65 protein-coding genes, 2 rRNA genes and 2 riboswitches (1 of these 69 cut by a window edge) are annotated in these 56,914 nt (G+C 37.6%); of the genes, 57 read left to right on the forward strand and 10 right to left on the reverse strand.

The genetic code is table 11. The features are described 5' to 3' along the window. The 5 genes from T323_RS0109835 to T323_RS0109855 form a co-directional block, all read left to right on the forward strand. A 23S ribosomal RNA gene (locus tag T323_RS0109835) occupies positions 1-203 on the forward strand; the annotation flags it as partial. Between the two features lie 127 nt (positions 204-330). Continuing rightward, positions 331-446, forward strand: a 5S ribosomal RNA gene (gene rrf / locus T323_RS0109840). 156 nt (positions 447-602) lie between these two features. After that, positions 603-1,268 carry an NUDIX hydrolase gene (locus T323_RS26475; RefSeq protein WP_051556470.1) on the forward strand — a complete coding sequence of 222 codons (666 nt, stop codon included), beginning with the start codon at positions 603-605 and terminating at the stop codon, positions 1,266-1,268. Continuing rightward, complete coding sequence (locus T323_RS0109850; protein WP_169737889.1) at positions 1,252-2,022, forward strand: class I SAM-dependent methyltransferase; 771 nt, start codon at positions 1,252-1,254, stop codon at positions 2,020-2,022. Before T323_RS26475 ends, T323_RS0109850 begins: the two co-directional genes overlap by 17 nt. Positions 2,023-2,201: 179 nt before the next feature. Then, entirely contained in the window at positions 2,202-4,163 is a 1,962-nt protein-coding gene (locus T323_RS0109855; RefSeq protein WP_026673127.1) for a hypothetical protein, read from the forward strand. A gap of 71 nt (positions 4,164-4,234) precedes the next feature. Here the strand turns inward: T323_RS0109855 and T323_RS26480 are convergent, their stop codons facing one another. After that, a complete protein-coding gene (locus T323_RS26480) occupies positions 4,235-4,489 on the reverse strand; it encodes a hypothetical protein (protein WP_051556471.1) in 255 nt (84 codons plus the stop codon). Positions 4,490-4,724: 235 nt separating this feature from the next. Between T323_RS26480 and T323_RS0109865 the strand changes: the two genes are divergently transcribed. Further along, the gene (locus tag T323_RS0109865) at positions 4,725-5,291 is read left to right on the forward strand and encodes a hypothetical protein (RefSeq protein WP_026673128.1); all 567 of its coding nucleotides are present in this window, start codon (positions 4,725-4,727) and stop codon (positions 5,289-5,291) included. Positions 5,292-5,758: 467 nt separating this feature from the next. Here T323_RS0109865 and T323_RS0109870 read toward each other — a convergent pair whose 3' ends face one another. Continuing rightward, positions 5,759-6,358 (reverse strand): LysE/ArgO family amino acid transporter, encoded by a 600-nt coding sequence (locus tag T323_RS0109870; protein WP_026673129.1) that lies wholly within the window; start codon positions 6,356-6,358, stop codon positions 5,759-5,761. A gap of 124 nt (positions 6,359-6,482) precedes the next feature. Here T323_RS0109870 and T323_RS0109875 point away from each other — a divergent pair, with 124 nt between their 5' ends. Further along, complete coding sequence (locus T323_RS0109875; protein WP_026673130.1) at positions 6,483-7,934, forward strand: aminotransferase-like domain-containing protein; 1,452 nt, start codon at positions 6,483-6,485, stop codon at positions 7,932-7,934. Between the two features lie 46 nt (positions 7,935-7,980). Further along, the gene (locus tag T323_RS0109880; RefSeq protein WP_026673131.1) at positions 7,981-8,958 is read left to right on the forward strand and encodes an aldo/keto reductase; all 978 of its coding nucleotides are present in this window, start codon (positions 7,981-7,983) and stop codon (positions 8,956-8,958) included. A 74-nt stretch (positions 8,959-9,032) separates the two neighbouring features. On the opposite strand, the gene paaK is transcribed toward T323_RS0109880, so the two are convergent. After that, positions 9,033-10,367 (reverse strand): phenylacetate--CoA ligase PaaK, encoded by a 1,335-nt coding sequence (gene paaK / locus T323_RS0109885; RefSeq protein WP_026673132.1) that lies wholly within the window; start codon positions 10,365-10,367, stop codon positions 9,033-9,035. Between the two features lie 397 nt (positions 10,368-10,764). On the opposite strand from paaK, the gene T323_RS0109890 reads away from it, so the two are divergent. The 17 genes from T323_RS0109890 (at position 10,765) to paaX (ending at position 25,780) form a co-directional block, all read left to right on the forward strand. Beyond that, a complete protein-coding gene (locus T323_RS0109890; protein WP_026673133.1) occupies positions 10,765-11,643 on the forward strand; it encodes a branched-chain amino acid ABC transporter permease in 879 nt (292 codons plus the stop codon). After that, positions 11,643-12,665 (forward strand): branched-chain amino acid ABC transporter permease, encoded by a 1,023-nt coding sequence (locus T323_RS26485; protein WP_035178373.1) that lies wholly within the window; start codon positions 11,643-11,645, stop codon positions 12,663-12,665. Before T323_RS0109890 ends, T323_RS26485 begins: the two co-directional genes overlap by 1 nt. 14 nt (positions 12,666-12,679) lie before the next feature. Then, positions 12,680-13,459, forward strand: coding sequence for an ABC transporter ATP-binding protein (locus T323_RS0109900; protein WP_035178375.1), 780 nt, complete (start codon positions 12,680-12,682; stop codon positions 13,457-13,459). Further along, complete coding sequence (locus tag T323_RS0109905) at positions 13,459-14,199, forward strand: ABC transporter ATP-binding protein (protein ID WP_026673135.1); 741 nt, start codon at positions 13,459-13,461, stop codon at positions 14,197-14,199. Before T323_RS0109900 ends, T323_RS0109905 begins: the two co-directional genes overlap by 1 nt. Before the next feature lie 15 nt (positions 14,200-14,214). Continuing rightward, on the forward strand, positions 14,215-15,387 hold the full coding sequence (locus tag T323_RS0109910) for an ABC transporter substrate-binding protein (RefSeq protein ID WP_026673136.1): 1,173 nt from the start codon (positions 14,215-14,217) through the stop codon (positions 15,385-15,387). Positions 15,388-15,606: 219 nt separating this feature from the next. Further along, complete coding sequence (gene paaA / locus T323_RS0109920) at positions 15,607-16,563, forward strand: 1,2-phenylacetyl-CoA epoxidase subunit PaaA (protein WP_373279334.1); 957 nt, start codon at positions 15,607-15,609, stop codon at positions 16,561-16,563. Positions 16,564-16,615: 52 nt separating this feature from the next. Further along, positions 16,616-16,978 (forward strand): 1,2-phenylacetyl-CoA epoxidase subunit PaaB, encoded by a 363-nt coding sequence (paaB, locus tag T323_RS0109925; RefSeq protein ID WP_026673138.1) that lies wholly within the window; start codon positions 16,616-16,618, stop codon positions 16,976-16,978. After that, entirely contained in the window at positions 16,975-17,796 is an 822-nt protein-coding gene (gene paaC, locus T323_RS0109930) for a 1,2-phenylacetyl-CoA epoxidase subunit PaaC (RefSeq protein ID WP_026673139.1), read from the forward strand. The genes paaB and paaC overlap by 4 nt, the downstream gene beginning before the upstream one ends. 35 nt (positions 17,797-17,831) lie before the next feature. Next, positions 17,832-18,326, forward strand: coding sequence for a 1,2-phenylacetyl-CoA epoxidase subunit PaaD (gene paaD / locus T323_RS0109935; RefSeq protein ID WP_026673140.1), 495 nt, complete (start codon positions 17,832-17,834; stop codon positions 18,324-18,326). A 20-nt stretch (positions 18,327-18,346) separates the two neighbouring features. Continuing rightward, positions 18,347-18,652, forward strand: coding sequence for an EthD family reductase (locus tag T323_RS0109940; protein WP_026673141.1), 306 nt, complete (start codon positions 18,347-18,349; stop codon positions 18,650-18,652). Further along, the gene (locus T323_RS0109945) at positions 18,645-19,421 is read left to right on the forward strand and encodes an enoyl-CoA hydratase-related protein (protein WP_026673142.1); all 777 of its coding nucleotides are present in this window, start codon (positions 18,645-18,647) and stop codon (positions 19,419-19,421) included. Before T323_RS0109940 ends, T323_RS0109945 begins: the two co-directional genes overlap by 8 nt. 13 nt (positions 19,422-19,434) lie before the next feature. Next, the gene (locus T323_RS0109950; protein WP_026673143.1) at positions 19,435-20,208 is read left to right on the forward strand and encodes an enoyl-CoA hydratase-related protein; all 774 of its coding nucleotides are present in this window, start codon (positions 19,435-19,437) and stop codon (positions 20,206-20,208) included. Positions 20,209-20,238: 30 nt separating this feature from the next. Further along, positions 20,239-21,765 (forward strand): aldehyde dehydrogenase family protein, encoded by a 1,527-nt coding sequence (locus tag T323_RS0109955; RefSeq protein ID WP_026673144.1) that lies wholly within the window; start codon positions 20,239-20,241, stop codon positions 21,763-21,765. A 63-nt stretch (positions 21,766-21,828) separates the two neighbouring features. Then, positions 21,829-22,677 (forward strand): 3-hydroxyacyl-CoA dehydrogenase, encoded by an 849-nt coding sequence (locus T323_RS0109960; RefSeq protein ID WP_026673145.1) that lies wholly within the window; start codon positions 21,829-21,831, stop codon positions 22,675-22,677. 24 nt (positions 22,678-22,701) lie between these two features. Then, positions 22,702-23,901: a 3-oxoadipyl-CoA thiolase gene (locus T323_RS0109965; protein ID WP_026673146.1), complete on the forward strand. Its 1,200-nt coding sequence runs from the start codon at positions 22,702-22,704 to the stop codon at positions 23,899-23,901. A gap of 78 nt (positions 23,902-23,979) precedes the next feature. Further along, the gene (locus T323_RS0109970; protein WP_026673147.1) at positions 23,980-24,756 is read left to right on the forward strand and encodes an enoyl-CoA hydratase-related protein; all 777 of its coding nucleotides are present in this window, start codon (positions 23,980-23,982) and stop codon (positions 24,754-24,756) included. Positions 24,757-24,883: 127 nt separating this feature from the next. Beyond that, positions 24,884-25,780 (forward strand): phenylacetic acid degradation operon negative regulatory protein PaaX, encoded by an 897-nt coding sequence (gene paaX / locus T323_RS0109975; RefSeq protein ID WP_180320844.1) that lies wholly within the window; start codon positions 24,884-24,886, stop codon positions 25,778-25,780. 198 nt (positions 25,781-25,978) lie between these two features. Here paaX and T323_RS0109980 read toward each other — a convergent pair whose 3' ends face one another. Then, entirely contained in the window at positions 25,979-26,494 is a 516-nt protein-coding gene (locus tag T323_RS0109980; RefSeq protein WP_026673149.1) for a gamma carbonic anhydrase family protein, read from the reverse strand. A 64-nt stretch (positions 26,495-26,558) separates the two neighbouring features. Here T323_RS0109980 and T323_RS0109985 point away from each other — a divergent pair, with 64 nt between their 5' ends. From T323_RS0109985 to T323_RS26490, 3 genes are read left to right on the forward strand one after another with little or no spacing between them, the layout of a single operon-like run. Continuing rightward, positions 26,559-27,512, forward strand: a complete 954-nt coding sequence (locus T323_RS0109985) for an NAD(P)H-dependent flavin oxidoreductase (RefSeq protein ID WP_026673150.1) — start codon at positions 26,559-26,561, stop codon at positions 27,510-27,512. Between the two features lie 15 nt (positions 27,513-27,527). Next, on the forward strand, positions 27,528-27,932 hold the full coding sequence (paaI, locus tag T323_RS0109990; RefSeq protein ID WP_035178378.1) for a hydroxyphenylacetyl-CoA thioesterase PaaI: 405 nt from the start codon (positions 27,528-27,530) through the stop codon (positions 27,930-27,932). A gap of 19 nt (positions 27,933-27,951) precedes the next feature. After that, positions 27,952-29,217: an MFS transporter gene (locus tag T323_RS26490; protein WP_051556472.1), complete on the forward strand. Its 1,266-nt coding sequence runs from the start codon at positions 27,952-27,954 to the stop codon at positions 29,215-29,217. 156 nt (positions 29,218-29,373) lie between these two features. Here T323_RS26490 and T323_RS0110000 read toward each other — a convergent pair whose 3' ends face one another. Then, positions 29,374-30,852, reverse strand: coding sequence for a methyl-accepting chemotaxis protein (locus tag T323_RS0110000; RefSeq protein WP_026673152.1), 1,479 nt, complete (start codon positions 30,850-30,852; stop codon positions 29,374-29,376). A 152-nt stretch (positions 30,853-31,004) separates the two neighbouring features. On the opposite strand from T323_RS0110000, the gene T323_RS28820 reads away from it, so the two are divergent. From T323_RS28820 to T323_RS0110100, 20 genes are all read left to right on the forward strand, one after another. Beyond that, positions 31,005-31,148 carry a hypothetical protein gene (locus tag T323_RS28820; RefSeq protein WP_156942429.1) on the forward strand — a complete coding sequence of 48 codons (144 nt, stop codon included), beginning with the start codon at positions 31,005-31,007 and terminating at the stop codon, positions 31,146-31,148. A gap of 194 nt (positions 31,149-31,342) precedes the next feature. Then, positions 31,343-32,506 carry a D-alanyl-D-alanine carboxypeptidase family protein gene (locus T323_RS0110010; protein WP_035178380.1) on the forward strand — a complete coding sequence of 388 codons (1,164 nt, stop codon included), beginning with the start codon at positions 31,343-31,345 and terminating at the stop codon, positions 32,504-32,506. Positions 32,507-32,659: 153 nt separating this feature from the next. Further along, positions 32,660-33,010, forward strand: coding sequence for an anti-sigma F factor antagonist (gene spoIIAA, locus T323_RS0110015; protein WP_026673154.1), 351 nt, complete (start codon positions 32,660-32,662; stop codon positions 33,008-33,010). Between the two features lie 2 nt (positions 33,011-33,012). After that, positions 33,013-33,453 carry an anti-sigma F factor gene (gene spoIIAB / locus T323_RS0110020; protein WP_026673155.1) on the forward strand — a complete coding sequence of 147 codons (441 nt, stop codon included), beginning with the start codon at positions 33,013-33,015 and terminating at the stop codon, positions 33,451-33,453. Positions 33,454-33,465: 12 nt separating this feature from the next. Then, positions 33,466-34,224 carry an RNA polymerase sporulation sigma factor SigF gene (gene sigF, locus T323_RS0110025; RefSeq protein WP_026673156.1) on the forward strand — a complete coding sequence of 253 codons (759 nt, stop codon included), beginning with the start codon at positions 33,466-33,468 and terminating at the stop codon, positions 34,222-34,224. Positions 34,225-34,468: 244 nt separating this feature from the next. Next, the gene (locus T323_RS0110030) at positions 34,469-35,080 is read left to right on the forward strand and encodes a stage V sporulation protein AA (RefSeq protein ID WP_026673157.1); all 612 of its coding nucleotides are present in this window, start codon (positions 34,469-34,471) and stop codon (positions 35,078-35,080) included. Beyond that, the gene (locus tag T323_RS0110035; RefSeq protein ID WP_026673158.1) at positions 35,081-35,503 is read left to right on the forward strand and encodes a stage V sporulation protein AB; all 423 of its coding nucleotides are present in this window, start codon (positions 35,081-35,083) and stop codon (positions 35,501-35,503) included. A gap of 19 nt (positions 35,504-35,522) precedes the next feature. Further along, positions 35,523-35,984 carry a stage V sporulation protein AC gene (spoVAC, locus tag T323_RS0110040; RefSeq protein ID WP_026673159.1) on the forward strand — a complete coding sequence of 154 codons (462 nt, stop codon included), beginning with the start codon at positions 35,523-35,525 and terminating at the stop codon, positions 35,982-35,984. 13 nt (positions 35,985-35,997) lie between these two features. Beyond that, positions 35,998-37,014: a stage V sporulation protein AD gene (spoVAD, locus tag T323_RS0110045; protein ID WP_026673160.1), complete on the forward strand. Its 1,017-nt coding sequence runs from the start codon at positions 35,998-36,000 to the stop codon at positions 37,012-37,014. Continuing rightward, the gene (spoVAE, locus tag T323_RS0110050; RefSeq protein WP_026673161.1) at positions 37,014-37,364 is read left to right on the forward strand and encodes a stage V sporulation protein AE; all 351 of its coding nucleotides are present in this window, start codon (positions 37,014-37,016) and stop codon (positions 37,362-37,364) included. The genes spoVAD (T323_RS0110045) and spoVAE overlap by 1 nt, the downstream gene beginning before the upstream one ends. Positions 37,365-37,369: 5 nt before the next feature. After that, positions 37,370-37,930 (forward strand): stage V sporulation protein SpoVABEA, encoded by a 561-nt coding sequence (gene spoVAEA / locus T323_RS0110055; protein WP_026673162.1) that lies wholly within the window; start codon positions 37,370-37,372, stop codon positions 37,928-37,930. Between the two features lies 1 nt (position 37,931). Continuing rightward, positions 37,932-39,428: a spore germination protein gene (locus tag T323_RS0110060; protein WP_026673163.1), complete on the forward strand. Its 1,497-nt coding sequence runs from the start codon at positions 37,932-37,934 to the stop codon at positions 39,426-39,428. 67 nt (positions 39,429-39,495) lie between these two features. After that, positions 39,496-39,671, forward strand: a riboswitch (Lysine riboswitch). Between the two features lie 105 nt (positions 39,672-39,776). After that, positions 39,777-41,093, forward strand: a complete 1,317-nt coding sequence (lysA, locus tag T323_RS0110065) for a diaminopimelate decarboxylase (protein WP_026673164.1) — start codon at positions 39,777-39,779, stop codon at positions 41,091-41,093. 537 nt (positions 41,094-41,630) lie between these two features. Further along, positions 41,631-42,068: a peptidylprolyl isomerase gene (locus tag T323_RS0110070; RefSeq protein WP_026673165.1), complete on the forward strand. Its 438-nt coding sequence runs from the start codon at positions 41,631-41,633 to the stop codon at positions 42,066-42,068. A gap of 106 nt (positions 42,069-42,174) precedes the next feature. After that, a complete protein-coding gene (locus T323_RS0110075) occupies positions 42,175-42,573 on the forward strand; it encodes a thiol-disulfide oxidoreductase DCC family protein (protein ID WP_026673166.1) in 399 nt (132 codons plus the stop codon). Between the two features lie 111 nt (positions 42,574-42,684). Further along, a riboswitch (FMN riboswitch) is annotated at positions 42,685-42,831 on the forward strand. Between the two features lie 217 nt (positions 42,832-43,048). Next, entirely contained in the window at positions 43,049-44,134 is a 1,086-nt protein-coding gene (gene ribD / locus T323_RS0110080; RefSeq protein WP_026673167.1) for a bifunctional diaminohydroxyphosphoribosylaminopyrimidine deaminase/5-amino-6-(5-phosphoribosylamino)uracil reductase RibD, read from the forward strand. Continuing rightward, positions 44,134-44,787: a riboflavin synthase gene (gene ribE, locus T323_RS0110085; RefSeq protein WP_026673168.1), complete on the forward strand. Its 654-nt coding sequence runs from the start codon at positions 44,134-44,136 to the stop codon at positions 44,785-44,787. The genes ribD and ribE overlap by 1 nt, the downstream gene beginning before the upstream one ends. 21 nt (positions 44,788-44,808) lie before the next feature. After that, on the forward strand, positions 44,809-46,002 hold the full coding sequence (locus tag T323_RS0110090; RefSeq protein ID WP_026673169.1) for a bifunctional 3,4-dihydroxy-2-butanone-4-phosphate synthase/GTP cyclohydrolase II: 1,194 nt from the start codon (positions 44,809-44,811) through the stop codon (positions 46,000-46,002). Between the two features lie 56 nt (positions 46,003-46,058). Then, on the forward strand, positions 46,059-46,529 hold the full coding sequence (gene ribH, locus T323_RS0110095) for a 6,7-dimethyl-8-ribityllumazine synthase (RefSeq protein WP_026673170.1): 471 nt from the start codon (positions 46,059-46,061) through the stop codon (positions 46,527-46,529). A 212-nt stretch (positions 46,530-46,741) separates the two neighbouring features. Continuing rightward, complete coding sequence (locus T323_RS0110100; protein ID WP_026673171.1) at positions 46,742-47,089, forward strand: GNAT family N-acetyltransferase; 348 nt, start codon at positions 46,742-46,744, stop codon at positions 47,087-47,089. A gap of 10 nt (positions 47,090-47,099) precedes the next feature. Here the strand turns inward: T323_RS0110100 and T323_RS0110105 are convergent, their stop codons facing one another. After that, positions 47,100-47,630: a DUF309 domain-containing protein gene (locus tag T323_RS0110105; RefSeq protein ID WP_026673172.1), complete on the reverse strand. Its 531-nt coding sequence runs from the start codon at positions 47,628-47,630 to the stop codon at positions 47,100-47,102. Between the two features lie 138 nt (positions 47,631-47,768). Between T323_RS0110105 and T323_RS0110110 the strand changes: the two genes are divergently transcribed. From T323_RS0110110 to T323_RS0110125, 4 genes are all read left to right on the forward strand, one after another. Beyond that, the gene (locus T323_RS0110110; RefSeq protein ID WP_026673173.1) at positions 47,769-48,548 is read left to right on the forward strand and encodes a segregation/condensation protein A; all 780 of its coding nucleotides are present in this window, start codon (positions 47,769-47,771) and stop codon (positions 48,546-48,548) included. Then, positions 48,529-49,122, forward strand: a complete 594-nt coding sequence (scpB, locus tag T323_RS0110115; RefSeq protein WP_026673174.1) for an SMC-Scp complex subunit ScpB — start codon at positions 48,529-48,531, stop codon at positions 49,120-49,122. Before T323_RS0110110 ends, scpB begins: the two co-directional genes overlap by 20 nt. An 86-nt stretch (positions 49,123-49,208) precedes the next feature. After that, the gene (locus T323_RS0110120) at positions 49,209-49,619 is read left to right on the forward strand and encodes a hypothetical protein (protein ID WP_026673175.1); all 411 of its coding nucleotides are present in this window, start codon (positions 49,209-49,211) and stop codon (positions 49,617-49,619) included. Positions 49,620-49,718: 99 nt separating this feature from the next. Beyond that, positions 49,719-50,207, forward strand: a complete 489-nt coding sequence (locus tag T323_RS0110125) for a DUF3907 family protein (RefSeq protein ID WP_026673176.1) — start codon at positions 49,719-49,721, stop codon at positions 50,205-50,207. 46 nt (positions 50,208-50,253) lie between these two features. On the opposite strand, the gene T323_RS0110130 is transcribed toward T323_RS0110125, so the two are convergent. After that, entirely contained in the window at positions 50,254-51,060 is an 807-nt protein-coding gene (locus T323_RS0110130; protein ID WP_026673177.1) for a DUF2935 domain-containing protein, read from the reverse strand. Positions 51,061-51,186: 126 nt separating this feature from the next. Between T323_RS0110130 and T323_RS0110135 the strand changes: the two genes are divergently transcribed. Further along, positions 51,187-52,080, forward strand: coding sequence for a superoxide dismutase (locus T323_RS0110135; protein ID WP_026673178.1), 894 nt, complete (start codon positions 51,187-51,189; stop codon positions 52,078-52,080). Between the two features lie 95 nt (positions 52,081-52,175). Here T323_RS0110135 and T323_RS0110140 read toward each other — a convergent pair whose 3' ends face one another. The 3 genes from T323_RS0110140 to T323_RS0110150 all read right to left on the reverse strand — a co-directional run bounded on the left by T323_RS0110140 (position 52,176) and on the right by T323_RS0110150 (position 55,062). Then, positions 52,176-53,753: an alkaline phosphatase family protein gene (locus T323_RS0110140; RefSeq protein ID WP_051556473.1), complete on the reverse strand. Its 1,578-nt coding sequence runs from the start codon at positions 53,751-53,753 to the stop codon at positions 52,176-52,178. A gap of 16 nt (positions 53,754-53,769) precedes the next feature. Further along, complete coding sequence (locus T323_RS0110145; protein ID WP_026673180.1) at positions 53,770-54,450, reverse strand: YetF domain-containing protein; 681 nt, start codon at positions 54,448-54,450, stop codon at positions 53,770-53,772. Between the two features lie 72 nt (positions 54,451-54,522). Next, the gene (locus tag T323_RS0110150) at positions 54,523-55,062 is read right to left on the reverse strand and encodes a hypothetical protein (RefSeq protein ID WP_026673181.1); all 540 of its coding nucleotides are present in this window, start codon (positions 55,060-55,062) and stop codon (positions 54,523-54,525) included. A gap of 129 nt (positions 55,063-55,191) precedes the next feature. Between T323_RS0110150 and T323_RS0110155 the strand changes: the two genes are divergently transcribed. The 4 genes from T323_RS0110155 to spoVAD (T323_RS0110170) form a co-directional block, all read left to right on the forward strand. Beyond that, positions 55,192-55,398: a DUF1657 domain-containing protein gene (locus tag T323_RS0110155; RefSeq protein WP_026673182.1), complete on the forward strand. Its 207-nt coding sequence runs from the start codon at positions 55,192-55,194 to the stop codon at positions 55,396-55,398. 106 nt (positions 55,399-55,504) lie between these two features. Further along, positions 55,505-55,936, forward strand: a complete 432-nt coding sequence (locus tag T323_RS0110160; protein ID WP_026673183.1) for a YhcN/YlaJ family sporulation lipoprotein — start codon at positions 55,505-55,507, stop codon at positions 55,934-55,936. A gap of 21 nt (positions 55,937-55,957) precedes the next feature. After that, positions 55,958-56,437 carry a stage V sporulation protein AC gene (gene spoVAC / locus T323_RS0110165; protein WP_026673184.1) on the forward strand — a complete coding sequence of 160 codons (480 nt, stop codon included), beginning with the start codon at positions 55,958-55,960 and terminating at the stop codon, positions 56,435-56,437. Beyond that, positions 56,437-56,914: the beginning of a stage V sporulation protein AD gene (gene spoVAD, locus T323_RS0110170; RefSeq protein WP_026673185.1), read on the forward strand. Its footprint extends 536 nt past the window's final position; the window shows 478 of its 1,014 coding nt (coding positions 1-478); its start codon is at positions 56,437-56,439; its stop codon lies off the right edge, out of view. The genes spoVAC (T323_RS0110165) and spoVAD (T323_RS0110170) overlap by 1 nt, the downstream gene beginning before the upstream one ends.

Raw genomic sequence — 56,914 nt, forward strand, 5'->3', positions numbered from 1 at the left:
TTCCGCCAGGAGCATAGCTGGGTAGCTACGTGTGGACGGGATAAGCGCTGAAAGCATCTAAGCGTGAAGCCCCCCTCAAGATGAGATTTCCCATGGAGTTAATCCAGTAAGACCCCTTAGAGATGATGAGGTTGATAGGTCTCGGGTGGAAGCATGGCGACATGTGGAGCTGAGAGATACTAATCGGTCGAGGACTTATCCAAGATTTAAAAAAGGCGAAGTCTTTTTGACACAATTCAATACACACACTATCTAGTTTTGAGGGAATCATGAGATGAACTCAACTGAATAACGTGATTACTTCTAAACAAAGTAATTCAAGTTAGATAATTTAGTGACGATAGCGATGAGGTCACACCCGTCCCCATGCCGAACACGGAAGTTAAGCTCATCAGCGCTTATGGTAGTTGGGGGTTTCCCCCTGTGAGAGTAGGACGTTGCTAAACAAAAAGCCCCATGTATTTTTCACTCGAAAAATACATGGGGCTTTTTGTTTAGCGATAATTTAAATCCTACTTTTGCTTGATTGTTTTTGTTATGCTGCTGAGTTAGGATTTAATATTATAAGGCTTTTTTACCTTTTTTTATCACAAGGAGACAAAATGGATACAGAATTATTAAATGTGCTAGATGAAAATGGAAAACATACGGGAGTAGAGACCCGGAAAAACATTCATAAAATGGGTTATTGGCATGAGACATTTCATTGCTGGGTATGCAGTGTGGAAAGTGGGAAACGTTATATTTACTTTCAACTTCGAAGTCATAAGAAGAAAGATTATCCTGAATTATATGATATAACGGCAGCCGGACATCTTTTAGCGAATGAATCGATTGCTGATGGAATAAGAGAAGTAAAAGAAGAAATAGGATTATCAATCGAACAGTCTGATCTTATTTCACTTGGTAAAGTGAAGAATTGTATTGCGACAGCCGATTTAATTGATAATGAAATTTCCCATATTTTTTTATATAATTCTCCTCATTCCTTTGAGCAATTTCAACTACAAGAAAATGAAGTTTCTGGTATTGTTCGTACGCCATTTTGTGATTTTATAAAGTTATGTAATGAAGAAATGGAATGGATAGAAGTTGTAGGTATTGGAATTCAAGAAAGTGGAAAAAAGATTGAAATGAACGAAAACATCACTTTAGCTCAGTTTGTTCCTCATGAACGTTCCTATTTTGCAAATGTGATTAAAAAAATAGAAGAAGCAACATCGAATGCAATACATAAAGGAGATATTATTAATGAGCATGGCAAATAACATTTTCATGGATAACATGGAGAAATATAAGGATCCTGTGCAATATGATAAAGAGTATGAACAGTATCAAGCGGAAATTCCATTGCTTATAGAGTGGGCGAAGAAACAAGGTGGTCCTGTCATTGATTTGGCATGTGGTACAGGAAGAGCGACCATTCCATTGGCGAGGTCAGGAATTTCAATGATTGGCATTGATTTAAATGAAGGAATGTTAGAAAGAGCCAAACAAAAAGCAAATGAACAACATATCTCTATTTTATGGTCTTTACAAGATTGTTCGGCTTTCTCCATTGGTTGTAAAAGCCCGTTTATTTATATGATTGGAAACTCTTTTCAACATTTTTTAACAAATGAATCTCAATCTACGCTTTTGCGATCCGTATATCAACATTTATCCGACCAAGGCATATTTCTTTTTGGGGTACGATTTCCAAATATAAATGAATTGCAAAGCGAGACAATACATAAAAAGGTTTGTCATGATGCTGAAGGAAGGAAAGTGACAGAATATAATCAAAAAGAATATGATGCTCTTACCCAAGTCGTTCTTTCAACAACGATAAAAGTAACGAAAGAACATACGGGTGTAGAATCCGTTGAAAAGGAAAGTATATCTTTACGGTATGTATTTCCTCTAGAACTAGACCGCATTGTTAAAGAAAGTGGCTTTTCTGTTTTGGCGAAATATGGTTGTTGGAATAAATCCCCACTTGCAACAAATAGCAAAGAAATGATTTATTTATGTCAAAAATAATATTTGAGAAAAGAGATTTGCCTGTTTGAAAAGGTAAGTCTCTTTTTTATTTATTTATTGTTTTTCAAAAAGGAATGGATTCGCCTTGAATTAATGATGTCGATGTTAATGTAATACGAATACGAATGGAATAAAAGCAAACATTATAGAAGACGACACTTTTATGAGGAGTTAACAAGGTGAATGTAAAAAAGATATTTTTGATAGGCGCTTGCATCTCATTATTGGTATTAACGTATCATTTACTTGATATTACATATGGTTATATTCCAAATCAAAACAAAGTGTTAAATGAACGAACAACAGAGTTTCAAAAAAGGGTCAAATATGATGTAATGGGTGTTTTTATCTCACCAGAAGAAGCAATAGAAATTGAAAAAACAAAAGCAGGTAAAGGATTACTACAGCCTCAGTCTGGAGCGATTGAAGTAAACGAGCAACTGGTGAAAGATGGAAGGAAAAGTTTCTATGTGGAAACATTTGATAATGAAATTTTTATGACCGATGTTCTAGGTTTTGTCGATGGACCATTACGGATAAAAAATGTTCTTAAAGCGATATTGGAATTGAAAGGGGAAGCGACAACAAATTTAAGGGTAGAGTTAGCTGAGGATTTTGAGGTTGGCGAAAAGAAATGGAAAAAAGGAGACAAAGTAGATACCGGTTTAGATGTAGCAGCAGGAGGGCTAACTCCTTTAGGGGTACCTATTTCGTTTTCAGATGGAAGGGTAAGAGTCGGCATTAGTTGCGCTTTATGTCATGCGGCAGTGGATGAAAAAACAGGAAAAGTGATGGAGGGAGTACCGAATAACGATTTAGATACAGGGTTATTATTGGCTCTCGGGACGAATTCAGCCGCACACTTTCCTACAGCGAACATTGAATCATTACAAGATTATATATTGGATACAAAACGCACCATCACGAATTCAAAAGGGAAGCAAGCATCGTTACCTGACCCTGATATATTTGAAAAAGCGGTAGATGAGTCGTTTTTAAAATGGCCAAAAGGGAGCTTTGACACTTCAGCTGATATGTCATCCAACCCGACACAAATACCGGATGTATTTACATTAGGCGACCATCCGTATAGCTGGAATGGATTTGCTGGTATAGGTCCTTTTAAAGGACTAACCACGTTTAATAATAAAGTCCATTCCTTTAATTCAGATACTCTCTCAATGGCTGAGCATAGTGAAGGGTTACATGACATAGATAAAGAAGTGTTCATGGGAACCATATTACAGCGAGCGGCTCATCGGAAATATAGGTATGATGTCGAAAGTGAAAAGAAACCGTCACAATTTTTCAATGAAATTGATGAAAATCCTAATGCGCCGGGAACAAACCAAAGTGTTGCTCCCCCTAATTTTCCGAAACTGTCGATGTTTAATCCAAACGGAACAATTGTGACCAATAAAGGAAATCCAATCGGTTATGAAAATAATTCAATGTCAGCTTTTCAAAATTCATTAGTTCCTCCTAAATTAAATCGTCATGTTACTTCCGACGTACTTGCCACTGGTGAAGAAGTATTTAATAGAGCAGGTTGTATTTCATGTCATGCTGGACCTACGTTTACAAATCATCAAATTATTCCAGTGGAAGAAATAAAAACAGAGCCGTCTCGAGCAGAAGCGATGAAAGCAATTCAAGATTTATTAGAAGACTCTTTAATGTATTCTCCAGACACGGTAAAACCAATTCCAGAAAACCCGACAGTATTACGAATACCAGAGGAACATCGAACGGAAGAACAACAAAATCTAGCTTTTTCTATCGGATCAAAAGGAGGATATAAAGTTAAAGGGTTGATCGGATTAGCCTATACTCCTCCGTATTTACATGATGGTGGTGTTGCAGTTGGAGATAATATCAAGCTAGATATTGGAGTACCAGGCACGTTGATGAAAGGGAAAAATCCTAATGCTTACAACAGTCTTGTCGCGATGGTTGATCAAGAGTTGCGGAACAAAGTGATTAAAGCGAATCGTTCCATTTCTGACTTAGGTGATGTACATGTCGAAGGGGTGGGGCATGAATTTTGGGTAGATGAAACAACAGGGTTTACGAAAGAAGAACAAGATGCCTTAGTTGAATATTTGTTATCATTAACAGAAGCAAAAGAGGATATAAAATAAACAACCAAGAATATGGGTGCCCATATTCTTGGTTTTGTCTTTTTAAGGAGGACAAGTGTCCATTTTGGGTGTCAGACACCCTTCACCGACTGCTTTAATTTTGACAATGCTTTTCGGAAGAAGCCTTTGACATCGGAGCTATCTTTTATTTTTTCGTACATGTCTTCAAATGTGTGAGCATCTAGTGGGTATTGTTCACCGTTTTGATCTGTAATTAAATAATCACCTGGATTTCCTACCATTTTTCCTTCTGAGGTAGTAATTGTAATTGTCCGAGTTATTTTTACAGCTTCTACAACGACAGATTTTCTACGGTACTTCGCCATGATGCACCTCCTTTTTACATGAAAGGTATTCACCTATTGTTTCTATTATTAATGTACGCAAACAAGTTTGCATTTGTGACCTATCCCATCGCGGGAAATATACAATTGAAAATAGGATTGTAAAAAAACGAAATAAAGTCTAACAAAAATGTAATCAAAAACACAGATGATTATGGTATGGTAAAAGGAACAAAGATTGGATGCTTCCACTGAATGAAAAGGAGAGAAACATAAGGTGAAAAAGAGAAAACTAGGAGTGATAATAACATTCTTTCTAATATTGACAGGCTGTAGCCAGCAATTAGATGAGACATTGTTAACGAAACAAGAAGAAATGCTTGACGTTCAGGCACCGATACATATTTATCAACCCGTTACGAAAGAAGAAGCGGCTGAAGCTGTACCGTTTTCACTTCATTTCCCAACATATATGCCATTTGATGCTGTAGAACAAGATGTTGTCATTTCAAGCTGGGATGAAGATTTAAAAGAAATAGCTTTATCAACGCAATATTCAAAAGAGGGTACATCCCATGAGCATATTGATTATGTTGTTGCAAACTTTGACCAGTTTTACAGAGCGATGGTCTATGACTCTGAATTTGAACGAGTTGTGTTAGAAGATGGTATCACCGCATTATTTTCAGAGACGCCGTTTCTATCAGCAGAATTACATTGGATAAAAGATGATTTGGAATATAATATACACTATAGCTTAGGGTTTGATTATGAAAAAAGCGCAAAAGAAGAGTTAGTGAAAATCGCAAACTCGATAAAACAAAATGAAAAAAAAGACCATTAATGGTCTTAGAGGCTGTCGAGAAAAGTATGACAGCTTTTTTCATATGCTTTTCTTTCGGACATAGGTCCCTCAATTATACAGTCTTTTTTACTGTTCTTTTAACAATAAAAGGAATCTGCCTCCGTTGTGTGGTATTATTGGATTGAAATTTTTTTATTTAACAGCACTCTATTCTTTCCTAAGTCTTTAGGGTTAATATGGTAAAAATAAATAGCGAGTTTGTACTTAAAGTGGAGGAGATTGAAGTGAACAATAAGTTGAGAAAGTCATCAACAGATAGGGCTATATCTTGCGTTTGTGGTGTATCTTTTTTGCGGGTAAGGATAATATTGATGTTTTTACCTATCAATATACTTATTTATTTAATTCTTGCTAACACGCTGTCGGATAGCCCTGCGCCAATATAGAAAACTATTGAAATAGTGATGGAAACTGTAATTGTAGTAGTAATGAGAAGAGTGCTAGCCTTAAATATGTAAAAGCATATAAAAGGCCAGTCCCCAAATCATAAGTGCTGATGCTTGATTAAATCGTTTTCTCCAACCAATATTGTCACTTAATTGACCAACAATTTTCCCAATAAAGCCTAGTAAAAAGAAATAAAGCCAAGAAACAATTATAGCTGCAATCATAAATAGCCATTTGGCCTCATGTTGATAAAGGAGTGAATTTGTTCCGATTACTCCTATTGTATCTAACAAGGCATGTGGGTTTAAAAGAGAAACAGAAAGGGCAAATATAATTTGCTTTTTTGCAGGAACCGGAGGAGTTGCGTTATTTCCTGTGACGGAAGAATGCCAAATGGTCCAACCGATATAAAGCAAAAAGAAAAAACCACCAATCATTAAAATCACGTGAACATTTTCAAAAAAATCAGCAATCAAGTGTAAAAAGCTAACGGCGATTATAATTAACACTGTATCACAGACCGAAGCGGTAATAATCGCTGGCAATGCTTTTTTATAGGAAGGTTGCGTTAAACCTTGGTTGAATATAAAAATGTTTTGAATGCCCATAGGTAAAATCAAACCGAATGCTAATAAAAAGCCGTGTATAAATGCGTCCATTGAATATCTCCTTTCCCCAATTATTGTATCTAACAATTTAATTTTGTCACCATCCAACTGGTTGGGAATCAAACCAACCAGTTTGTGATTTGATATGGTATTGTTATATCGAGAGGTGAAAAAAATGGAGTTATCGTGGAAACCAAATCGAAAAAATAAAATCCCGATTTATTTACAAATTAAAGAATACATTAAAGAAAAAATTAAATATGGTGAGTGGCCAGTTGGAACCGTCCTCCCATCACAAAGAAAATTAGCACAGATGATAGGGGTAAATAGAAGTACAGTTGTGCAAGCATATGAAGAGTTAATGAGTGAAGGGTTAATTGAAGGGGTGGAAGGGAAAGAAACAAAGGTAATTAACACAACATGGAATATATTCGCAAAAGATGCGAAAATAACAGATTGGAACTATTATGTGAAAAATAGTTTATTTGAACCAAACAAAGTATTTATTCAAAAAATAAACAAAGCAGAGTTTAATCCGAATATCATAAGGTTAGGGACGGGAGAACTTTCACCACATCTGCTTCCTGTTACACAAATGAAGGAGATTATCTCTTCATTACAAATTGCTCCTAATCATTTACGTTATGAGGAACCAAAAGGCTCGATTCAATTACGAATGGCTTTATCCGATCATATTCAAGAATTTGGAATTAAAGCATCACCTTCCAACATTTTAATTGTTTCTGGTGGATTACAAGCCTTTCAATTAATTGCCAATGGCCTATTACGACCGCAATCAAAAATACTAGTCGAATCTCCTTCTTATTTATTTTCATTAAACCTTTTTCAGTCATTACAAATGACACTTATCGATGTCCCACTTGATAAAATGACGAAACAAATGTCGCTTATTAAAAAAATGAAAGAACAACATAACGCGAGTATGTTATATACGATTCCAACTTTTCATAATCCAACAAGCTTTAGTTATAGTGAAGAACAGCGCAAACAAATCGTCTCATTATGCCAATCGATTCAACTTCCTCTGATCGAAGACGATGTTTACCGAGAATTGTGGTTTGATGAGCCACCACCACGGGCACTTAAATCTTTTGATTATGCAGGTAATATTCTTTATGTTGGTAGTGCGTCTAAAATCATAAGTCCTGGTTTGCGTATTGGTTGGATAGTGGGACCTGATTATGTAATTGATCGACTTGCTGATTTGAAAATGCAAACAGATTATGGAACAAGTTCTATCTCTCAAGCCATCTTATGTCAGTGGCTTGAACAAAAACATTGGTATATTGACCATGTTCATAATGTGAGAGACGAGCTTCGAAAAAGACGTGATTTTATGGTCGGTTGTTTAGAGGTATATTTTTCTGACTTGGCAACTTGGACGAAACCAACGGGTTCATTTTATATTTGGCTTCGTTTAAAACAACCTTTTTCACCAACACTATTATTTGAAACATTACTAGAAAAGAATATTCTTATTCATCCAGGGGCAATTTATCAGGAAAAAGGAGGAATCCACCTCCGATTATCCTACTCGTATGAAAGTCATGAAAATATGGAGTTTGCCCTGCGAGAACTAGCGACAATAATAAGAGAAAAAACATAAAACCATTCACATGGACCTTTAGAAAAAGATTGAAAGGATGATAATCATGAAAGTCATGCCATTAGAAAAAAGAATGATTACAACATCGAGGCTTGTATATGGGTGCATGGGATTAGGTGGCGATTGGAATGAAGCACCGATAACAGAAGAAAATATTAGACAAGCGGAAGAAGCGATAGATGCCGCATTGTCTATTGGGATTACGATGTTTGATCATGCAGATATCTATAAACGTGGGAAATCTGAGCAAGTTTTCGGTGAAGTATTAAAGAGGCGGCCACAATTAAGAGAAAAAATTGTGATTCAAAGCAAATGTGGGATTCGGTTTCCAGAAGGAGAAATTCCGCAGCGTTATGATTTTTCAAAAGACCATATTGTAAATTCAGTCGATGGGATTTTACATAGGTTAGGCATAGAACAGCTTGATATATTGTTATTACATAGACCTGATCCACTAATGGAACCAGACGATGTCGCTAAAGCGTTCGAACAGTTGAAAAAAGGAGGGAAAGTGAAGCATTTCGGTGTGTCGAATATGAATGCAGCGCAAATGAGAATGATTCAAGCATATGTAGAAGAGCCACTCGTTGTGAATCAATTAGAACTGAGTTTAAAACGGATTGACTTCCTTGAAGAAGGTGTCTTAGTTAATCAAAAAGCAGCTGCAAATGTTCATTTTGGGGACGGGATTATTGAGCATTGTCAATTGGAAACGATTCAAATCCAAGCATGGGCGCCGTTAGCGAATGGCATATATTCTGGTAGGGAAATGGAGCTACAAACTGAGACGGATAAACGGACAAAAGCTTTAGTAACAAAACTAGCAAGAGAGAAAAATACAACACCGGAAGCGATTGTACTTGGCTGGTTAATGCGTCATCCTGCCAAAATCCAACCTGTGATTGGAACGAGTCACCCTGAACGAATTCGAAAATGTAAAGAGGCTATTCAAATGGCAGAAACGATGACAAGAGAAGAGTGGTATATGTTATACGAAACTTCAAGAGGAATGAGAATGCCATAGGAAAATAGAAAAACAGTGTAGCGAGGAAAGCCTAGGGTAGATAATCCTGTTTGGCTTTCCTCATTTGCTATTCACTACTTTTTGGAAACAAATTCTTTTCGTTTATCAATAATTCGAACCGCTTTTCCTTCAGAACGTGGAATCGTCTTTGGTGGTTGGATGTGAATATCCATCGAAACGAGACAATTTGCCTTCATAGAATGATTGATTTTCTTTTGTAATAAAAGAACTTGTTCATGTTGTAAATCAAAATTAGGAAGCAGTGTATAAAACTCTTGGGTCATTTCGCAGTGGAGTTCAACACTGTCTAATGGTCCTTTCTTTACGAGGTGGATTTGGTAATGGGGGACGAGCTCATTAAGCTGTAGAAGATACCTTTCAATTTCAGAAGGAAAAATATTAACGCCACGAATAATGAGCATATCGTCAATTCGCCCTTTTACTCTCGACATTCTTGTTGTTGTTCTTCCACAAACGCATTTTTCTCGTGTGATAGAAGCAATATCACCTGTACGGTAGCGTATAATGGGGAGAGCTTCCTTTGTTAAACTTGTAAAAACAAGCTCCCCATCTTCTCCGTCAGGAACAGGTTGAAGTGTGTCAGGGTTAATCACTTCAACAAAAAAATGATCGTCAGCAATATGTAGACCATTTTGTGCTTCATGGCATTCGATCGAAACGCCAGGCCCGATGACTTCGCTTAAACCATAAATATCAACGGCTTTAATTCCAAGTTTTTCTTCAATCGTTTGTCTTAATTCCTCTGACCAAGGCTCTGCCCCAAATATGCCGTATTGGAGACTACAGTCTTGTGGATTAAGACCAAGCTCCTCCATTTTTTCGGCGATATTTAGTACGTATGATGGAGTACCGCCAATAATTTTTGGTTGGAAGTCTTGAATGAGTGTAATTTGTCTATCAGTATTTCCCCCAGAAACAGGAACTGTAACACAACCTAGCAATTCAGCCCCGTAGTGAAGTCCTAGTCCACCTGTAAATAAACCATATCCATATGCGTTATGGAAGATGTCTCCCTTTTGTCCGCCGGCGGCTACGATTGCTCGAGCGACAATTTCTGACCAATTAGAAATATCATTTTTTGTATATCCTACAATCGTTGGTTTTCCACTTGTACCTGAGGAACCATGAATTCTGACAAGTTCTTCGTTTGGTACCGCGAATAACCCAAAAGGATATTGGTCACGTAAGTCTTGTTTTTTTGTAAAAGGCAATCGGCGAATGTCTTCTAAATTTTGAATGTCATCAGGTGAAATATTCTGCTTTATTAATTCTTGACGGTAAAAAGGAACATTCGTAAACACATGCTGAACCGTCTTTTGTAAGCGCTTTAATTGCAGAGCTTGAATTTCTTCTTGGTGAAGTGATTCAATCTCACTATAAAAGGTCATAGTTTCCCCTCCAAAAAAAGAATGAGTTTAAATATTAGATAACGAATTTCAAACGAATTTTAAAAACACTGTTATAAAGAGAAGGTTATAACGATCTTTTTTTCTTGTCAATATATATTCTGAAAATTCGTTCGAATTATCTCTCATAGTAATGTTTGAAACAATGGAAATAATGAAATGTTGAAAAAATTGAAAGCAGAAGTATGACTTAAGTTTAGGGAGAGATAAAAAAACAAGAATTTTGCTATGAGTTTTATCACATATAAGATTGAATTTTCAAAATATTTATTGACTTCTTAAAATGGAAGCGATAACATTTTGTTTGGGTGTTAACACGTTTTTAAAACGTTATTATTGAATTTTGTTATTTAAACTCTAGTAAAGAGGTGGTTGCCGGGTGGGAGACTTTTTGCAGTTTACATTTACAGGACTAACGATTGGGAGTATTTACGCTATCGTTGCTTTAGGATTTGTCACGATTTACAGTGTGACCAAAGTTATTAATCTAGCACAAGGTGAGTTTGTTATGTTAGGTGGATTAATCATGTTTTCGTTGATTTCTAGTGGGTTGGCGTATTGGTTAGCTTTTGTCGTGACTATTTGTATTGTAATGGTCATAGGTTGGACAATGGAATTTACAATGATTCGAAGGGCGAAAGGGGCAGACCCTATAAGTTTAATTATTCTTACAATCGGTGCTGCCATATTCATCCGTGGAATATCAAGTATGATTTGGGGAAAAGACCAAGTCCGAGTCGCACCTTTTACTGAAAATACTCCGATTGGTTTTGCTGGTGCAACGATAACACCTCAAAGCATTTGGGTTATTGTTATTATGCTGTTTGTTGTGATTTCTTTATATGTTTTAATCGACAGAACATTAGTAGGAAAAGCATTTCAAGCGTGTTCTGTAAATCCTCTAGCAGCTAGGCTGATGGGGATAAGTCCAAAGAGAATGAGTTCTTTAGCGTTTACGCTAAGTGCTGCATTAGGTGCACTTGCAGGATTAGCCATAGCACCCATTATGTTTCCTGCTTATGATATGGGGATTATGTTGGGAGTGAAAGGTTTTTCTGCAGCAATTGTCGGTGGCTTAGGAAGTGCTCCAGGAGCTGTTATTGGTGGATTGATTATCGGTTTATTAGAAGCTTTTAGTGCAGGTTATATAAGTTCAGGTTTAAAAGATGCGATTGCGTTTTCAGTTATTTTAGCACTTTTATTGATTCGCCCAAGCGGCATTTTAGGAGAAAAGAATGTTGGGAAAGGAGGTCTTTGATGAAACTGTTAGGAGTACAACAAACGAACTGGATCGGAGTTAGTATTTTTGCTGTTCTTATTCTTCTTTTCCCCCTACTCGTATCGAAATCCTATTACATAACTCAAGCGACGTTTGCAGGGATTTATGTCATTGTTGCTGTCGGATTAGGTTTATTAATGGGGTATGCAGGACAAATATCGTTAGGGCAAGCCGCGTTTTATGGAATTGGAGCTTACACAACAGCGGTATTAACAACATCAATGGGGGTTAATCCGTGGATAAGTTTATTTTTTTCCATTCTTGTTCCCTCTTTGCTCGCTCTTATTATGGGATACACGATGTCTAGATTAAATGGCTATTACTTGGCCATGGCTACATTAGCTCTCGGGATAATTGTTTATTCAGTTTTGGTGGAATGGAGAGAGGTTACGAAAGGAGCGACAGGATTATTTGGTATTCCGCCAATCCATATATTTGGTTTCCAACTTACGCAAGGACCTTCCTATTTTTATTTTGTTTGGTTGTTTGCTTTACTCGTGATCGTGATTTCTTTAAATATTGTTCATTCTAGAGTAGGTAGAGCGCTTCGTTCGATTCATGATAGTGAGATTGCTTCTAGTTCTATGGGAGTTAATACTGGGCGATATAAAATGCAAATTTTCATCGTTAGTGCTGCTTTTGCAGGATTAGCCGGATGGTTATTTGCACATATGTCTTATAGTATTACCCCAAGCTCGTTTTCAATGGATGCGTCAATTATCTTTTTAACGATGGTTGTACTTGGTGGGAGTGGAACGGTTTGGGGAGCGGTTATTGGTGTAATACTCATTCGTTTAATAAGTATTGGTGTTCATTCTTTAGGAACGTATTTTTCGTTCATAACTAGTGATTCTGAACATGTCATTTATGGATTAATATTAATGCTTGTCATTATTTTTATGCCAAAAGGGCTATTTCCACCATTTGTCCATTTGTTTGAGAGGTGGGTGAAAAATAAAACACTGGAAGAAGGCTCCAAACAAGAGAATCTAACAAAATAATTGGAAGGTGATGCATGTTGCTGGATGTTAAAAATGTTACAAAAACATTTGGTGGGGTAGTCGCAAATAAAGAAGTATCTTTTTCTTTACAAGAAGGGCAAATTGTCGGCTTGATCGGTCCAAATGGAGCGGGAAAAAGCACGATGTTTAACATGATTTCTTCTGTTTTTTCACCTTCAAGTGGCGAAATTATCTTTCGAGGGACACGTATTGATTTTTTGCCAGCGTTTCAAGTCGCACCACTAGGAATTTCACGGACGTTTCAAAATCTACAAGTGTTTAAAAATATGTCTGTCATTGAAAACGTAATGGTAGGACATCATATTCAAACAAAAACAGGAATAGTTAAAGCGGCATTGTTATGGCCAAGTGCTAAAAAAGAAGAAAAAAAAATATATGAGAAGGCAATGCAATGCTTGCGATTCGTTGGTTTAGAATGCGAAGTAGATTCTAAGGCAGGGAGTTTATCGTTAGGGAAGCTAAGGTTACTAGAATTAGCAAGAGCCTTAGCGACAGAACCAAAGTTATTATTACTTGATGAGATTGCAGCAGGACTGAATCATAAAGAAACAATGGAAATGAGTAACATCATACAACAAGTCAATGAAAATGGGATTTCAGTATGTGTGGTTGAGCATGATATGGATCTTGTAATGAGTATTTGTGACCACATTGTTGTACTCGATCAAGGAATGAAAATAGCGGAAGGTACTCCGAAGGAAATTCAAAGTAACGAAGAAGTAATTGCTGCTTATTTAGGTGCTGATATGGATGAGAAAGAGGAGGGCGTGTGATGGAAGATGAAGTCGTTCTTGAAGTCCAACATTTATGTGTAAGTTACGGACCTATCCAAGCGTTACGTAATGTTAGTTTTCATGTGAATAAGGGGGAGATTGTAGCTCTTCTAGGAGCAAATGGTGCTGGAAAAACGACATTGTTGAAAGCGATTTCAGGTCTATTGAAACCAACTGACGGCAAAGTGTTGTATAAACAAGAGGATATAACTGGAGTAGAGGCAGAGAAGATTGTTACAAAACATATCGTGCATGTTCCCGAACATCGGCAAATTTTTTCAACGTTATCAGTTCGCGACAATTTATATTTGGGGGCATATCACCATTTTAGAAAAACAAAAAAACAACGAATTGAAGACAAGTTAAAAACAATATACCGGTTGTTTCCTATTTTAGAAGAACGAAAACATCAACTAGGTGGTACATTGTCAGGGGGACAGCAACAAATGTTAGCGATTGCTAGAGGCGTTATGGCTGAACCTGACATTCTACTACTTGATGAACCAACTCTTGGTCTAGCACCTATCGTAGCAAAAGAAGTATTAGAACTTGTGCTAGAGTTGCGAACAGAATTTGGTACAACGGTTTTATTAATTGAACAAAATGTTGTGTCGTCTTTACAAATAGCAAACCGAGGCTATGTTATTTCACATGGAGAAATCGTGAAAACTGGAAGTGCAGTAGATTTATTACATGATAAAGAAATAAAAGAAGCGTATTTAGGTCATTCAGTATCATAAAAAGGGGGTAATAAAATGAAAACAAATATAGTTTCAATTGCTTTGATAATGGTTGTTCTTCTTGTTGCGGCGTGTAGTGGAGAAAGTACAAGTAGTAATGAAGAGTTGACAGAATATAAAATTGGAGCCATTTATTCAAAAACAGGACCAAATAGTCCATTAGGGGAGCCAGAGTGGAATGCAACGGAACTTTTGGTAGAAAAGATTAATGCGGATGGTGGAATAAATGGTATACCGTTACGTGTCATTCTAGCAGATGATGAGTCAACGCAAGAAAAGGCAACTCAAGAAATGAATCGTCTAGTTAATGATGAAAAAGTATTAGCTGTGCTAGGGTCTTCCGGAAGTGGCGAAAGTATGGCGATGAAAGGAATTGCTACTCAACAAGAAGTACCGATGATTTCCGCTGGGGCTAGTATGCATATTGTAGAACCTGCAGAAGAAGCATACTGGGTGTTTAAAACACCTCATTCAGATGTTCATGCCGTTCAACGCATTTATATGTATTTAAATGAAGAGGGAATTCGTTCGGTAGGATTATTAACGGACTCTAATGCCTTTGGAACAAGTGGTCTAGAACAATTAGACAGCTTAGCTGACGAATACGGTATTAACATTGTTGCAAAAGAAAGTTATAACACACAAGATCCTGATATGAGTGCTCAAGTGACTAGAATTAACAGTGCAAATGCCGAAGCCATAATTGTGTGGGGGACAAATCCTGGCCCTGCTGTTATTGCATCAAATATACGAGATTTAGGGATTGATTTACCAATGGTTTCTAGTCATGGAATTGCAAATCAAACATTTATCAATTTAGCTGAAGATGGCGCAGAAGGTGTCGTTATCCCGACAGGAAAGCTATTATTTCCAAGTCAAATCCCTAGTGATGACATTCAGTATGATGTGATTTCATCGTTTTATGAAGAATATAAAGAAAAATACAATAGTGAACCAACTAATTTTGGCTCCTATGGTTATGACAATGTAATGCTCATTGTGGAAGCGCTACAGGCAGGAGCAACAGACCGAGAGTCGATTCGAAATTATCTTGAAACGGAGATAACAGATTGGGTAGGCACAACAGGAGTATTTACTTTTTCAACAGAAGACCATAACGGACTTGAACCTGACAGTATGGTTATAGCAACTGTTAAAGATGGAGAATGGACATTACTTGAGCGGTAAATGAAAAAACATGCTGTTAGCAATTAACGGCATGTTTTCTTATGGGACAAAAGAAAAACGTTTGTTTAAAAAAAGGAATAAAAAGGAGGTAGAAAAGGGAAAACAGCAACCAATTTGCCGGATTTTAGAAAATCTCTTGATTTTTATATAACATTAAAATATAATTACGTTAAATAAACGTTATATAGTGTAAAGGGAGGAAAAGATATGTCGGTTGATATGAAATACGACGACCCGATTCAACAAAAGAAATATGAAGACTTTCTTTCGCACATTGAGTCAGGCGGCAAAATCGAAGCTGATGATTGGATGCCTGATGATTATCGAAATACATTAATTAAATTGATTTCGATGCATGCGATTAGCGAAATAATGGGAGCGCTTCCAGAGAAAGAGTGGACACCGAAAGCCCCATCATTAAAACGAAAACTAGGCATCATGGCAAAAGTACAAGATGAAATGGGTCATGGTCAACTATTATTACGAGTGGCAGAAGATTTAATGAAGCCAATCGGGAAAAATCGTGAAGATATTATGAGAGATTTATTCAGTGGTGATTTAAAGTTTCATAATGTGTTTCATATGAAAACTAAAACATGGGCTGATGCCGGGTTGGTCGGCTGGTTAGTCGATGGAGCAGCAATTATTACACAAACAAATATGCTTGATGCTTCTTATGCACCATATGCTCGAGCATTAAAGCGGATTGCCGCAGAAGAAGTCTTTCATGCTCAGCATGGAGAAGCAATTATTATGGCGCTTTCAGAAGGAACAGAACAGCAAAAGGAAATGGTTCAAGAAGCTCTTACGCGTTGGTGGCCTGCCTTATTAATGTTTTTTGGACCACCTTCTGCAAAAACAACAGGGACTTCGAAACAAGATACAACGATAAAATATAAAATTCGTAAAAACACGAATGAAGAACTACGACAATATTTTTTTACAAAATATATCCCACGCGTTCTTTCGCTTGGATTAACGATTCCTGATGAGACGATATCTTATAATGAAGCAACAGGTGAATGGACATATCAACAACCGGATTGGTCAGAATTCAAACAAATTATTTCAAACAATGGACCAATGTCAAAAGAGCGTTTGCGATTACGCAAACTCTCCTATGACAATAACGAGTGGGTACGTGAAGCATTAGGAGCTACAGCGGTTCCACAATAAAGTTAATGTTCCTAGTATATGTAAAGAAGAGAAAAATAGGGGGGAGAACACAATGGACGAAAAGAGAACTTATATTAACCAATTTTATGATGAATACGTTGTGTTTAGTCGAAAAACACCATCGGCCCATATGCAAGAGCAATATACATTACTTGCACCGAACCAAGAGATTGCTCTTGTCATGGCACAAGAAAACTTTATGAGAAGAGAGCCGGTTTGTGATGTGTGGGTTGTGAAGTCTTCGGATATTCGCAGACTTTCATCAGAGGAACGTCAAAGTGTGACTCGTTTAAAAAATAAAGAATACCGAGAAACAAAAGGTTACGGTTATTTACGTAAAAAGTGGCGTGAAAAAGAGCAAGATATGTTGGATGAAAAAGAGATTATGTCTTGGTCAAAGGGGGCAAAGCCATGAATTATCAGTCAGCAGAACAAGTGCAAAACGATGAGTGTAAAAAAGCACTCGTTGAATTATTGTATCAGCTAGCCGATGACGATTTTATCACGGCATTTCGCGGAACAGAATGGCTTGGTCTTTGTCCGCATATTGAAGAAGACGTCGCGTATTCATCCATTAATCAAAACACAATGGGGCATGCGGCAATGTTCTTTCAATTGCTAGAAGAACTAGGAGAGGGAAATGCGGATACATTAGCCCATGCAAGAACAGCAAATGAACGAAAAAATGCGATTATATTAGAAGAAGTCAATGGTCCGGGCACATACTTGGATGAGCCAAGATTTGATTGGGCTTTCACAGTTGTTCGAAACTATTTATATGAAGTGTATAAAAGTATTCGTATTCAATCTCTTAAACAATCATCCTATCAACCATTAGCGAATGTGGCTAAAAGTATTAGTAGTGAACATTTTTATCATCTCATGCATTGGGATGTATGGTTTAAGCAATTATTTTCAAGTACAGACGAAGCAAAAAAGCGTATGCATATTCAGTTAGAGCGTGTATGGGAAGAGTTTGGTGGAGTGCTTTCATTTGGGGCAGAAGGAAAGAAAATGGTCGAATTTGGGTTCATCGAATCTGAAGAACAATTAACCTCTCGTTGGCTTGAAAAAATAGAAGGCGTTTTCAATGAATTGAATATTCCGATACCAGCCAACAAACCAACAATGAATAAAGGAAACGGTCGTTGTGGGGAGCATACAGAAGAGTTAACTACAGCTATTGAAACATTAGCAGAAGTGTATAATGTTGACCGATTAGCTGTTTGGTAAACGATAAATCGAGTGCAAGGGAGGTGAGAACAACTATGACAAAGCTTACATGTATTACTCAAATTGAAGAAGCACTCACCTTCGTAAAAGACCCTGAAATTCCGTCTGTAAGTGTAGTTGATCTTGGCATGGTTTATCATGTTGAGGCCGATCATACAACTGTTCATGTGAAAATGCTTCCGACATTTGTTGGATGCCCTGCACTTGACATTATTAGCAGAGATATAAAAGCAACAGTGATGGAAAAAGTTGAGTGGGTTACGAATGTTACAGTCACGTTTGTCTTTGATGAAACATGGACAACAGACCGAATTTCTGAAGATGCCTATGAAAAATTAAAATCTTATGGTATTGCGCCACCTCCCCGTCATTATAAAGAAGGAGATCCATGGACGGTCGATTGTCCTTATTGTGACTCGCCATATACGACAATCGATAATATATTTGGTCCTGCTGCTTGCCGTAGTATTTTATATTGTAAAGCTTGTAAAAATCCATTTGAAGCGATGAAACCCATTGCTTCATCTTAATAAAAAGGAGATTGATAAACATGGTAAAACTAATTGCGTTGTATAAAACACCAGAAGACAAAGAGGCTTTTGACAAGCATTATTTTGAGGTTCATGCTCCTCTCACTGCTAAAATTCCAGGACTACGTGAAATGAAAGTGTCAAAGATTGTTGGGTCACCAATGGGAAAAACTGATTATTACTTGCAATGCGAAATGTACTATGACAGTCATGAAGCATTTAAAGCTGCAATGAAAACAGATGAGGCAAAAGCATCTGGTAAAGATTTAATGGGATTTGCCGGTCATCTTGTGACTTTGCTTATCGGAGAGGACGTTAATGAGTAACTACGAGTGTATCAAGACATCAGTGGAAAATGCAGTGGCGGTGATTCAACTTCATCGCCCAGATGTCTTAAACGCCCTTAATCGCAAAATGGTCGATGAAATTGTTGATGCTCTTACTTTCTTTGACAACAATAACAAGATTAAGGTAATCGTACTAACAGGAAATGAAAGAGCGTTTGCAGCAGGGGCAGACATTGACGAAATGGCCAATGAAACACCGATGACATTAGAACGTGTAGATCCGTTTGCGGTTTGGGATAAAATCGCCCTTGTGAAAAAACCGATTATAGCTGCTGTACAAGGGTTTGCCTTAGGTGGTGGATTTGAGCTTGTTTTAAATTGTGATTTGATTTTTGCCGCAGAAACGGCCCAGTTTGGATTCCCAGAAGTAAATTTAGGTGTAATGCCTGGTGCTGGTGGAACGCAACGGTTAACAAAAATTCTCGGGAAAACAAAAGCGCTGCAATGGCTATGGTTAGGTGACATGATGCCAGCGAAAACAGCGTATGAAAATGGAATTGTCACTCGGCTTTTTGCACAAGAAATTGTTGTTGCAGAAACGATGAAAGTGGCACACCGCTTAGCAAGTCAGCCGCCCCTTTCATTACGTCTTATAAAGGAAGCAGTACATAAAGCTGTCGATTCACCGTTAGCAGATGGATTACAGCTTGAGAGGAAAAACTTTTATCTCCTTTTTAGTTCTGCAGACCAAAAGGAAGGGATGAGAGCATTTATAGAAAAGCGGAAGCCGAATTTTAAAGGAGAATAAGCGGGGGAAGTTTATGTTTGAGACGATTATTTTTGAGAAAAAGCAATATATCGCCTGGGTTACGTTACATCGCCCTGATAAATTAAATGCATTTACGCCATTGATGAATAAGGAAATGATAAAGGCTCTTTCTTTAGCAGAAAAAGATAATGAGATTCGTGCGATTGTCATCACTGGTGAAGGACGCGCATTTTGTTCAGGAGAAGATTTAGCTAGTGTAGGGGACGATACGGATCATGCTGAGATTTTACGAACGAGATATAACCCGATGATAGAAAAAATCGTTACTCTTGAAAAACCAATCATAGCTGCTGTTAACGGTGTAGCCGCAGGGGCAGGCATGAGTCTTGCGCTTGCTTGCGACTTCCGCCTCGCACATGAAAAAGCGAGTTTTATTGAAGCGTTTATCCATGTTGGTTTAATTCCTGATTCCGGCAGCCTCTATTTTTTACCGAGACTTGTTGGTCATGCGAAAGCACTAGAATTAGCAATGCTCGGTGATAAAGTAAGTGCAATGGAAGCGCTTCAAATTAGCTTGGTCACAAAAGTGATTTCAGCCTCATCTTGGCAAGAGGATGTCGAGACATTTGCTACTAAAATAGCTGGACTACCAACAAAAGCATTAGGGCTTATGAAACGATATTTGAACGAAAGCTATCAAACTAGTTTACAAGAAATGCTAGAAAAAGAAGCGTTGGGGCAAAGGACAGCTGGTTTGACAAGCGATCATAAAGAAGGGCTAACCGCTTTTATTGAAAAACGTAAGGCTCACTTTAAAGGGGAATAACAATTATCCATACAAAGGAGAGGAAATAAGATGGCAAAAGTATCAAACGAAAAAAAACCACAAATGGAACCGTTAGAAATGAAACGTGATTTATACCACATGATTATTAATGGAGAACGGGTAACAAGTGAGTCGAATGAAACGTTCACGACGTACAATCCGGCAACAGGTGCTCCGTTAGCGCAAGTGGTCAAAGCGACAACAGCCGATGCAGAAAAAGCCGTTGAAGCAGCTAGAAATGCTTTTGATTTTGGGAAGTGGAGAAAATATCCTGTTAATAAACGGGCACGAGTATTAAATAAAATCGCAGCGATTATGCGGTCTCGTTTTAATGAACTTGTGGAAGTAGAAGTACTAAATAGTGGGAAGTCTTTATCTGCTGCACAAGGGCAAGTGATGCAATCGATTGAAGACTTTGAATTTTACGCTGGGGCGATTGTTGGCCATCGTGGCACAGTAAACAATGTTCCAGGAGGATTTTTTAACTATACACAAAATGAGCCTGTAGGGGTATGTGCTCAAATTATTCCTTGGAATTATCCGATGATGATGGCTGCATGGAAAATTGCACCGGCTATCGCAGCAGGATGTTCGGTTGTTGTTAAACCTGCGAGCTTAACGCCGATTACAGCGATTATTTTAACAGAGATTTGCCATGAAGCTGGTGTTCCAGAAGGTGTTGTTAATATTGTCCCAGGTCCCGGGGCGTTAATTGGTGATTATTTAGTGGAACACCCAAAAGTAGATAAAGTTGCGTTCACAGGTTCAACCCCTACTGGAAAAGATATTATGGCCAAAGCGTCACAAACATTAAAGCGATTAACGTTAGAATTAGGTGGGAAATCTCCAAATATTGTGTTTGATGATGCAGATATTGATGCGGCTGTTGCAGGTTCATTATTTGGGATTTTCTATAATACGGGTCAAAGTTGTGAGGCGCGCTCACGCTTATATGTACATGAAGAAATTTATGATGAGTTCATGGAAAAGTTCATCGAAAAAACGCGTCAATTAACATTAGGCAATCCGTTAGACCAAGGAACCCATTTAGGTTCTATTATTAGCCGAAGTCAACTTGAAGTGATTGATGGTTATGTGAAATCTGCCATTGAAGAAGGAGCTACTGTTGTTGAAGGTGGACATGAGCTAACGATTGAAGGATTTGAAGATGGTTTTTGGTATGCTCCAACGATCATTACAAATGTAACTCCAAATATGAAGGCGGTTCGTGAAGAGATTTTTGGACCTGTTGTTGTTGTTCAAACATTTACAGATGAAAAAGCTGTCGTTAAAGAAGCCAATGATAGCGAATATGGATTAGGTTCAGCGATTTGGACGAAAGACCAAGGAAGAGCAACTCGTGTAGCTCATCAAATTCAAGCTGGTATTGTAATGGTGAACTGCCCGTTTTCAGCATTCCCAGGAACACCTTTTGGTGGATATAAACAATCTGGATTTGGACGTGAGCTTTGTGTTGAAACACTAGATTTATATACAGAACAAAAAAGTGTCCTTTCTTATTATGGAAATCGGCCGATTAATCCATTTGGTGTATAAGAATGTAAGCGAGCTAACTCCATGGAGTTACGCTCGCCTTCTATTATGAAAGGAGAACATAATATGGTGAAGGAAATTGCAGTCATCGGTTCAGGTGTAATGGGGCGTGGCATTGCATATGTCGCTGCTGTTGGTGGTTTTACTGTTCACTTAGTTGATGTGAACGAAAAGGCGCTTGAAAGTGCAAAAGGGGAAATCAAAAAGATATTTAACAAAGGAATCGAACGGGGAAAGCTTTCAAAAGCAGCTGCAGATGTTGCTTGCTCATCCCTTCATTATTCAACCTCAATGGAAACAGCTGTAAAAACAGCTGATCTCGTGATTGAAGCCGTTCCCGAAAAAAAGGAAATCAAGCAAAGTGTCTTTGAAACGATAGATAAATATGCGAAACCGAGTTGTTTTTTTGCGACAAATACTTCAACGATGAGTCCTACTGAAATCGGGTCCTATACAAACAGACCTGAACAAGTCATTGCGATGCATTTTTTTAATCCTGTTCATAAAATGCCCTTAATTGAAGTTGTTCGTGGACTTGAAACGAGTGATGAAACCGTTGAGGTTATTTTAGCTGTTGCGGAAAAAATGGGGAAAGAAACGGTTGTGGTGAACGAATTTCCAGGTTTTGTTACAAGTCGAATTAGTGCCATGGTCGGAAATGAAGCTTTTTATATGCTTCAGGAAGGTGTCGGTACACCTGAAGAAATTGACAAGGCGATTAAATTAGGCTTGAACTATCCGATGGGCCCGTTTGAATTAGGGGATTTAGTTGGGTTAGATGCAAGGTTGAACAATTTAAAATACTTACATGAAACATTAGGAGAGAAATTTAGACCGTGTCCTTTGTTAGAAAAGTACGTGAAAGCAGGGAGACTTGGAAGAAAAACGGGAAGAGGCGTCTATGATTATCGGTAGCCCGCAAAAAGGAGCGTAATTGAAATGAGAGAAGTCGTCATTATTGATGCTGTTCGTACTCCTATTGGTCGATATAAAGGTGCGTTAAAGTCAGTTCGACCTGATGATTTAGGGAGTGTAGTTATTCGGGAGTTGCTTAAGAGAAATCCAAATGTTGACCCAGAAACGATTGAAGACGTTGTGTTTGGAAATGCGAACGGAGCGGGAGAAGACAACCGTAATGTCGCCAGAATGTCAGCTTTACTTGCTGGATTACCTGTTTCAGTCGGAGGTACAACGATAAATCGATTATGTGGGTCAGGATTAGATGCCGTGAATTATGTTGCTCGGGCAATTGCAGTCGGTGAGGGAGATGTGTTTATTGCAGGTGGGACAGAAAGCATGACAAGAGCACCTTTTGTGATGGCAAAACCTCAATCGGATTTTCCACGTGGTGATCTCAATATGTTTGATACAACAATTGGGTGGCGCTTTATTAATCCACTATTAGAAGAGCGATATGGGACAGATTCTATGCCGCAGACAGCAGAAAATGTGGCAACTGAGTTTCATATATCGCGAGAAGAACAAGACCGTTTTGCTCTTCAAAGTCAACAAAGGGCACAAAAGGCAATCGAAACAGACCGCTTCAAAGAGGAAATTGTTCCTGTATCATATAAAGATAGAAAAGGGAATGACATCACTATAACTGAGGATGAACACCCACGTCCAGATACAACATTGGAAAAACTAAGCAAATTAAAACCGATTTTTCCAGGTGGGACGGTGACAGCTGGTAATGCTTCAGGAGTCAATGATGGTGCTGCTGCTTTGCTTTTAATGAGTAAAGAAAAGGCGAATGAATTAGGGCTTGAGCCATTAGCCGAATACGTCACTTCAGCTGTTGCAGGACTTGAGCCGCGCATCATGGGAATTGGTCCTGTATATGCAGCGAAAAAGGCATTACAACGAGCAAATTTACAAGTGGAAGATGTAGGGCTAGTTGAATTGAATGAAGCGTTTGCTTCACAAGCACTTGAATGTATGAGGCAATTAGAACTACAAGAGGACATCGTGAATGTCAATGGTGGTGCAATTGCATTTGGGCATCCATTAGGAGCGAGTGGAGCTAGAATTTTAACAACCCTCGTATATGAAATGAAAAAGCGAGATGTAAAGTATGGTTTAGCAACGATGTGTATTGGTGTTGGTCAAGGAATTGCGACGGTCGTAAAACAAATCTAGTTACAGAAGAGTGTCTCAATTCATGTCATGTTATTGAGACACTCTTGTTATGATGGAAAACATAGGAGGTTGTATACGATGGAAATGGTTACGTTACAAGTCGAGAATCATATTGGTTATATTCAAATTAATCGCCCAAATGAATTGAATTGTTTTAATTATGAAACATTAACCAAGCTACAACATGTCGTTGATGAGCTTCATATAAATGGAGAAGTTCGTGTCGTTGTCATAACAGGAGCTGGAGATAAAGCATTTAGTGCTGGGGCGGATTTAAAAGAGCGCAGACATTTAAATGAGAGAGAAGTCAAGCGAAATGTGAAGGCGATTCGTGATGTATTTCAATCAATTGCCGAGTTACCTCAACCGACGATAGCAGCGATAAACGGTTATGCATTTGGCGGCGGATTTGAACTTGCCCTTGCTTGTGATTTTCGAATTGCTGTTTCACATGCAAAAATGGGATTAACAGAAGTGAGCTGGGCGATTATACCTGGAGCAGGAGGAACACAACGACTTCCGCGTTTAATTGGGCAAGCAAAAGCGATGGAGTTAATTTTAACTGCAAAAAAAATAAACGCAGAAGAAGCGTATCATCTTGGAATCCTTCATTCAGTTGTTGAAAAAGAACAATTGCTCCCAAGTTGTATTCAATTAGCAGAAGAAATGCTACAAAACGGACCACTTGCACTTCAACAAGCCAAATATGCGATTTTACAAGGAATGAATGTTGACTTGCAAACAGGACTTGCGATTGAGGCAAAAGCATATGAAGTTATCATTCCAACAGCTGATCGGACTGAGGCACTTGAAGCTTTTTCTGAGAAACGTAAACCGAACTTTAAAGGAGAGTGAAGACAATCTCTAACAGTTGCAATCTACATGATAATTGTTATAATTATTTATAATACAAAATTTATACGAACAATGAAATGAACATGATATAATGTATCGTTCGGTTAGTTGTGTAGGGAGTGCAAAAATGGAAAATTTATTGAATACAAGGTCCATGATTTTTACGTTATATGGAGATTACGTTCGACACTACGGGAATGAAATATGGATTGGAAGTTTAATTAGTTTATTGCAAGAGTTTGGGCATAACGAACAATCGGTCCGTGCGGCGATTTCACGAATGAATAAACAAGGGTGGATCCAATCACAAAAACAAGGAAATAAAAGCTTTTACTCCCTCACAGAACGTGGGAAAAATCGGATTGAAGAAGCAGCAGAACGGATTTTTAAATTTAAACCGCATTCCTGGGATGGCAAATGGCGGATTTTAATGTATACGATTCCAGAGGAAAAAAGAAATTTACGAGATGAATTAAGACAAGAACTCATCTGGAGCGGATTCGGTTCGATGTATAACAGCTGCTGGTTATCGCCAAATCCACTTGAAAAGCAAGTTCATGATATGATTGAAAAATATGAAATACAAGAGTATGTCAATTTCTTCATTTCAGAGTATGATGGTCCTGGCGATAAACAAGCATTAGTGCAAAAATGTTGGGATTTAGAAGAAATCAATGAAAAATATGATCTTTTTATGCGTGAATATAGTCAAAAATACATCATTGCCAAAAATAAAATCGACAAAGGTGAAATGACAGACGGACAGTGCTTTGTAGAGCGAACGATCCTTGTTCATGAATATCGTAAATTCCTTTTTGTTGATCCTGGACTACCTGAAGAATTATTACCAGAAAAATGGTTAGGAGATTCAGCGGCGACATTATTTTCTGATTATTATCGTGTGTTGGCGGAAAAAGCAAATGCTTTTTTTGAAGAAAAATTTAAAGAAGGAAAAGATATTAAAAAGATTAGTAAAGACTATAATGTGTTAAGCCACCCTCTAATGGTAGAAAAAAAAGAGTGAAAAAGGCTCGGCCTGTTGACAAAGTCACGCAAAAAGCGAGATAGTTGACAGGCTTTTTGTTTAGAGAGTTGCTAATGGGCACGCATTTCACTCGGGCATTGCCGCCAGAATATAAAAACGACTTTGAGTGTGGTTTCTCAAAGTCGTTTTTATATATACGTCTAGAAGTGCACGTGTACTTTTTTGCTAATAAGAGCATTAAAGTGGAGTAATGTTTTTGAATTCTTGACCTTTCAAACGATATGTTTCAATTGTCAGCTTGATTATATCAAAGTCGTCATCATTAAGTTCGCGGATGACTTTTCCAGGTGACCCCATCACCATTGTACGAGGAGGTATTTTTTTTCCTGGAGGTATTAACGTGTTAGCCCCAATAAATGCTGATTCACCAATCTCTACACCATCTAATATCGTTGCTCCCATCCCGATTAAAGCTCCTTTTCGAATCGTACAACCATGGAGAATGACATTGTGACCAATAGAGACTTCATCTTCTAAGATGAGTGGATACTCTTCGTATAAATGTAATGTCGAATTGTCTTGGACATTGCAACGATTGCCGATCTGAATGGGAGCTTCATCCCCACGGATAACCGTATTGAACCAAATGCTAGATTGTTCCCCAATGGTAACGTCACCAATAATATGTACACCTGGAGCTATGAATGCGGTTTCGTGAACAGTAGGGGTTTTTCCTTGAAATGGATAAAGCATACTAGACCTCCTCTAATATATAGTATAAAATAAGTATAACATAATTTATACGAGGGGGTAAAAAATGAATATACTTTGTAAAAAGTTAAAAACTCGATATCCGATTATTCAAGGAGGGATGGGGAACATCAGTCATGCTGAATTAACGGCTGCTATTTCAGAAGCGGGTGGATTAGGTACGCTTGGAGCAGGAACAATGGCTGCAGAAGAAGTTGAACGAGAAATCATAAAAGTAAAGCAACTGACAACAAAGCCATTTTGTTTAAATATTCCTATCGCGGTTCAACCGGATTTACATAAGGTTGTTTCTCTCGTTTTTACACATCACATTCGTGTTGTGTCGCTATCAGCGGGAAACCCAGCTCCTTTTATAGAAGTCTTAAAAGAAAAAGGGGTTACCGTTATTTGCGTTGTGGCATCGGTAAAACAAGCTCAGAAAGCTGAAAAATTAGGAGCAGACATTATTGTCGCAGAAGGATTCGAAGCGGCTGGAATTAATTCCTCGTTTGAAACGACGACGTTAACGTTAATCCCACAAGTTGTTAAAGCAGTCTCCATCCCAGTTGTCGCAGCAGGTGGGATTGGAAATGGAGCCGGATTGTTAGCGATTCTTGCATTAGGGGCAAGTGGAGTGCAAATGGGAACTCGCTTTATCGCGACAAAAGAAGCGGTTGTTCACCCGACATACAAAGAGCTTCTCCTGAAATCCAATGATACAGGGACAACCGTTGTTGGAAGGTCAATCGGAAAAGTAAGGCGACTTCTTCATACAAGTTATACCGAAACACTTCAACAGATGGAACAACAAGGCGTTTCGATGGATGAGTTTAATGAAGCGACAAATGAAGTGAAACATCGAGCGGGAGCAATTGAAGGGAAAATTGCAGAAGGCCATTTAAATGCAGGACAAATTTCGGGGTTAATTGATGATGTTCCCTCTGTAAAAGATCTTCTAGAAACGATGGTGAATGAAGCAAAAGAAAAATTAAGCCACTTGCAACAATCACAATTATTATAGAAATGAGGGGTGTTCATGCGCGAGGAATTATTAGAACATTTTGAAAAAGATGAATATGCAAAGTGGTTAGGGATATCTATTTTAAACTTCGGTGAAGGGTTTGCAGAAGTAGCAATGGATATTAAAAACTATATGTTGAATTTTCATGGTACAGCAAATGGAGGAGCTATCTTTTCTCTTGCAGACGTTGCGTTTGCGATTGCGAGCAACTCATACGGCCAAACCGCTGTTGGCATAACGATGACAATGCACTATATGGAAGCAGGAGCAGCTGGGGAACATCTTATCGCTGTGGCAAAGGAAGATAAGAAAAATCAACGGCTTGGCTTATACCGAATTGAAGTGAAGAACGAACAAGGCTCATTAATTGCTTTAGCAGAAGGTATGGTTTATCGTAAAAAAGATTATTTTATACGATAAAAAAGGGAGATGAGGATACGTGAAAGGCAATAAGATCCATAAAGGTTGGTTTATCCTTATCCTCACGATTATAAATATGTTTGCTTGTCTAGGGTTAGGGAGATTTTCGTTAGGGGCGGTTATTCCTTTTATGCGTGAAGGGTTATCGTTATCATATAGCGAAGCGGGAATGATTGCATCAGCAGTATTTTTTGGTTATTTAGTCAGTGCTTTAGGAGTCGGCTATTTACTTCATAAATTCTCGGTTAAACAAGTTATTATTTTCTTTTTATTTGTACTAGGTGTCGGCATGACAATCAGTAGTCTTGCTCAAAGCTTCTGGATTGCATATTTGGCTTGTCTCATTATCGGTTTAGGGTCGGGTGGAGCGAATGTTCCTTCATTAGGAATGGTTAGTCGTTGGTTTTCTCAAAAATATCGAGGGACCGCACTAGGAATAACAAACTCTGGTTCGGGACTTGGAATGGTATTCAGTGGGGCTATTATCCCTTTATTAATGGTGATAAACCCTGAAGACGGTTGGAGATTAGGCTGGGGGATGATGGCAGCTATCATTATGACGGTCATTGTTTTAAATATCCTTTTTTTAGTTGACGCTCCTGAACAGGTGGGCTTATCTCCTGTTGGTGCATCAACTGTTCAACAAGTTAACAATTCGAGTTTACAGGACGAAAACGCAGGAAGTCATGTTGTTTATCGCAATCCAACCGTTTTAACGTTAGGTTTTATTTATTTCACATGGGGATTTTCCTATTTAATTTTTTCAACCTTTTTTGTCGATTACTTATTAAGTGATGTGGGATTAGCCAAACAAGAAGCGGGTTTCTATTTTTCAGTGGCTGGTTTCTTTAGTATTATTAGCGGGCTCATTTGGGGGAATATTTCAGATCGAATAGGAAGAGTACGGACGTTATTTATTATTTTTTTCATGCAAGCGACATTGCTTATAACGATTATTACGTTTACGAATCCGGTTGTTTTATTATTCATTACGATGGTTTATGCTTTAACTTTATGGGCGGTCCCGACTGTCATGGTTGCAGCAGTGGGAGATATGATCTCACCGCAAAAGCTATCGGTAGCAATTGGGTTTATTACTTTGTTTTTTGGTGTCGGTCAATGGGTGTCGCCAATGATAACAGGAGTTGTCATTGATTATTTTGAAAACTATACAGTGGCTTTTTCTCTGTCCGCTACTATTTGTTATATAGGTTGTGTTGGCTGTCTTGTTGTTTACAAAAAGGAAAAGAAGAATCAATGTTATAAGGAAACGATAGCAGGCTAAAAAAACCACTCGGATGAGTGGTTTTTTTAAAAGAGAAAGTATAAAAATTTTCGTATAGTATTGAAGCTTTGAAAGATTATTCTAGAAGAGCGAAGGCACTGCACGTCGCTTGAGAGAAAAGACGCCCCGCGTTATTCTCTGTTACGCTGTCCAGAACTACTTTTTCGTATAGAGGGTTAATAAATTTTGAGCGGTTTCATTAGTTGATTCAATGTTACGATTCAATTCTCCATATTGTGTAAATTGATTTTCTACTGTTGCTGATAATTCTTCGAGTGTAGCTGTCGTTTGCTCGATAATGGAAGAAAACTCAGAAACGGCGGTACGAATTGATGTTGAATCATCACCAATTTTATAAGCTTGTTTATGGAAATTGTCAATTTTTGCTTGCAATTCTTGGACTGATTGGTGAATCGTTGTAAACGCATCTTTTGTTTCTTTCGTCATTTGTGCACTCTGTTCCATTTGCTCTGAGTTTTCTGTCATTTGTTGGCGTGTTTGATTCGTTTGTACATTGATTTCCAATAATTTTGTATCGATTAATTCTGCTAACTCAGCGGTTTCTGTTGATAATTTACGAACTTCTGTAGCTACAACAGCAAAACCTTTCCCTTGTTCTCCTGCCCGAGCCGCTTCAATACTTGCATTTAAAGAAAGCAAGTTCGTTTGCGAAGCAATTTCTTGGATTGATTTTGTAAATGCAGTTATATCTACAATTTTGTCAGCTAGTAATCGTATTTCTTCTGACATTTTTAATGTTGAGTTTCGATAAGTAGAAAACGTAGAATCTAATTTTTCAATCATATCCCTTCCTTGGTTAGAGGTCGTTTCCGCTTTTTCTGATACAACAGATAGCAAGTCAACAGATTCGACCATATTTTTCACTAATTGATCTGTTGATTCTATCGTAGTTGAAATCTGAGAAATTGCATTCGTTTGACTGTGAACTCCTGATGCAATCTCTTGAAAAGCCCCACTCATTTCATGCATGGAGTCAATGTTTTTTTGACTATGTTCTTGTACTTCAATCATTTGAGATGAAATACTTGCAGCGGCAGCCTTTAATTGCAATTCGCGTTCTTGTTCTATTAAAAGCAATGCTTCTTTTTGTTTGTTTGCTTCTTGAATGTCATTGACCATATATTGTTGAATCTTTTGTTTGTTAAACAAAATAACTGAAACGATAATGATATAAATTAAATGCGTTCCAAATTCCTGTTCTGTCATATTAAATGTTTCCCAATTTTGAAGTAAGTAGTAGGAATACAAACTGATACCGATGAGGAAAGTGAGAAGTGAAATTAATTTTTTCATATAAATTGACATCATCACAATCATAAAATAAACCATAAAAATATTAGCGAAATCAGGTTGTACATTCATGAAACCTAAAGTCACGACAGCAACTCCGGCTAAGGTGATATAAGGGATAACATGGATATACCACTGTTTAATATGCATCAATACAACAATGGCTAGTAAAGAAGCACCTGAACCTAAATAGACCATAAACATGGTAGGTAGTTGTAATGCGATTTGGGCAAAAAAACCTAAAACGGTCGTTATCGCTACAATGGTTATAATAAGCTTGTTTTTTCGTTGTAAATCTAGTTGACTAATATCGTTCCTTTCCATTTGTTCACCTCTTCTTTATATTTTCCATACATATAGTATAAAACGCCTACTACTTTTTGCATATCTTTTCTTTTCCGAAAATAAAAAATAATAGAATGATGTTAAGTAAAGAATAATAAAGAATCAACTGACAAAGTGAAGAGGTGAAAGAAATGAAAAATAAACGTCCAACCTTACATGACGTGGTAGAAAGGAAAAGAGAACAAGAAAAAATGGAAGTGAGCCCAACCGGTTATGGTTATGTGCCGAGTGGATTTGATGAAAGAAGAAAAGAGCAAGATAAAAAAACTGAATAAGTAAATTGAAAGATAAGAAGTCCCGTATATGTTTGAGCAACCTGTAAAAAAGCCCGACTATTTTTCTATTGCAGTAAATAGCTAATAAGATAAAATACTTTTTTGTCGCTATTTTTTATGAGGTGTCTGACACCCCCAGGTATAAATATTGGAAAAATGGAAAAAATCTTAGTAAAAAAGTGGAGGTAATAAAAATGAGGGCGATATTAGCTAGTTTTTTATGTTTTACATTGGTTTTTGGAGTGATGGGTACATATACGTTTGCGGCTGAAGAACAGGCGAATCTGGCGCCTGATGCAGCATCTGCGATTATTATTGAAAGAGATACCGGAACGGTCTTATTTGAAAAAAATAGTAACGAGAAACTTCCTCCAGCTAGTATGACAAAAATCATGACAATGCTTCTCATTATGGAAGCAATCGATATGGGGAAAATTTCTTATGACGATAAAGTAAGAACAAGTGAAAGAGCGGCATCTATGGGTGGGTCACAAATCTTTTTAGAGCCTGGCGAAGAAATGACAGTAAAAGATATGTTAAAAGCGATCGCTGTAGCTTCTGGAAATGATGCGTCAGTCGCGATGGCAGAATATATTGCAGGTTCAGAAGAAGAGTTCGCCAAAATGATGAATGCCAAAGCCAAAGAGTTAGGGTTAACAAATACAAATTTTATGAATTCTAATGGATTGCCGGCAGATAACCACTATACAACTTCGTATGACTTGGCGATGATTTCAAAAGAGTTATTAAAATATGAAGATATCACGAAATTTACAGGGATTTATGAAGATTATTTACGCCAAGGAACGGAAGATGAGTTCTGGTTAGTTAATACGAATAAACTAGTCAAATTTTATCCTGGTGTGGACGGGTTAAAAACCGGTTATACAAATGAAGCGAAATATTGTTTAACAGCAACGGCAGAAAAAAATGGAATGCGCATTATAACTGTAATTATGGGAGCACCGACGCCAAAGGAAAGAAATAAACAAATTACAGAAATGTTGGATTATTCATTTAGCCAATTTATGACTCATCAATTATACGACCGTGGACATGCACTTGCTAATGTGAAAGTGAGTAAAGGAGCAGAAAGTAAAGTGGCAGCCGTGACGTCAGAACCGGTTTCTGTACTAACAAAAAAAGGAATTTCCATTGAAGATGTTACAGAACATGTGGATGTAGAAAAAACGTTGCAAGCACCAGTGAAAAAAGGGGATACGGTTGGAACATTGAAATTGGAAAAAGACGGAGAAGTTCTTGTTGAAACAAAACTTGTAGCCAGTGTTGATGTTGAAAGTGCCTCATGGTGGATGTTATTTAAAAGAACTGTTGGCAAATTTTCAGGAAGAGAGTAGAAAAAAGTCGTGAATCCCAGTCATTTTTCGCAAAATTGCACTAGTTTTGTCAATGAGCAGGAGATGAAAAACTCAATATAGAAATTCTCACTACTAGCAAAATGGGACATGCAATGAAGTGTGTCCCTGACTATCAATGAGGGAGTGAGATATGTGAGTTTACTTGTTAACCTTGAGCAAAAAGGATCTGTCCTGCTTGTTCGATTAGAAGGTGAGTTAGACCACCATACTGCGGAAGACTTAAGAAACCAAGTGGAAGAAAGATTTGAACAATTTGATTTAAAGCATATTGTCTTAAATTTAGAACAATTGTCTTTTATGGATAGCTCAGGTCTAGGAGTTATTTTAGGTCGTTACAAGCAAGTGAAAAACATAGGAGGAGAAATGGTTGTTTGTGCAATCTCTCCTGCTGTGAAACGTCTGTTTGAGATGTCGGGTTTATTTAAAATCATTCGACTAGAGGATAGTGAGCAATTCGCATTACAGACGTTGGGGGTGGCCTAGTTATGAAAAATCATATGGAAATGCAGTTTTCTGCACTTAGTCAAAATGAATCATTTGCTCGTGTGACAGTTGGCGCTTTTGTGGCGCAACTTGACCCAACGATGGATGAACTAACAGAAATTAAAACCGTTGTATCAGAAGCTGTGACAAATGCAATTATTCATGGATATCATAATCAACCAGAAGGAATGGTTTATATTTCTGTCACATTAGAAAATGACACCGTTGAGTTAATGATTAAAGATGAAGGTGTAGGGATTGACAATCTTGATGAAGCAAGACAGCCTCTCTTTACGACTAAACCAGAATTAGAACGGTCTGGTATGGGATTTACAATTATGGAGAATTTTATGGATGAAATCAATGTTTCAACTGAAGCGATGATGGGGACAACCGTGTATTTAAAAAAGCATCTCTCTAAAAGTAAAGCGATGTGTAATTAAGGAGTTCTGCTGATGGATGTGGAGGTAAAAAATGAAACGAATGACACATATCTAAAGGATAATGAGGTCAAACAGCTTATTGAAAAAAGCCAAGCTGGTGACCAAGAAGCAAGAGATTTAATTGTAAATCGCAACACTAGACTCGTATGGTCTGTCGTTCAACGCTTTTTAAACCGTGGGTATGAACCTGATGATTTATTTCAAATTGGGTGTATCGGTTTAATCAAGTCTGTAGATAAATTTGATTTATCTTACGATGTAAAGTTTTCAACGTATGCTGTTCCAATGATTATTGGAGAAATTCAGCGCTTTTTACGAGATGATGGTACGGTTAAAGTTAGTCGTTCGATTAAAGAATTAGGTAACAAAATTAGAAAAGTAAAAGACGAGCTTTCAAAAACGTTAGGACGAGTTCCTACTGTAAATGAAATCGCAGAGAAATTAGAAATCACCCCAGAAGAAGTTGTGTTTGCGGGTGAGGCAAGTAGGTCTTTAACATCGATTCATGAAACAGTTTATGAAAATGATGGAGATCCGATTACGTTATTAGACCAAATTGCTGACCATTCGGAAGCGAAGTGGTTTGATAAACTTGCACTTAAAGAAGCCATCCGACACTTAGATGAGCGTGAGAGACTTATCGTTTATTTACGATATTATAAGGATCAAACTCAATCTGAAGTGGCTACTCGACTCGGGATTTCGCAAGTGCAAGTGTCAAGGCTTGAAAAGAAAATATTAGAACAAATTAAAGATCAAATGGGTGATTAGCCCGTTTGGTCTTTTTTTACATATAAGAAAGCATATGCAATGAAGTTTTAAAAGCCTTTTCTAGAAGGAATCGCACCCACGTTTTTCTTATTATCATTTAAATCCGGAAAGATTAAACAATGTTTTCGTATTTTTTTGTTGGTAATGTTTGGTATAAATGAACAAAAGAATGAAGATATGAAAATCAATCCATACTAAGGAAAATGAAAAGGTGTGAGCAATTAATAAATTAAGGGGGGAGGACATGAATCAGGAACAATCAATTTATATTAAGATGCGTCATCGCATTGGGGTAACGCTAAATCAAGCAGTAACTATCCATGATATTGCTCAAGTGAGTGCGCATCCGAGCATTCAATCTCATATTCAACACTTATCAATTCATACTGTAAAACCCGAAGATAAAAATTTCATTGTCATTGATATTATGAAAATTGTGAGAGCCATTCAGGAGAACTATCCAGGCTATGATATTCAAAATGTAGGAGCAGCTCAAACGATTTTAGAAGTTCAATTCAAAAAGAAAAAAATTGTTCCTGTTTATTTTGTCTTAATTTGGTTATTGCTTTTTGTCGGAGCCGCCTTAGCGATTATGAATTTCCATGAAGATGTAAGTATGAGAGAGGTCCAGCAACGTATCCATACCGTTATTACGGGGGAAGAAACGGATAAACCATTGCTGTTCCAAGTCCCTTATTCGATTGGATTAGGATTAGGAATGATTTTGTTTTTTAACCATGTGTTTCGTAAGCGTATTAATGAAGAGCCAAGTCCTTTAGAAGTGGAAATGTTTAATTATGACCAGGATTTAGAACAATACTTAATAATCCATGAAAATAAAGGTGATCAAAAATAAATGGTGATCGAGGCTATCATTACAGTATTCGTTGGATTAGGTGGGGGACTTACTGTAGGGGCTGGTTTTGTCGCCTTTTTAACATTATTAGGGGTTATTCCACGATTAACACAACTTTCAAAAACAAAACGATTTATCCATATTTATGAATGGAGTATTGTCATTGGAGCTGTTACAGGCTCTATTGTTAGTTTAAATGATATCCAACTTTACTTAACAAAATGGCTTTTAGTTCCTTTAGGGCTAGCTGCCGGGATATTCGTCGGTATGTTAGCAGCCGCCTTAACTGAAGTATTAAATGTTTGGCCGATTTTAGCAAAGCGAATGGGTCTACAAGAAAGAATTGTCATATTACTTATGGCGATAGTCCTGGGCAAAATCTGCGGGTCGTTATTTCATTGGATTTACTTTGTTGACCATTAATGGAAAGGGGAAGACCAAAGTGGATGCCGACAAGAAAAAACAAAAAGAATATCAAAAAAAATTTGCACCATTACAACCAAAACGCCCTATTGTTCGAAATAGTATTGTTGCTTATATTATTGGCGGGGTTATTTGCGCGTTTGGGCAATGGATACAAAATAGATATATGCAGTATTTTGACTTAACACAAGAAACAGTCGTAAGTCCAACCATTGCGACGTTAATTTTAATTGCAGCCCTTTTAACAGGGTTTGGTGTATATGATAAGTTAGGTCAATTTGCGGGTGCAGGTGCACTCGTTCCAGTAACAGGATTTTCTAATGCGATGACTAGTGCAGCACTAGAACACCGTAGTGAAGGGCTTGTGCTAGGTATTGGGTCGAATATGTTTAAAATAGCTGGTGCCGTCATTGTTTTTGGTGTTGTATCAGCGTATTTAGTTGGTTTAACTCGGCTGCTTGTACAGACGTTAATCAATTAAAGGAGGAACAATTGTGAAACGAAAAGGCAAGCAAACATGGGTATTTGAAAGTGGAGCATATATAAAAACAAGCGGAACAGCAGTAGGTCCACTAGAAGCAGAGGGTCCACTACAAGAAAGCTTTGATAAGACGTATGATAATTTATACTGCGGTGAAGCGAATTGGGAACTTGCAGAAAGACGCCTTTTAACAGATGCAATCGAACAATGTTTAATAAAAGATAATAAAAAGCAAAAAGACATTGATTTTTTTATTGCAGGTGATCTTCTAAATCAAAATGTTACATCAAATTACGTGGCTCGTACGGAGAAAATTCCGTTTCTTGGTGTGTTTTCAGCTTGTGCGACTGCAATGGAGACCGTTGCTTTAAGTGCTTTATTAGTGGATGGAGGATATGCCAATTATGTAATGGCAGCTACAAGTAGTCATAATGCAACAGCTGAACGACAATTCAGATATCCGACTGAATTCGGGGGGCAAAAGCCAAACACATCCACTTTTACGGTAACAGGAGCAGGAGCGGCTTTAGTCTCAAAGCAAAAGTCTTCTATTAGAATTCGAGAAGCCACAATTGGAACTGTTGTGGACCTTGGAGTGAAAGACCCTTTTAATATGGGAACGGCGATGGCTCCCGCTGCATACGAGACGATCGTTCGCCATTTTGAAGATACAAAACGAGACGTATCAGATTATGACTTAATCGTGACAGGAGATTTATCAAGAATAGGAAGCGGAATTTTGAAGACGCTACTATTAGAGAAGAAAATTGATATAGCAGGTAAATATGATGATTGTGGAACGATTATTTATAGTCCTGATCAACCAGTGTTTGCTGGTGGCAGTGGATGTGCTTGTCCAGCAGTTGTGACATTCGGTCATTTGTTTCAAGAAATGAAAAAAGGAAAAATCAATCGAATGTTAGTAGTAGCTACAGGTGCATTACTTAGCCCGACGATGATGCAACAAAAAGAATCGATTCCATGTATCGCGCACGGTGTTGTTTTCGAGTATGAGGGGGAGCAATCATGATGGAATACTTTATTGCATTTGCAGTCGGAGGAGCGATATGTATGATCGGGCAACTGCTGTTAGATGTATTGAAGATGACTCCGACCCACATGATGAGTACATTAGTCGTTGCAGGAGCCCTTCTAGATGGGTTTCATTTATATGACAGACTAATCGATTTTGCAGGAGCAGGTGCGACGGTCCCGATTACAAGCTTTGGTCATTCTCTTGTGCATGGTGCCATGTCAGAGGGGAATCAATATGGATTTTTTGGTGTCGGGATGGGGATTTTTGAAATCACATCTGTTGGTATTTCAACTTCTATCTTATTTGGTTTTTTAGTCGCAGTTATCTTTAAGCCGAAGGGGTGAGTGATGTGCAGGAAAAAAAACGGGTGATTTTAATTACGGATGGGGATGATCACGCGAAAAAAGCAGTTGAATTCGTAGCGAAAGAAATTGGTGGACGTTGTATTTCTGCATCCTCAGGCAACCCAACGGTTATATCGGGAGAAGAATTAGTGAAGTTAATTCAACAAACACCAACAGACCCTGTGTTAGTGATGTTTGATGACTGTGGGGCACATGAAGAAGGTCAAGGAGAAGAAGCAATGAGAATTGTAGCGAATCATCCCGACTTTCATGTCATTGGGGCTATTGCGGTTGCGTCATCGACACATTTCAGTGAATGGACAAAAGTGGATATTAGTATTGATCGTTTCGGTGAGTTAACAGAATTTGGAGTTGACAAATACGGGTTACAAGACCTAGAGATTGGAAGAATAGATGGCGATACCGTTTATATATTGGATGAGTTAAATCTTCCTCTCATTGTCGGTGTTGGGGATATTGGAAAAATGGCTGGACAAGATACAGTTGAAAAAGGAGCTCCCATTACGAAAAAAGCAGTGGAATTAATCATAGAAAGGAGCCGATAACATGGAAACAAAAATTCCAAAAAATGAAAATAAAATGGCTGTTTCCTCAAACATTACTGTAAATGAGAAAAATTTAAAAAAACGGTTAGGAATGGACAAAAGTTTTGATGTTTGTCAACGTAAGCTTTCGATTTTAAACAAAGAAGTACATATATTCTTTGTGAATGGGCTAACAGACACGAACTTCATGATTGAACAGTTAAAAAGTTTAATGCTATTAGATGACACAACAAACATAGCTAAACAAGAAATGTCAGTTAAAAGATTGATCGAGAATCATCTTGTCCATGTTCAAGTAGAGCCTAATCAATCTTTAGATGAGATCATCTTCTTTATGTTGTCTGGTCTGATGGCGGTCTTTATTGAAGGAGAAGATGAAGCTTTAATTGTTGATGTTCGCTCTTATCCTTCTCGCGGTCCAGATGAACCCGATACAGAGCGGGTCGTCCGTGGAGCGAGAGACGGTTACACAGAAAATATCATTATTAATACTGGGTTAACGAGAAGACGGATACGCGATGAACGGCTTCGTCATGAAATTATGCAAGTCGGTCAACGTTCACAAACCGATATTTGTGTTTCGTATATTGAGGGAATTGCAGATCCGGATTTAGTGGATATTATCAAAAAAGAAATCAAAACGATCGACATTGACGGGCTAACGATGGCGGATAAAGTAATTGAAGAATATATTGTAAAACAAGGATATAATCCATTCCCACTAGTTCGCTATACAGAAAGGCCTGATGTAGCGGCCACTCATTTACTTGAAGGACATATTATTATTTTTGTAGATGCGTCACCGAGTGTAATCATTACACCTACGACGCTGTTTCACCATGTTCAACATGCAGAAGAATATCGACAAGCGCCTGCTGTCGGAACATTTTTACGTTGGATTCGCTATACGGGCATGGTATTAGCTTTATTTTTAATGCCTTTATGGCTTTTGCTCGTGATGCAACCATCGCTCATTCCAGAAACTCTCGCATTTATTGGGCCAAACGATGATATTAACGTTCCAATTTTTGCTCAAATGTTTATTGCTGAAATTGGAATTGAGTTATTACGAATGGCGGCCATTCATACACCATCGCCACTAGCAACCGCACTTGGGTTAGTTGCGGCATTATTAATTGGTGAAATCGCGATCCAAGTGGGTGTGTTTACAGCAGAAGTTATTCTTTATGTTGCATTAGGAGCGATTGGTACGTTTGCTACTCCAAGTTATGAGCTTGGTGTCGCGTTAAAAATTGTGCGATTGTTATTACTAATCGTCGTTGCTGCGTTTAAGTTACCAGGCTTTGTTATTGGTACAACAATATTTTTGTTATTGTTAATTAGTATTAAATCATTAAACAAACCATATTTATGGCCGTTTTTGCCGTTTGATCCACAGGGAATGTGGAATATACTTGTTCGATTATCTATTCCTTCGGTGAAACGAAGACCAAGCATTACTAATCCTGGAGACCAAATTAAACAAGGAAATAGCTAATAAAGGAAAAGGTTGATACACAATTTAACCTATGGTAAAGTTGAATAATAATTGCCTCATGATGAACGGTTGAGGTAGAGGTGCAAGTTCAATGAGTATACTTGTGGAGTCAGATGGTGATGAGGATACAAGTAGAAAGGTCAACTTGCCGAAGTAAATAAAGTCCATCGCTTTATTTGCTGGGTCGTTGCTAAACAAGTAACGGACTGCCATTGCAAAAAGCAGTGGTGCGCTATCGAAATGAGGTTACCTTTGCTTTTTATAATGGATAAAAGCAGCTAGTGTAACAACATTAGCTGCTTTTCGTTATGACTATAACCCTCAATGGGCTAACGAGGAGAGAAGAATATGCATTTACATGGGACGAGTGAAATAAATGAAAATGGAGCTTTACAAATCGGTGGAGTGGACACGGTCTATTTAGCAAAGAAATATGGGACGCCTTTGTATGTTTACGACGTAGCTTTAATTCGCCAACGGGCGATCGAATTTCAACAAACATTTAAAGAGTTAGGTATTAAAGCACAAGTTGCATATGCAAGTAAAGCGTTTAGTTGTGTGGCAATGGTAGAACTTGCGGATCAATTGGGGTTAAGCTTGGACGTTGTATCTGGTGGGGAACTGCATACTGCGAAAGTCGCTGGGTTTCCGATGGAACGGGTACATTTTCATGGGAATAATAAAAGCTATCATGAAATTGAAATGGGCATTCAAGAAGAAATTGGCTGTTTTGTCGCAGACAATTTTTATGAATTACAATTGATTGAAGAAATAGCAACTCGTCATGAGAAAAAGGTGAATATTTTATTACGGACGACTCCTGGTGTTGAAGCTCATACACATGAATATATTTCAACAGGACAAGAAGACTCGAAATTCGGCTTTGATCTTGTCAGTGGGCAAGTGGATGAAGCGATAAAAATGCTTCAGAGATCAAATGTTATGAACCTACTTGGGCTACATTGTCACATTGGCTCACAAATCTTTGAAACTACTGGATTTACATTAGCTGTAGAAAAAATCTTCCATTACTTACAAAAGTGGAAGCAGGACCTTGAATATACACCAAAAGTATTAAACTTAGGTGGGGGCTTTGGGATTCGCTATGTGGAAGGAGATACACCACTTCCACCATCAGAATATATAGAAGCAACAGTGAAAGCAGTGAAAGAACAAGCGGCATTGTTAAATATAGAAATTCCAGAAATATGGATAGAACCAGGCCGGTCGATTGTTGGGGATGCAGGGACAACGCTTTACACGCTAGGATCACAAAAGCATATCCCGAATGTTCGTCATTATTTATCAGTAGATGGTGGAATGACGGACAACTTAAGACCTGCCCTGTACCAAGCGGAATATGAAGCTATCATTGCAAATAAAGCGAATGAAGAAAGAACAGAAGTCGTATCCATTGCAGGGAAATGTTGTGAAAGTGGAGATATGCTTATTTGGGATTTGTCTTTACCAAAAGCGGAGCCAGAAGATATTTTAGCTGTTTTTTGTACTGGTGCTTATGGCTATTCGATGGCGAATAACTATAACCGTATTCCCCGACCTGCCGTTGTGTTTGTGGAAAATGGGGAAGATACATTAGTCGTACAACGAGAATCATATGATGATTTACTTCGTTTAGATGTTTCATTAAAAACAGTTGTAAAATAGGATAGCAAAAAAGTTGACTAAGGCATTATTGGTCAACTTTTTTTGCCTCTACGAAAGAAAGTATAAAAATTTTAGTATAACAGTGAAGCTTTGAAAGGTTATAGACGAAAAGATGCTACCGCATTTTTCTTTAACGGAGTACGTTTGAATTGTGTGTTATAGTGTTCTATTAGACAAAGCGAGTGTAAAAAAGGAGAGAAGTGTCCAATAGAAGAGTTCGATTAGACAAAACAAGAGTAAAAGGGAAGAGAATTGTCTAAGGAATCGTAACTGGAGCAATTAGTTATCCAATTAAAAAAAAGATTCGGAAGCCTTTTATCATTGTTTTGTATGATGGAATTGGTGGAGTTGTATTTGAAATCGTTGCTTCTCAAAGGAATAAAGCTGTTGATCGAGTGAATTATTAGTATAAATCATGTCGAGCGTTTGTTTTCATATTTTGTGAATCGGAGTTTTTTTCTTATGTAAAAATTCGCATCTCACAACGGGTTATAGTACAATAAAGCGAATGCTTTATAACGAAGGAGGATTTACATAATGAAAAAAGGTAGTATTGCATTTGAAAACGGAGAAAAGATCATCATTGAGTTTTTCCCAGAAGCGGCTCCAGGTACGGTAGAAAACTTTGAAACGTTAGCAAACAAAGGGTATTATAACGGTTTAACATTTCACCGTGTCATCCCGGGCTTTGTCGCTCAAGGTGGTTGTCCGGTTGGAAATGGGACAGGTGGACCTGGATACAGCATTAAATGTGAAACAGAAGGAAACCCACATAAACATGAGCGTGGAACACTTTCTATGGCTCATGCAGGAAAAGATACAGGCGGAAGTCAGTTTTTTATCGTATTTGAACCACAACCACATTTAAACGGCGTACATACTGTCTTCGGAAAAGTAATTGAAGGCATGGATTCAGTAGATCGTATTCAGCCAAACGATGTAATGGCTGAAGTTAAAGTGTGGGACGAAGAGTAATATTAGTTTGAGGTAAATGGATAAAAGCAATGCAAGAATGTAAAAACTCTTGCATTGCTTTTTTGTTTTTTTACTTTTAGGTATAATGAAGGGGGAGGGATGAAAGATGAACCAAAGAATTGTATTGTTTGATGGTGTTTGTAATCTTTGTCATTCGCTTGTTACTTTCATAATTAAGAGGGACAAGAATGCGAAACTAAGTTTTGCCTCAATACAATCTGAAAAAGGACAACAATTATTGCAATATCATGGATTACCAACGAATGATTTAAAAAGTTTCGTTTATATTGAAGGAGATAAATGTTATACAAAATCGACGGCGGCTTTACATGTTTGTAAAAGGCTAGATAAATTATATCCACTATTGTTTATTTTTATAGTTATCCCAAAACCTCTACGTGATCTTGTTTATCGTTATGTAGCTGATAATCGGTATAAATGGTTTGGAGAAAAACAAGAATGCATGCTTCCAACACAAAACTTAAAGAAACGGTTTTTAACTTAAACAATTATATTGAAATAAAAATAAGGGAAGAAAAAGACAATCATCTTGCTTTTTTATAATTTGAATGATACGATTCTTACAATACAAGTTTTGTCTTACTTTAATTTTCATAGTTTCCTTCGGGGCAGGGTGAAATTCCCTACCGGCGGTGATGAAGTGTTGAACTTCTTAGTCCGTGACCCGGTTTTCTTAGGAAAAGCGGTGGATCTGGTGAAACTCCAGGGCCGACAGTGAAAGTCTGGATGGGAGAAGGAAAAGAAACAGCTTTTTTGAAAAAATGAAGCTGATATCTTAGGATAAGTATGTCCAATTACAGGGTGCATCATTGTTTTTATAAATAATAAAACAATGTTTATTAAGATTACCCATTTTTGGTGAACACAGTTCCTAATTTTCTTTTCATGAAACGACCGACCACCCCTGAAGAAAATAAGCTTCAGGGGTTTTTGACGTTGTTAGAAAGGATTGCGTTGATATGACTGAACGTGAATATATGCAATTGGCGTTACAATTGGCAAAAAGTGCGACTGGGCAAACCTCGCCAAACCCGCTTGTCGGCTCTGTAGTCGTAAAAGACGGAGAAATAGTGGGCCTAGGTGCACACCTCAAAGCGGGAGAAGCACATGCTGAAGTACACGCGTTAACAATGGCAGGTGAAAAAGCAAAAGGGGCGACGGTTTATGTTACGTTAGAACCGTGTAGTCATTATGGAAAAACACCGCCATGTGCCAACTTATTAATTGAAAAACAAGTGAAGAAAGTCGTTATTGCATCTGTTGACCCGAATCCTAAAGTAGCTGGGCAAGGGATAAGAAAGTTAGAAGCGGCAGGCATTGAAGTAGAAGTTGGGTTATTAGAAGAAGAAGCTAAGCAAGTAAATACGGTGTTCTTTCATAACCTTTTGCATAAACGCCCATTTGTCACAATGAAATCAGCAACAAGCTTGGATGGGAAAACAGCAACGGTAACAGGTGAAAGTAAATGGATAACAGGTTCTACCGCCCGAGAAGATGTTCATCGATATCGTCATGAGCATGATGCGATCCTTGTTGGAATTGGAACGGTATTAGCTGATGACCCATCCTTAACAACAAGATTGCAAGGTGGAGGGAATAATCCAATTCGAGTTATTTTAGATTCGAGCCTAAGAATACCAATGGAAGCTAAGGTTATACAAGATAAAGAAGCTCCGACATGGATTATGACTTTAAATCAAGCAAATCAGGAGAAAAAAATTGAACTATTACAAGCCGGAGTTGCCGTATTTGAATTTGATACGTTAGATATAAACCCAGTTCTTGCGCTTTTATACGAACAAGGAATCACCTCATTGTTTGTAGAAGGTGGTGCAAGAGTGAACGGTAGCTTTCTTTTAGCCAATGCGGTTGACCAAATCATTACGTATATTGCTCCAAAATTAATTGGGGGGGATTTGGCTCCTACGGCTATAGGTGGAAAAGGGTTCGCTAGAATGGAGGAAACGATTGACCTTCATATTCAATCGGTGGAACAAATAGGAGAAGATATAAAAATCATTTCTCGCAAGAAAGGGGGACACTAATGTTTACAGGAATTATTGAGGAAAAAGGTAAAATTGGAGCTATTCAACAAAAAAATGAAGCTATCGTGATGACAATTGAAGCAAATGAAATATTAAAGGATGTTCATTTAGGAGATAGTATCGCTGTAAATGGAGTTTGTTTAACGGTGACTTCGTTTACAACAAAGTCATTTACAGTAGATTTAATGCCGGAAACGGTACGAAATACAAGTTTAAAGCTTCTTTCTAGAGGTTCAAATGTAAACTTAGAACGAGCGATGGCAGCAGGTGGCAGGTTTGGTGGACATTTTGTGTCAGGACATGTCGATGGAATTGGAACAATTGTAAAAAAACAACCGGTCGACAATGCGATTTATTACGAAATTGAAGTACCACAAGAGCTGAGACGTTATTTTATTGTAAAAGGTTCAGTAGCCATTGATGGAACAAGTTTGACCGTATTTGGCGTAACTGATTCTACGTTTACGGTTTCCATCATCCCACATACTGTTCAAGAAACGATTATTGGGGACAAAGGGGTTGGAGATATCGTCAATTTAGAATGCGATATGATTGGAAAGTATATTGAACAATTTATAACACAACGTTTTTCTAATCAAACGTCACAGCAATCAATTACATCTCAATTTTTAGAGGAAAATGGATTTAAATAAGTTAAAAAAGGGGTGGAACTTATGTTTGATAAAATAGAAGAAGCAATTTATGAACTAATGCAAGGGAAGGTTGTCATCGTTTGTGACGATGAAGACCGTGAAAATGAAGGTGATTTTGTAAGTTTGGCTGAAAAAACAACACCAGAAGTCATTAATTTTATGATTAAATATGGTCGTGGTCTTGTTTGTGCCCCCATTACTGAAGCACGAGCAAAAGAGCTAGAACTCGTTCCGATGGTTGATCATAATACAGACCCACATGGTACGGCTTTCACAGTCAGTGTTGACCATCATACGACAACAACAGGGATATCAGCGCAAGAGCGTTCTACAACTGTAATGGCGTTAATCGATGAATCGACAAAAAAACATCATTTTAAACGTCCTGGTCATATTTTTCCGTTAATTGCAAAAGACGGTGGTGTCTTGCGTAGAGCTGGTCATACAGAAGCAGCTGTAGATTTAGCGAGATTATGTGGCGCCAAACCCGCAGGTGTCATTTGTGAAATTATTAAAGATGATGGTACGATGGCACGTGTACCTGACCTACGAAAAATTGCGGATGAGCATGATTTAAAAATGATTACGATAAAAGACTTAATCCAATATCGCCACCGCAAGGATAAATTAGTCAAACAAGAAGTGGAAATCAAGCTTCCAACTGAATTTGGTGATTTTAAAGCTGTTGGTTACTCAGACATCCTAGAAGGAAAAGAAAGTGTGGCATTAATTAAAGGAGATATTGTTCCAGGTGAACCTACATTAGTTCGCGTTCACTCAGAATGTTTAACAGGTGATGTCTTTGGTTCACATCGTTGTGATTGTGGTCCTCAGTTACATGCAGCATTAGCACAAATCGAGCAAGAAGGCCAAGGAGTTCTGCTTTATATGAGACAAGAAGGCCGTGGAATTGGTCTTATCAACAAAATGAAAGCTTATAAATTACAAGAAGAAGGCTTTGACACAGTAGAAGCCAATGAAAAATTAGGATTTGGACCTGATCTTCGGGATTATGGAATTGGCGCACAAATTTTACGTGATCTCGGCATTACAAAAATGAGATTATTAACAAATAACCCTAGAAAGATTACAGGATTAAGTGGATATGGTCTAGAAATTGTTGACCGTGTACCACTGCAACTGCCACATAATAAAGATAATGAAGGTTATTTGCGAACAAAACATAATAAATTAGGGCATATGCTTCATTTTTAATTTGTTTTTTATCCGCTTTTTAAAGCAGACTTTATACAATTTAGGAGGAAACAAACATGGGAAAAACATTTGAAGGAAATTTAGTAGGTTCAGGATTAAAAGTAGGTATCGTTGTTGGGCGTTTTAATGAATTTATTACGAGTAAACTACTTGGTGGGGCACAAGATGCGCTAAAACGACATGGGGTTGAATCAGATAACGTTGATGTTGCTTGGGTACCAGGTGCATTTGAAATACCATTTGCTGCTAAAAAAATGGCAGATTCAAAAAAATATGATGCTGTGATTACGTTAGGAACAGTTATACGAGGGTCAACACCGCATTTTGATTATGTTTGTAGTGAAGTTGCCAAAGGAGTTGGAGCATTATCTTTGCAATCTGGGATTCCTGTTATCTTTGGAGTATTGACAACAGATACAATTGAGCAAGCGATTGAGCGCGCTGGAACAAAAGCAGGAAATAAAGGCTGGGATGCGGCAACTGCTGCGATTGAAATGGCAAACTTAAGTCGTTCATTGGAACAGTAATGTAAGGCTTTAGCATTGTATTTCCTGTGAAATAGCTCATTTTCTTGAAGCTTTACTCACATGAAACTGGACGAATATGGACAGGTTACAAAAATAAGGCCAATAGACTTATCTCAAATTCCTCTCTGCGATGAACAAATAGAATGGTATAATCATATAGTGAAGAAAAATAACAAAAAATGTTTCTTTTATTACACAAAGAGGGATGAACAATGCTAATTAAGTATAAATCATCATGGAAAAAGATAGCGATGGGCCTTATTTCGTTTATGCCAGGAGAAAAAGATATAAAGAAACTTCAAGAAACGATTGAGCGTTATGAACAAGACTCGAATTGGGACCTCTACTTATGGAAACAAGAAGATATAGTAGGGATAATTGGGATTCGGCTCCTCAATGATGGGAAAGCGGAATTATGTCATCTAAGTGTGAATCCTTCTTTTCGTCATGAAGGAATTGGAAAAAAGATGGTTGACGCCGTGAAACGAGTAACTAAAAGTGAATTAATTCCAAATGAAAATACAAAAGATTTTTTTATAACGTGTGAAATGAAAGAATAAGAAGGGGGAGTTATATCCCCTTCTTTTTTTCTTTCCGTATTTTTTTCTGGTGCTGTCGCTCTTCGATAACGTCTGAGCGGTCACGTAATGTATGTTTATGTAGTAAAAATTCGTTAGAGAAATCAGTGGGTGCCCCCCATAAACAATGGTGTCGTTCACAATGTTCCCTACATATAGCGAGTAAGTGTTCGTCATGTAAAGGTATATCTATATCTTTGTATGGCTTTTTAGTTTGTAACGATTCAATACATTGCGTGATTTGATGTAAAAGAGAGGAAACATCGATTCCTAGTTTTGTTAGTTTTGCTTGTTCATGCGTAATGATGGTTTTTGCACTTTCAAGCATTTTATTCGCGCCTATTCGATTGTTTCTTCTATAATGGTAAAGGCCTACGGCGAGTTGAATTAATCCAACCCAATGCTTTTCTCTTTCATGTATGGGTGCTTCTTTCCAATATTCTTCTAGAATTTCATGGCATTCAAAATAGTCACGTAAACCATGAAAATGGACGAGATAGTCGATATAAGGCTGTGGGTACATGAAGGACGACTCCTTTTGTGAAAATATGCATTTACACTAAGTGTAACATATTTTGAAACGGATGATTTCAGTTTCGTCAAAATATGATATAATCACCTCTAGCAAATAAACGCTGAACTACGTGTTCACGGAGGGATTATGAACCAATATAATGTAAAACTGGATGCCTTTGAAGGTCCACTTGATTTATTACTTCATTTAATTAATCAAGCTGAAGTAGATATATATGATATTCCTGTCGCTCATATTACCGGGCAATATTTAGAATATATTAAGGCGATGAAAGAGTTGCAGTTAGATGTGGCGAGTGAGTACTTAGTGATGGCTGCTACACTGTTAGCGATAAAAAGTAAAATGCTGTTGCCAAAACAACAAGAGGAGTTATTTGATGACGAATTTCTCGGTGAGGAAGAAGATGACCCTCGTCAAGAACTGATGAATCGATTGATTGAATACCGAAAATATAAAGAAGCAGCCCAAGAGCTACAAGACCGTGAACAAGATCGAGCACTTATTCATACAAAACCTCCAAGTAGTTTGGATGAATATTTAACGGAAGAAGACCGGTCTGTCGTTACGGTTAAAGGTGTGAGCTTATTTGATATGATCGGTGCTTATCAAAATATGTTAAAGCGAAAAAAGCTCAAAGCACCTCGAACAACAACAGTAAAAAATCAAGAGTATTCCATTGATACGAGAATGGGCGAAATTATGGAGGAATTAAGCCGATATAATGGACAAGCGACCTTTTACTCTTTATTTACGTATCAAGACCGCTCACATATGGTTGTCACGTTTCTAGCCATTTTAGAGCTTATGAAGAGTCGTTCCATTTATTGCAAACAGGAAAAGAATTTTGATGACATTTTAATTTTTACAAAAAAGGAGGAAGGAGACTATGACGTTAAAAGAACTTAAGGGAGTGATTGAAGGATTGTTGTTTGCGGCTGGAGACGAAGGACTCACATGCAAACAAATTGCTGAAGTCATGGAGACAGAAGAAATGACAATCATGAATATCCTCTCAGAATTAATGGTCTCCTATCAAAAAAAAGATAGGGGTATGCAACTTGTTGAAGTAGCTGGGACATATCAGCTGGCGACAAAGCGGGAGCATGCTGACTACTTTAAGCGCTTAGCTTATTCCCCAACGCATACGGGATTATCCCAAGCTGCACTAGAAACACTAGCAATAATCGCTTATAAACAACCAATTACAAGAATTGAAGTAGAAGAAGTTCGCGGAGTAAAATCAGAGAAAGCGATCCAAACATTAGTAACAAAATTATTAATAAAAGAAGTTGGTCGTATGGATGGAACAGGCCGAGCGATTTTATACGGTACAACAAAAGAGTTTCTCGATTATTTTGGGTTAAACACAATTGAAAACCTTCCCCCACTACCAGAAGCGATTGATGAGTTGGCAGTGGAAGAAGAAGCGGATTTATTCTTTAAAAAGTTTGAAGAAACTTTAGATGGGGTAAATAAGTAAAATAAATCTAATATTTTCTCTCTTTTACGCGTTATGTTTGTTATACTAATATAAACGCTTACAAAACCATTTCTGGAGGGAAGATTGTGTTACTAAAAAAAGCAATAGGTTATGAATTACAAAAGGAAAAGCCGAACACGTCAGAAGACTTCTTTAATCGTTCCATCGTTTCTTATGTAGAAGATGGTGTTGAAAAAGAATTTTCCGTCTTGTATGTACGTTATTTCGATGAAGTTTTTTCTGAGTTTCTACCTTATGAACAAGACCCACTCTTTTCTGTTCATGAGCGGGATGTGTCATTTAAAGATACTGTTGCACTTGTTAGTTTATTAGCTGTTCCAAATAATAAAAACAAAAAAAGAATATATATTAATGAAAAAAAAGAGCTATCTTCAATGTATGCTAATGTCGATTTGCAATTAGTAAAAAATATTTTTACAGAGATTGAAGAAAAAGGCGAATATATGTTAAATGGTACAGTTAAACTATCAGTGTAAAAAGATTGATTTATTTTATGACAAACAAAGGCTTTCTAATGCAGAATGTCGTATAATTTAAATAGAATCGAAACAACGATGAGCTGGAGGTGATCGCTAATGGGAAATACGTTGGTTCAAAACCAATTAACATTAGCGCATGATACGTTATTAGAAATATGCAGCAAGCTTAGTCATTTTTTAGACGAAACAACGTTAACAGACATTATTAACGACTCTACAGGTGATGAAGAATACTTTAAATCCGTGTTATCGTCATTGCGTCGTGTTCTTGTTTTTTGTGAAGAAGGCAAAGAAGCAAGTGAAATTATTTTAAATGGGAAAACATTTCGAAAAGTAGCTGCTGAAAAGACATTATTTTGGATTTACCATCACTGTGTTGAGGAGTTTTTTAACCCAAGAGTCGATAATTGGTATGAAGATAGCCGTTCTGCTTACACGGGAAAAAATGCGATTCATTTTTCAAAGCAAGTTCCTACTTCTTTAAAAGATGTCATGAAAACAATTGAAGGACCATTCCAAACGATTCGCGAAGAATTAGAGTACTATGAAACAGATTTCCAAACGAAAATGATGCAAACGAAATAATTGTAAAAAGCTGTACAGAAAACTCTGTACAGCTTTTTTGACCTTTCTACCAATCTGAACGTGGTGAAGTCGGGTCACAGTGTGGCGCTTGTAAATCTGTCGACTCAGCAAGCTTCATTAAATAATAACATTCTTCCCGCGCCATATGATCCGCCATTAACCCTTGTAATGTACCAAGCATTCGGTTTGTCATTTCTAATTCCTCTAACTCATCTAAAAAGTTCTTAAAAAGGATAATTTCTAGTTGAACTTGGTCATTAAAGCGATCTAGTGCTGGAAACTTATCAATATTTGCTCGTAAGTAACCAGCCATTTCAACGGCTTTTATATAATATTGTTCAAAAGTCTTGGTGAAATCTTGACTCTTTTCTAACAGCTTCTTTTCCACCATATCTAATGAACCGGAAATACCATCTGCGTGACCCGCTGCATCTAAAAGCCATACGAGATGGTGATGCAGCGGGTGACATGCTGGTGGAATCTCTTCGTTTAGTAAGTATGGTAAGATTCTAATATATTCTTCTACTTCATTAACCATATGATTTAGAAAAGTGGGTGAAAGTTCAATCACAACGTCACCGACTAAATGTTCCTTTATGATATCTAATTTAAATTCTCGAATTTCTTTTGCATACACGATCGCTTCTTCTGATAGTTGTAATAATTGTTCTCTTGTCATCGGTTGTTTCGAACGATAAAGAAGATTGTCAAACATTTCGATAAAATGCTTCGCTGTTGCGACATGTTCTTCTTCTCGTGGTGATAATGTGTCATAAATAAAACGACTATGGTCTCCTAGTACTTGTAACCAAAAATGATGTTCAAACAATGCTGTTTCTTCAAAGCTTTTCATTCTAGCACAACCTCCTTATTGTCAATCACCATACAATATGCAGAACAAAAAGAGACCGTGACATATGCACAAAAATGGTTTCCTCTAGCATATAGTAAAGCGACACGCGCAAAAGGAGGAAGAAACGTGCAAGAATATAAACAGGAGCTACAAGCATGGGTGCAGGAATTGAAGGAAACGTATATGGGATTTTCAGAGTTGCGACAAGCCAATGATGATGATGGTTTGTTAGAAAAAATTGAGGCATTAGAGGCTACGTTTGATAAAGAGGAAGAAGACCTTGAGGAATTATATAGTGCTGCAATGGACGTGTATAAAGAATGGGCAAGAGAAGAGGAAGACGAAGAAAGAAAAGAAATAAAACAGATGTTAGGAATAGGGAAATCAGGAGGAAGGGTTCCAATTGGAGGACATACATTACCACCTTTACCTTATGATTATGCAGCGCTAGAGCCGTACATCTCGAAAGAAATTATGAGGTTACATCATACAAAGCACCATCAAAGTTATGTGGACGGCTTAAATAAAGCGGAAAAAGAATTAGAAAAAAGCCGAAAAACTGGGGATTTTGAGCTAGTCAAACATTGGGAAAGAGAATTAGCTTTCCATGGGGCTGGTCATTATTTGCACACTATTTTTTGGAATGTCATGTGTCCTCGTGGAGGTGGGGTTGCAACGAGAGACATAGGCAACCAAATAAATCAAGATTTTGGAAGTTTTGACCAATTCAAAAAACACTTCTCAGAAGCAGCAAAAAATGTAGAAGGAGTTGGCTGGACAATTCTTGTGTGGGCTCCCCGATCTCATCGCTTAGAAATTTTAACTGCTGAAAAGCACCAAAATTTAAGCCAATGGGATATCATTCCATTACTTCCTCTAGATGTATGGGAGCATGCGTATTATTTACAATACAAAAATGAGCGGGAAGAATACATTAAAAATTGGTGGAATGTCATTAGTTGGTCTCATGTTAATGAACGATTTACGGAAGCTAAAAAAATTAAGTGGACACCTTATTAAGTTATTAATTGTAGAGCCTGCTCATTTATAAATGGGCAGGCTCTACTGTAACTTAAAATGGCGTCATTTTAAGTTGTCGGGAACGATGATGTTGATTACTCACCATCGTACAATTGTAGTATATATTCTTTCAAATCAACCATTCGTAAATATTCAGGTTCTTTATCTGTACCAGAGATGATTAAAGCCGCTAATGTTTCATTTTTATGAATCCCACCATGTTCACCACCATCAACATGTAAAGGTGAACCTTGAGATTTAAATACATAACCCGGCTTTGCAGTTAAAATTAATGTGCTTGTGTCATGTGCGTGATGAGCACTGAAAAGTTGGTTCAGGACATCTGGATAGTCAACATAAGCTACTTCATTTTCTTTGCTATCTTTTTTTATTGTTAAAATATTTTCGTTGCCTTCAATATCCCATGTTTGGTCATATCGGTCTTTCCATGGCCCAAATTTTCTAAAACGGACGACATCATCATAATCAGGTGAAATGACATTCACCCATCCGTCTTGCATCCAGGAAGCATGAGCAATCCGTTTATCGACCATTGCGGTTTCTGCTAACTTAGGTAACAACTGTTCATTTTCTAATGCGTACACATAAGACATGCGGTGATTATTCCCAAATGCGATTTCCCCAGGTGTTAATTGATCCTGTAAGCGTGCTGGCTCATAGTCATGATAAATCGATTCTAAATCGATAGCCATTTCAACTTCATCATCAAGCAATTTATCTTGCCCATGGTCTCCGACAACGATAAAAATATTGTCTTCTAGTGCTTGTTCCCAACTAGGATAGGCATTTAAAATATCTTGAAATAAATGCTCAGCTCTTTCAAAGCCTTTTCGATAGTGAGGACTATTCTCATGTGCCTCTTTATCAAAATCGGGTAAGAAAACCATTAAAAAATCAGGTTGTTCCCCGTTTTTAATAATCTCTTTTGTAACCTCAACAGAATAATCATCATTTAATCCAAACTGTGAAAATAGACTATCTGGAAAGTTTTTATTTTCGACGACTTTTGGTTTTACGACGCTACCAAAAGCTAATAGGTCAGGTCCTTTCGTTTGTAGTGAGCCATTCATTCCTAACCAGTTATCTAACACCGGTGGTAAATGCATATCATGATTTGTATTTCCTCGATAAATAAGCGTATTTACAGACCCTGTTGTATACCCTTTTTCTTGAAGTGCTTCAAATATCGTTGTCGATTCTTCATTTAAATGTGTATTATTCAAATGGTATAACGAATCAAAAAGGGCTTGCTTCATTCCAAGTTGAGCCGCTTTTTGGATCGTTGAACCATAATCCACTAAGCGCTGTTCATCGTCTTTATACCAGACAAGACCTGGAACCTTATGATTATTCGGCATTTCCCCCGTCACCATTGAGCTTTCAATGACAACAGACATAGAAGGAAACGGAGCAACGAGATCTTTATAATATTGTCCATTGTCAATTAAAAATTCTAAAGCTGGAATCGTTCCTTTTTCTAACGAGTTGTCAACTAGTGAGCCCATCATTGAATCAATAATGACAAAGACTACTTTTTTGTTAGGATCTTTATCTTCTTTTTCTACTTGCTGTATGGATGCACCACCTTCATTTTCACCGTTACATCCTGCTAATATGAGGAATAACATCCCGACTAGTAGCCAAAATCTCATCATGACACTCCTTTATCTAATATTTTGCGACATATAAAGAATCTCCCTCAAGCCATTCAGCTAATAAAACATCTGTTGCTTTAGTTACCCCATTTTGAAGTAATTGAGCAGAGAGCCACTCTTCGTCAAATCCAGCTTCTTTTAAATTGTCCAAAAGAATCTCACCATCAGATATAATCGTAATGGGCAAATGAGCAATAGTGGAAGTTGGCTGAACGTCCTTTTTTTGCAAAGTTTGATAAGAGCTTTTTTTCATGACACTGACAGAGCCATTAGGTTCAAGTATGGCATATTCTATTTCTCGAAGTGAGAATACATCTTTTTCTCGTAGGAGGTGTTGCAGTTGATTCATATCAAGTCGATTTCGTTTTAATTCGGTAAAATCAATTTTGCCCTTCCGGATAATAATGGATGGGTTTCCTTCTAAAATAGTTCTCGACTTTTTAACGACTTGTGTAAGTTTTTCAATCGTAAAAATCAGAGCCCCCCAAACCGTAATTGCATATAAAACATACTTAAGTCCAATTTCTTTATCGTAAATCGCATTTCCTACCAATTCTCCGAGCACAAGGGCAGAAATAAAATCAAACGGTGTCAATTGGGTAATTTGCGTTTTGCCGAGTAGTTTCGTAATGGCTAACAAAGCAAAGAAACCAATAAGTAGCTCTGTTGTTAACGAGAAAAAATTCGTATTCATGACCTCACCCCGAGAAAAGATAGTTTTACTTTTTACAAAAATGGATGTTTTTACTCAAAAAAAGCAACGAACCTATGTAAAGGTCGTTGCTCGGATTTGTTTTAATTGTCTATCTAATTGCTGGACGAGCTTTTTGGAAGCAAAAGCTAAATGAGCGATTTCACTGTTTTCATCATGAATCGTTCCTCGAAAAACCGTTCGGATTCGATTATCATTCGTAAGCCAGTATGTACTTTTATATTCGTTAAAAATGGTCCAAAATTCGTAAATTGCTTGAATTTCTTCTGGCCTGAACGCTTTGCTTAATTCAGGGGTCGATAACCCGTGAGTGACCGGAGCATCTTCAATAAGTTGAGGATGAAGAGCGATCGTTTGTTTATAAACAGCCTCCCTTACTGTTAACGCTTGAATAAAAACATAAGAGCGCCATTCTTCATTTAGTTTTTCTGAGTTTTGTCGCGTCTCGATCGTCAAGTTTTCCACTGTTCGAAGAAGATTTTGTAATAATGCTAACTGTTGAAGTGTTCGCTTATTCCATTTGATAAAAAAAACGGCGAAGAGAATAGCGATAAATGAAATCATAAAAATAGATACAGTTTCGAATATTGACATTCGTTTATTCCTCCCCCACAAGGACGATTTAGTTTACAAATATTGTAATAGATAATTCTCTTATCTTTTTATCAGCCTATAAAATGTAACATTATCGAGGGCATTTTACAAAGAAGGAGGAATGAAAAGATGACAGTTGCCACTCAAATAAGACAAACATTAGCAGGATTAAAAAGTGCTCAGGCTAGCTTAGAAACATTTGCACTTCAAACGCAAAATCAACAAGCAAAGCAAATGTTCCAAAACATGGCTCAACAAACACAAGGAATCGTAGATACGATTACACCACGTCTGCAAGAAATCGAACAAGAAGAGCCTCAATATAAGCAACAATAACATGAGAAAGAGGGTTAATCGCGTATTAACCTTCTTTGTACATAATTGTACGATCAGAGATCCATACTATTTTTCATAGAAGAACGAAAATAGAAAGAGGGATACGATGAAAAAATTTATAAGTTTGTTTGTGTTGGTTATCATCGGTCTGCAAGGTTGCGGATTTGAGGCACAACAAGATATATCTCCTCAACAACTTGGGAATGAGGCCGTTGTTGACCAAACAAAAGCAGATGAAGCTAAAAAAATCGTATTGTCAATGGAGGAAGTGTATGAAGTAAAGGGCGTCACTCATAATGACAAAATTTATGTCGCTCCAAATGTGCACCATTTTGATCGGTTACGGCTAGAAGAAATAAGAAAAACTGGATTTGAAAAAATTAAGAAACGCTATCCGGAAGAAACAGTATTTTTTACAACAGATAAAAAAATATATATGGAGCTCGAAAAGCTGGAAACTGAATTAAAAAACAGAGAAATATCTCCATCAGCTTTAGAAGAGAAGTTATCAAAACTTGAGGATGATATGAAAGGGTAACGTAAAAAAGGAGGGTTGGACATGTCAGATCAGAAAAAGAAAAATTTATCCCCTGTTAAACAAGAGTATCAAAAATTTGCGAGCGAACACGAAATAAAGCGACCTGTCTTTAAAAATTGTATCCGCGCCTTTTTATTTGGTGGACTTATTTGCTTGATCGGACAAGGGGTTCAAACGGTTTTTATTCATTATTTTGATTTTACCGAACGAACAGCAGGAGACCCAACGGTTGCTGTGATGATTTTTCTTTCTGTGTTACTCACCGGCTTTGGTGTTTATGACCGGATTGCTCAGTTTGCTGGTGCGGGTACAGCTGTTCCTGTAACCGGTTTTGCCAACTCAGTGGCGAGTGCTGCGATTGAACATCGAACAGAAGGATTAGTGCTAGGTGTTGGTGGCAATATGTTTAAACTAGCTGGGTCTGTTATTGTTTTCGGAACATTTTCCGCGTTTGTAATTGCACTCATTAAAACGATACTCGTTCAATGGGGGGGATTGTAATGCTTGTCGGTCATCGTACATGGAAATTTGAAAATAAACCTGTCCTCATTTCTACAGGAACGGTAGGAGGTCCATTTGAGGCAAACGGAAAATTAGCTAATGATTTTGATACATTACACGATGATCTATGGATTGGGCAAGACTCCTATGAAAAAGCACACCGGGTTCTTTTGGAAGAAGCATGTCAAGAAGCAATAGAAAAAGTGCATCTTCAAAAAGAAAAAATTGAATTTATGCTCGCTGGAGATTTAGTCAACCAAATTACACCATCAAGTTTTGCAAGTCGCACGTTAGAAATTCCTTACTTTGGATTGTTTGGGGCATGTTCTACGTCGATGGAAGGTTTAGCTCTAGGGTCTTTTATTGTAAATGCAAAAGGAGCCAACTATATATTAACAGGTTCGTCGAGTCATAATGCGGCTATAGAAAAGCAATTTCGTTATCCGACTGAATATGGAGCACAAAAGCCACCAACAG

It is taken from the genome of Alkalihalobacillus bogoriensis ATCC BAA-922 (genome assembly GCF_000621445.1).
Taxonomy (GTDB): domain Bacteria; phylum Bacillota; class Bacilli; order Bacillales; family Bacillaceae_F; genus Bacillus_AO; species Bacillus_AO bogoriense.

Excerpts from the sequence above, each read along its gene's own strand:
- T323_RS26475 (WP_051556470.1), top strand. The coding sequence starts at position 603 with ATGGATACAGAATTATTAAATGTGCTAGATGAAAATGGAAAACATACG.
- T323_RS0109850 (WP_169737889.1), top strand. The coding sequence starts at position 1,252 with ATGAGCATGGCAAATAACATTTTCATGGATAACATGGAGAAATATAAG.
- T323_RS26480 (WP_051556471.1), bottom strand. The coding sequence starts at position 4,489 with ATGGCGAAGTACCGTAGAAAATCTGTCGTTGTAGAAGCTGTAAAAATA.
- T323_RS0109870 (WP_026673129.1), bottom strand. The coding sequence starts at position 6,358 with ATGGACGCATTTATACACGGCTTTTTATTAGCATTCGGTTTGATTTTA.
- T323_RS0109875 (WP_026673130.1), top strand. The coding sequence starts at position 6,483 with ATGGAGTTATCGTGGAAACCAAATCGAAAAAATAAAATCCCGATTTAT.
- T323_RS0109880 (WP_026673131.1), top strand. The coding sequence starts at position 7,981 with ATGAAAGTCATGCCATTAGAAAAAAGAATGATTACAACATCGAGGCTT.
- paaK (WP_026673132.1), bottom strand. The coding sequence starts at position 10,367 with ATGACCTTTTATAGTGAGATTGAATCACTTCACCAAGAAGAAATTCAA.
- T323_RS26485 (WP_035178373.1), top strand. The coding sequence starts at position 11,643 with ATGAAACTGTTAGGAGTACAACAAACGAACTGGATCGGAGTTAGTATT.
- T323_RS0109900 (WP_035178375.1), top strand. The coding sequence starts at position 12,680 with ATGTTGCTGGATGTTAAAAATGTTACAAAAACATTTGGTGGGGTAGTC.
- T323_RS0109905 (WP_026673135.1), top strand. The coding sequence starts at position 13,459 with ATGGAAGATGAAGTCGTTCTTGAAGTCCAACATTTATGTGTAAGTTAC.
- T323_RS0109910 (WP_026673136.1), top strand. The coding sequence starts at position 14,215 with ATGAAAACAAATATAGTTTCAATTGCTTTGATAATGGTTGTTCTTCTT.
- paaA (WP_373279334.1), top strand. The coding sequence starts at position 15,607 with ATGAAATACGACGACCCGATTCAACAAAAGAAATATGAAGACTTTCTT.
- paaB (WP_026673138.1), top strand. The coding sequence starts at position 16,616 with ATGGACGAAAAGAGAACTTATATTAACCAATTTTATGATGAATACGTT.
- paaC (WP_026673139.1), top strand. The coding sequence starts at position 16,975 with ATGAATTATCAGTCAGCAGAACAAGTGCAAAACGATGAGTGTAAAAAA.
- paaD (WP_026673140.1), top strand. The coding sequence starts at position 17,832 with ATGACAAAGCTTACATGTATTACTCAAATTGAAGAAGCACTCACCTTC.
- T323_RS0109940 (WP_026673141.1), top strand. The coding sequence starts at position 18,347 with ATGGTAAAACTAATTGCGTTGTATAAAACACCAGAAGACAAAGAGGCT.
- T323_RS0109945 (WP_026673142.1), top strand. The coding sequence starts at position 18,645 with ATGAGTAACTACGAGTGTATCAAGACATCAGTGGAAAATGCAGTGGCG.
- T323_RS0109950 (WP_026673143.1), top strand. The coding sequence starts at position 19,435 with ATGTTTGAGACGATTATTTTTGAGAAAAAGCAATATATCGCCTGGGTT.
- T323_RS0109955 (WP_026673144.1), top strand. The coding sequence starts at position 20,239 with ATGGCAAAAGTATCAAACGAAAAAAAACCACAAATGGAACCGTTAGAA.
- T323_RS0109960 (WP_026673145.1), top strand. The coding sequence starts at position 21,829 with ATGGTGAAGGAAATTGCAGTCATCGGTTCAGGTGTAATGGGGCGTGGC.
- T323_RS0109965 (WP_026673146.1), top strand. The coding sequence starts at position 22,702 with ATGAGAGAAGTCGTCATTATTGATGCTGTTCGTACTCCTATTGGTCGA.
- T323_RS0109970 (WP_026673147.1), top strand. The coding sequence starts at position 23,980 with ATGGAAATGGTTACGTTACAAGTCGAGAATCATATTGGTTATATTCAA.
- paaX (WP_180320844.1), top strand. The coding sequence starts at position 24,884 with ATGGAAAATTTATTGAATACAAGGTCCATGATTTTTACGTTATATGGA.
- T323_RS0109980 (WP_026673149.1), bottom strand. The coding sequence starts at position 26,494 with ATGCTTTATCCATTTCAAGGAAAAACCCCTACTGTTCACGAAACCGCA.
- T323_RS0109985 (WP_026673150.1), top strand. The coding sequence starts at position 26,559 with ATGAATATACTTTGTAAAAAGTTAAAAACTCGATATCCGATTATTCAA.
- paaI (WP_035178378.1), top strand. The coding sequence starts at position 27,528 with ATGCGCGAGGAATTATTAGAACATTTTGAAAAAGATGAATATGCAAAG.
- T323_RS0110000 (WP_026673152.1), bottom strand. The coding sequence starts at position 30,852 with ATGGAAAGGAACGATATTAGTCAACTAGATTTACAACGAAAAAACAAG.
- T323_RS28820 (WP_156942429.1), top strand. The coding sequence starts at position 31,005 with ATGAAAAATAAACGTCCAACCTTACATGACGTGGTAGAAAGGAAAAGA.
- T323_RS0110010 (WP_035178380.1), top strand. The coding sequence starts at position 31,343 with ATGAGGGCGATATTAGCTAGTTTTTTATGTTTTACATTGGTTTTTGGA.
- spoIIAB (WP_026673155.1), top strand. The coding sequence starts at position 33,013 with ATGAAAAATCATATGGAAATGCAGTTTTCTGCACTTAGTCAAAATGAA.
- sigF (WP_026673156.1), top strand. The coding sequence starts at position 33,466 with ATGGATGTGGAGGTAAAAAATGAAACGAATGACACATATCTAAAGGAT.
- T323_RS0110030 (WP_026673157.1), top strand. The coding sequence starts at position 34,469 with ATGAATCAGGAACAATCAATTTATATTAAGATGCGTCATCGCATTGGG.
- T323_RS0110035 (WP_026673158.1), top strand. The coding sequence starts at position 35,081 with ATGGTGATCGAGGCTATCATTACAGTATTCGTTGGATTAGGTGGGGGA.
- spoVAE (WP_026673161.1), top strand. The coding sequence starts at position 37,014 with ATGGAATACTTTATTGCATTTGCAGTCGGAGGAGCGATATGTATGATC.
- T323_RS0110060 (WP_026673163.1), top strand. The coding sequence starts at position 37,932 with ATGGAAACAAAAATTCCAAAAAATGAAAATAAAATGGCTGTTTCCTCA.
- lysA (WP_026673164.1), top strand. The coding sequence starts at position 39,777 with ATGCATTTACATGGGACGAGTGAAATAAATGAAAATGGAGCTTTACAA.
- T323_RS0110070 (WP_026673165.1), top strand. The coding sequence starts at position 41,631 with ATGAAAAAAGGTAGTATTGCATTTGAAAACGGAGAAAAGATCATCATT.
- T323_RS0110075 (WP_026673166.1), top strand. The coding sequence starts at position 42,175 with ATGAACCAAAGAATTGTATTGTTTGATGGTGTTTGTAATCTTTGTCAT.
- ribD (WP_026673167.1), top strand. The coding sequence starts at position 43,049 with ATGACTGAACGTGAATATATGCAATTGGCGTTACAATTGGCAAAAAGT.
- ribE (WP_026673168.1), top strand. The coding sequence starts at position 44,134 with ATGTTTACAGGAATTATTGAGGAAAAAGGTAAAATTGGAGCTATTCAA.
- T323_RS0110090 (WP_026673169.1), top strand. The coding sequence starts at position 44,809 with ATGTTTGATAAAATAGAAGAAGCAATTTATGAACTAATGCAAGGGAAG.
- ribH (WP_026673170.1), top strand. The coding sequence starts at position 46,059 with ATGGGAAAAACATTTGAAGGAAATTTAGTAGGTTCAGGATTAAAAGTA.
- T323_RS0110100 (WP_026673171.1), top strand. The coding sequence starts at position 46,742 with ATGCTAATTAAGTATAAATCATCATGGAAAAAGATAGCGATGGGCCTT.
- T323_RS0110105 (WP_026673172.1), bottom strand. The coding sequence starts at position 47,630 with ATGTACCCACAGCCTTATATCGACTATCTCGTCCATTTTCATGGTTTA.
- T323_RS0110110 (WP_026673173.1), top strand. The coding sequence starts at position 47,769 with ATGAACCAATATAATGTAAAACTGGATGCCTTTGAAGGTCCACTTGAT.
- scpB (WP_026673174.1), top strand. The coding sequence starts at position 48,529 with ATGACGTTAAAAGAACTTAAGGGAGTGATTGAAGGATTGTTGTTTGCG.
- T323_RS0110125 (WP_026673176.1), top strand. The coding sequence starts at position 49,719 with ATGGGAAATACGTTGGTTCAAAACCAATTAACATTAGCGCATGATACG.
- T323_RS0110130 (WP_026673177.1), bottom strand. The coding sequence starts at position 51,060 with ATGAAAAGCTTTGAAGAAACAGCATTGTTTGAACATCATTTTTGGTTA.
- T323_RS0110140 (WP_051556473.1), bottom strand. The coding sequence starts at position 53,753 with ATGAGATTTTGGCTACTAGTCGGGATGTTATTCCTCATATTAGCAGGA.
- T323_RS0110145 (WP_026673180.1), bottom strand. The coding sequence starts at position 54,450 with ATGAATACGAATTTTTTCTCGTTAACAACAGAGCTACTTATTGGTTTC.
- T323_RS0110150 (WP_026673181.1), bottom strand. The coding sequence starts at position 55,062 with ATGTCAATATTCGAAACTGTATCTATTTTTATGATTTCATTTATCGCT.
- T323_RS0110155 (WP_026673182.1), top strand. The coding sequence starts at position 55,192 with ATGACAGTTGCCACTCAAATAAGACAAACATTAGCAGGATTAAAAAGT.
- T323_RS0110160 (WP_026673183.1), top strand. The coding sequence starts at position 55,505 with ATGAAAAAATTTATAAGTTTGTTTGTGTTGGTTATCATCGGTCTGCAA.
- spoVAC (WP_026673184.1), top strand. The coding sequence starts at position 55,958 with ATGTCAGATCAGAAAAAGAAAAATTTATCCCCTGTTAAACAAGAGTAT.